The organism is Kineothrix sp. MSJ-39, assembly GCF_018917935.1.
Lineage (GTDB): Bacteria > Bacillota > Clostridia > Lachnospirales > Lachnospiraceae > CAG-194.
The window spans coordinates 1-53,678 of sequence record NZ_JAHLPN010000021.1; the positions used below are offsets into that span (position 1 = coordinate 1).

At 43.2% G+C, this 53,678-nt stretch carries 53 protein-coding genes and 1 pseudogene; 40 read left to right on the forward strand and 14 right to left on the reverse strand.

Annotation, left to right across the window (positions count from 1 at the left end; genetic code table 11):
• Positions 1–163: 163 nt before the first annotated feature.
• Positions 164–355 carry a helix-turn-helix domain-containing protein gene (locus KQI22_RS11685; RefSeq protein ID WP_253293621.1) on the reverse strand — a complete coding sequence of 64 codons (192 nt, stop codon included), beginning with the start codon at positions 353–355 and terminating at the stop codon, positions 164–166.
• A 114-nt stretch (positions 356–469) separates the two neighbouring features.
• Between KQI22_RS11685 and KQI22_RS11690 the strand changes: the two genes are divergently transcribed.
• Positions 470–1,816: an MATE family efflux transporter gene (locus tag KQI22_RS11690; protein WP_216552551.1), complete on the forward strand. Its 1,347-nt coding sequence runs from the start codon at positions 470–472 to the stop codon at positions 1,814–1,816.
• A gap of 179 nt (positions 1,817–1,995) precedes the next feature.
• Here the strand turns inward: KQI22_RS11690 and KQI22_RS11695 are convergent, their stop codons facing one another.
• Both KQI22_RS11695 and KQI22_RS11700 read right to left on the reverse strand, forming a co-directional pair.
• Positions 1,996–3,291: a tyrosine-type recombinase/integrase gene (locus tag KQI22_RS11695; RefSeq protein ID WP_216552553.1), complete on the reverse strand. Its 1,296-nt coding sequence runs from the start codon at positions 3,289–3,291 to the stop codon at positions 1,996–1,998.
• 160 nt (positions 3,292–3,451) lie between these two features.
• Positions 3,452–4,069 (reverse strand): helix-turn-helix domain-containing protein, encoded by a 618-nt coding sequence (locus KQI22_RS11700; protein WP_216552555.1) that lies wholly within the window; start codon positions 4,067–4,069, stop codon positions 3,452–3,454.
• A gap of 184 nt (positions 4,070–4,253) precedes the next feature.
• Here KQI22_RS11700 and KQI22_RS11705 point away from each other — a divergent pair, with 184 nt between their 5' ends.
• The 6 genes from KQI22_RS11705 (at position 4,254) to KQI22_RS11730 (ending at position 10,304) form a co-directional block, all read left to right on the forward strand.
• Positions 4,254–4,484 carry a helix-turn-helix domain-containing protein gene (locus KQI22_RS11705; RefSeq protein ID WP_216552557.1) on the forward strand — a complete coding sequence of 77 codons (231 nt, stop codon included), beginning with the start codon at positions 4,254–4,256 and terminating at the stop codon, positions 4,482–4,484.
• A gap of 273 nt (positions 4,485–4,757) precedes the next feature.
• Complete coding sequence (locus KQI22_RS11710) at positions 4,758–6,545, forward strand: MobA/MobL family protein (protein ID WP_216552559.1); 1,788 nt, start codon at positions 4,758–4,760, stop codon at positions 6,543–6,545.
• A 468-nt stretch (positions 6,546–7,013) separates the two neighbouring features.
• The gene (locus KQI22_RS11715; protein ID WP_216552562.1) at positions 7,014–7,703 is read left to right on the forward strand and encodes a response regulator transcription factor; all 690 of its coding nucleotides are present in this window, start codon (positions 7,014–7,016) and stop codon (positions 7,701–7,703) included.
• Positions 7,704–8,624: a sensor histidine kinase gene (locus tag KQI22_RS11720; RefSeq protein ID WP_216552564.1), complete on the forward strand. Its 921-nt coding sequence runs from the start codon at positions 7,704–7,706 to the stop codon at positions 8,622–8,624.
• 74 nt (positions 8,625–8,698) lie between these two features.
• Positions 8,699–9,610 carry an ABC transporter ATP-binding protein gene (locus KQI22_RS11725; protein ID WP_216552566.1) on the forward strand — a complete coding sequence of 304 codons (912 nt, stop codon included), beginning with the start codon at positions 8,699–8,701 and terminating at the stop codon, positions 9,608–9,610.
• 1 nt (position 9,611) lies between these two features.
• Positions 9,612–10,304, forward strand: coding sequence for an ABC transporter permease (locus KQI22_RS11730; protein WP_216552568.1), 693 nt, complete (start codon positions 9,612–9,614; stop codon positions 10,302–10,304).
• A 170-nt stretch (positions 10,305–10,474) separates the two neighbouring features.
• Here KQI22_RS11730 and KQI22_RS11735 read toward each other — a convergent pair whose 3' ends face one another.
• The gene (locus tag KQI22_RS11735; protein ID WP_330623373.1) at positions 10,475–10,672 is read right to left on the reverse strand and encodes a DUF6061 family protein; all 198 of its coding nucleotides are present in this window, start codon (positions 10,670–10,672) and stop codon (positions 10,475–10,477) included.
• A gap of 580 nt (positions 10,673–11,252) precedes the next feature.
• Here KQI22_RS11735 and KQI22_RS11740 point away from each other — a divergent pair.
• The 6 genes from KQI22_RS11740 to rbr all read left to right on the forward strand — a co-directional run bounded on the left by KQI22_RS11740 (position 11,253) and on the right by rbr (position 16,201).
• Entirely contained in the window at positions 11,253–12,512 is a 1,260-nt protein-coding gene (locus KQI22_RS11740; protein ID WP_216552570.1) for an ATP-binding protein, read from the forward strand.
• Positions 12,513–12,591: 79 nt separating this feature from the next.
• Complete coding sequence (locus KQI22_RS11745; RefSeq protein WP_216552573.1) at positions 12,592–13,065, forward strand: GNAT family N-acetyltransferase; 474 nt, start codon at positions 12,592–12,594, stop codon at positions 13,063–13,065.
• A 76-nt stretch (positions 13,066–13,141) separates the two neighbouring features.
• On the forward strand, positions 13,142–14,143 hold the full coding sequence (locus tag KQI22_RS11750) for a calcium/sodium antiporter (RefSeq protein ID WP_216552575.1): 1,002 nt from the start codon (positions 13,142–13,144) through the stop codon (positions 14,141–14,143).
• Between the two features lie 52 nt (positions 14,144–14,195).
• Entirely contained in the window at positions 14,196–14,729 is a 534-nt protein-coding gene (locus KQI22_RS11755) for a GNAT family N-acetyltransferase (RefSeq protein ID WP_216552577.1), read from the forward strand.
• A gap of 108 nt (positions 14,730–14,837) precedes the next feature.
• Complete coding sequence (gene pnuC, locus KQI22_RS11760) at positions 14,838–15,515, forward strand: nicotinamide riboside transporter PnuC (RefSeq protein ID WP_216552579.1); 678 nt, start codon at positions 14,838–14,840, stop codon at positions 15,513–15,515.
• A gap of 143 nt (positions 15,516–15,658) precedes the next feature.
• Positions 15,659–16,201, forward strand: a complete 543-nt coding sequence (gene rbr, locus KQI22_RS11765) for a rubrerythrin (RefSeq protein WP_216552581.1) — start codon at positions 15,659–15,661, stop codon at positions 16,199–16,201.
• Between the two features lie 7 nt (positions 16,202–16,208).
• Here rbr and KQI22_RS11770 read toward each other — a convergent pair whose 3' ends face one another.
• Positions 16,209–17,081 (reverse strand): LysR family transcriptional regulator, encoded by an 873-nt coding sequence (locus KQI22_RS11770; protein WP_253293622.1) that lies wholly within the window; start codon positions 17,079–17,081, stop codon positions 16,209–16,211.
• Positions 17,082–17,245: 164 nt separating this feature from the next.
• Here KQI22_RS11770 and KQI22_RS11775 point away from each other — a divergent pair, with 164 nt between their 5' ends.
• The 4 genes from KQI22_RS11775 to KQI22_RS11790 all read left to right on the forward strand — a co-directional run bounded on the left by KQI22_RS11775 (position 17,246) and on the right by KQI22_RS11790 (position 20,575).
• Positions 17,246–17,767 (forward strand): flavodoxin, encoded by a 522-nt coding sequence (locus KQI22_RS11775; RefSeq protein WP_216552585.1) that lies wholly within the window; start codon positions 17,246–17,248, stop codon positions 17,765–17,767.
• A gap of 31 nt (positions 17,768–17,798) precedes the next feature.
• Positions 17,799–18,635 carry an SDR family oxidoreductase gene (locus KQI22_RS11780; protein WP_216552587.1) on the forward strand — a complete coding sequence of 279 codons (837 nt, stop codon included), beginning with the start codon at positions 17,799–17,801 and terminating at the stop codon, positions 18,633–18,635.
• 93 nt (positions 18,636–18,728) lie between these two features.
• Positions 18,729–19,481, forward strand: coding sequence for an alpha/beta fold hydrolase (locus KQI22_RS11785; protein WP_216552589.1), 753 nt, complete (start codon positions 18,729–18,731; stop codon positions 19,479–19,481).
• 92 nt (positions 19,482–19,573) lie between these two features.
• Positions 19,574–20,575 (forward strand): hypothetical protein, encoded by a 1,002-nt coding sequence (locus KQI22_RS11790; protein WP_216552591.1) that lies wholly within the window; start codon positions 19,574–19,576, stop codon positions 20,573–20,575.
• On the opposite strand, the gene KQI22_RS11795 is transcribed toward KQI22_RS11790, so the two are convergent.
• A complete protein-coding gene (locus KQI22_RS11795) occupies positions 20,572–21,966 on the reverse strand; it encodes an RsmF rRNA methyltransferase first C-terminal domain-containing protein (RefSeq protein WP_216552593.1) in 1,395 nt (464 codons plus the stop codon). The two genes, KQI22_RS11790 and KQI22_RS11795, sit on opposite strands and share 4 nt — an antisense overlap.
• A gap of 172 nt (positions 21,967–22,138) precedes the next feature.
• Here KQI22_RS11795 and KQI22_RS11800 point away from each other — a divergent pair, with 172 nt between their 5' ends.
• A complete protein-coding gene (locus tag KQI22_RS11800) occupies positions 22,139–23,782 on the forward strand; it encodes a L,D-transpeptidase family protein (protein ID WP_216552595.1) in 1,644 nt (547 codons plus the stop codon).
• Here the strand turns inward: KQI22_RS11800 and KQI22_RS11805 are convergent.
• Positions 23,764–25,587, reverse strand: a complete 1,824-nt coding sequence (locus KQI22_RS11805; RefSeq protein WP_216552597.1) for a glycerophosphodiester phosphodiesterase — start codon at positions 25,585–25,587, stop codon at positions 23,764–23,766. The genes KQI22_RS11800 and KQI22_RS11805 overlap by 19 nt on opposite strands.
• 156 nt (positions 25,588–25,743) lie before the next feature.
• On the opposite strand from KQI22_RS11805, the gene KQI22_RS11810 reads away from it, so the two are divergent.
• The 8 genes and pseudogenes from KQI22_RS11810 (at position 25,744) to KQI22_RS11845 (ending at position 35,103) form a co-directional block, all read left to right on the forward strand.
• Complete coding sequence (locus KQI22_RS11810) at positions 25,744–26,808, forward strand: tetratricopeptide repeat protein (protein WP_216552599.1); 1,065 nt, start codon at positions 25,744–25,746, stop codon at positions 26,806–26,808.
• Between the two features lie 169 nt (positions 26,809–26,977).
• Positions 26,978–29,377: a ribonucleoside triphosphate reductase gene (locus KQI22_RS11815; protein ID WP_216552600.1), complete on the forward strand. Its 2,400-nt coding sequence runs from the start codon at positions 26,978–26,980 to the stop codon at positions 29,375–29,377.
• 22 nt (positions 29,378–29,399) lie between these two features.
• Positions 29,400–30,323 carry an orotidine-5'-phosphate decarboxylase gene (gene pyrF / locus KQI22_RS11820; RefSeq protein WP_216552602.1) on the forward strand — a complete coding sequence of 308 codons (924 nt, stop codon included), beginning with the start codon at positions 29,400–29,402 and terminating at the stop codon, positions 30,321–30,323.
• A 136-nt stretch (positions 30,324–30,459) separates the two neighbouring features.
• The gene (locus tag KQI22_RS11825) at positions 30,460–30,756 is read left to right on the forward strand and encodes a DUF6110 family protein (protein WP_216552604.1); all 297 of its coding nucleotides are present in this window, start codon (positions 30,460–30,462) and stop codon (positions 30,754–30,756) included.
• A gap of 182 nt (positions 30,757–30,938) precedes the next feature.
• Positions 30,939–33,007: pseudogene (locus tag KQI22_RS11830) on the forward strand (heavy metal translocating P-type ATPase).
• A gap of 228 nt (positions 33,008–33,235) precedes the next feature.
• The gene (locus KQI22_RS11835) at positions 33,236–34,237 is read left to right on the forward strand and encodes a hypothetical protein (protein ID WP_216552606.1); all 1,002 of its coding nucleotides are present in this window, start codon (positions 33,236–33,238) and stop codon (positions 34,235–34,237) included.
• Positions 34,238–34,344: 107 nt separating this feature from the next.
• Positions 34,345–34,635, forward strand: a complete 291-nt coding sequence (locus KQI22_RS11840) for a hypothetical protein (protein WP_022004132.1) — start codon at positions 34,345–34,347, stop codon at positions 34,633–34,635.
• A 15-nt stretch (positions 34,636–34,650) separates the two neighbouring features.
• Positions 34,651–35,103, forward strand: a complete 453-nt coding sequence (locus tag KQI22_RS11845; RefSeq protein WP_216552608.1) for a hypothetical protein — start codon at positions 34,651–34,653, stop codon at positions 35,101–35,103.
• On the opposite strand, the gene KQI22_RS11850 is transcribed toward KQI22_RS11845, so the two are convergent.
• Entirely contained in the window at positions 35,080–36,123 is a 1,044-nt protein-coding gene (locus tag KQI22_RS11850) for a hypothetical protein (RefSeq protein ID WP_216552610.1), read from the reverse strand. The two genes, KQI22_RS11845 and KQI22_RS11850, sit on opposite strands and share 24 nt — an antisense overlap.
• A 145-nt stretch (positions 36,124–36,268) precedes the next feature.
• Here KQI22_RS11850 and KQI22_RS11855 point away from each other — a divergent pair, with 145 nt between their 5' ends.
• Positions 36,269–36,598, forward strand: coding sequence for a hypothetical protein (locus KQI22_RS11855; RefSeq protein ID WP_216552612.1), 330 nt, complete (start codon positions 36,269–36,271; stop codon positions 36,596–36,598).
• Positions 36,599–36,659: 61 nt separating this feature from the next.
• On the opposite strand, the gene KQI22_RS11860 is transcribed toward KQI22_RS11855, so the two are convergent.
• A complete protein-coding gene (locus KQI22_RS11860; RefSeq protein WP_216552614.1) occupies positions 36,660–37,085 on the reverse strand; it encodes an FKBP-type peptidyl-prolyl cis-trans isomerase in 426 nt (141 codons plus the stop codon).
• A 14-nt stretch (positions 37,086–37,099) separates the two neighbouring features.
• Complete coding sequence (locus KQI22_RS11865; RefSeq protein WP_216552616.1) at positions 37,100–37,420, reverse strand: winged helix-turn-helix transcriptional regulator; 321 nt, start codon at positions 37,418–37,420, stop codon at positions 37,100–37,102.
• A gap of 217 nt (positions 37,421–37,637) precedes the next feature.
• Between KQI22_RS11865 and acgA the strand changes: the two genes are divergently transcribed.
• From acgA to KQI22_RS11910, 9 genes are all read left to right on the forward strand, one after another.
• Positions 37,638–37,826 carry an ACGX-repeat peptide gene (gene acgA / locus KQI22_RS11870; protein ID WP_216552618.1) on the forward strand — a complete coding sequence of 63 codons (189 nt, stop codon included), beginning with the start codon at positions 37,638–37,640 and terminating at the stop codon, positions 37,824–37,826.
• Between the two features lie 28 nt (positions 37,827–37,854).
• Positions 37,855–38,916 (forward strand): radical SAM/SPASM domain protein, ACGX system, encoded by a 1,062-nt coding sequence (acgM, locus tag KQI22_RS11875; RefSeq protein WP_216552620.1) that lies wholly within the window; start codon positions 37,855–37,857, stop codon positions 38,914–38,916.
• A complete protein-coding gene (locus KQI22_RS11880) occupies positions 38,910–39,488 on the forward strand; it encodes a nitroreductase family protein (protein WP_216552622.1) in 579 nt (192 codons plus the stop codon). Before acgM ends, KQI22_RS11880 begins: the two co-directional genes overlap by 7 nt.
• A 38-nt stretch (positions 39,489–39,526) precedes the next feature.
• Positions 39,527–40,141, forward strand: a complete 615-nt coding sequence (locus KQI22_RS11885; RefSeq protein ID WP_216552624.1) for a 4Fe-4S binding protein — start codon at positions 39,527–39,529, stop codon at positions 40,139–40,141.
• 1 nt (position 40,142) lies between these two features.
• Entirely contained in the window at positions 40,143–40,958 is an 816-nt protein-coding gene (locus KQI22_RS11890) for a protein-ADP-ribose hydrolase (protein ID WP_216552626.1), read from the forward strand.
• 48 nt (positions 40,959–41,006) lie between these two features.
• Positions 41,007–41,855: an SIR2 family NAD-dependent protein deacylase gene (locus KQI22_RS11895; protein WP_253293623.1), complete on the forward strand. Its 849-nt coding sequence runs from the start codon at positions 41,007–41,009 to the stop codon at positions 41,853–41,855.
• Positions 41,856–42,000: 145 nt separating this feature from the next.
• Positions 42,001–43,392, forward strand: a complete 1,392-nt coding sequence (locus tag KQI22_RS11900) for an MATE family efflux transporter (protein ID WP_330623372.1) — start codon at positions 42,001–42,003, stop codon at positions 43,390–43,392.
• A 68-nt stretch (positions 43,393–43,460) separates the two neighbouring features.
• Positions 43,461–44,285, forward strand: coding sequence for a substrate-binding periplasmic protein (locus KQI22_RS11905; protein ID WP_216552630.1), 825 nt, complete (start codon positions 43,461–43,463; stop codon positions 44,283–44,285).
• Positions 44,275–46,479, forward strand: coding sequence for an ATP-binding protein (locus tag KQI22_RS11910; protein WP_216552632.1), 2,205 nt, complete (start codon positions 44,275–44,277; stop codon positions 46,477–46,479). Before KQI22_RS11905 ends, KQI22_RS11910 begins: the two co-directional genes overlap by 11 nt.
• Here KQI22_RS11910 and KQI22_RS11915 read toward each other — a convergent pair whose 3' ends face one another.
• Both KQI22_RS11915 and KQI22_RS11920 read right to left on the reverse strand, forming a co-directional pair.
• Positions 46,480–47,820 carry an MATE family efflux transporter gene (locus KQI22_RS11915; RefSeq protein WP_216552634.1) on the reverse strand — a complete coding sequence of 447 codons (1,341 nt, stop codon included), beginning with the start codon at positions 47,818–47,820 and terminating at the stop codon, positions 46,480–46,482.
• Positions 47,821–47,850: 30 nt separating this feature from the next.
• The gene (locus KQI22_RS11920) at positions 47,851–48,510 is read right to left on the reverse strand and encodes a cupin domain-containing protein (protein ID WP_216552636.1); all 660 of its coding nucleotides are present in this window, start codon (positions 48,508–48,510) and stop codon (positions 47,851–47,853) included.
• Between the two features lie 49 nt (positions 48,511–48,559).
• On the opposite strand from KQI22_RS11920, the gene KQI22_RS11925 reads away from it, so the two are divergent.
• Entirely contained in the window at positions 48,560–48,778 is a 219-nt protein-coding gene (locus KQI22_RS11925) for a hypothetical protein (RefSeq protein WP_216552638.1), read from the forward strand.
• Here KQI22_RS11925 and KQI22_RS11930 read toward each other — a convergent pair.
• The gene (locus tag KQI22_RS11930) at positions 48,775–49,665 is read right to left on the reverse strand and encodes a LysR family transcriptional regulator (protein ID WP_216552641.1); all 891 of its coding nucleotides are present in this window, start codon (positions 49,663–49,665) and stop codon (positions 48,775–48,777) included. The two genes, KQI22_RS11925 and KQI22_RS11930, sit on opposite strands and share 4 nt — an antisense overlap.
• Positions 49,666–49,785: 120 nt before the next feature.
• On the opposite strand from KQI22_RS11930, the gene KQI22_RS11935 reads away from it, so the two are divergent.
• Positions 49,786–51,183, forward strand: coding sequence for a sodium-dependent transporter (locus tag KQI22_RS11935; protein ID WP_216552643.1), 1,398 nt, complete (start codon positions 49,786–49,788; stop codon positions 51,181–51,183).
• Between the two features lie 16 nt (positions 51,184–51,199).
• Here the strand turns inward: KQI22_RS11935 and KQI22_RS11940 are convergent, their stop codons facing one another.
• Positions 51,200–51,880, reverse strand: a complete 681-nt coding sequence (locus KQI22_RS11940) for a Crp/Fnr family transcriptional regulator (protein ID WP_216552645.1) — start codon at positions 51,878–51,880, stop codon at positions 51,200–51,202.
• 85 nt (positions 51,881–51,965) lie between these two features.
• Between KQI22_RS11940 and KQI22_RS11945 the strand changes: the two genes are divergently transcribed.
• Entirely contained in the window at positions 51,966–52,568 is a 603-nt protein-coding gene (locus KQI22_RS11945; protein WP_216552647.1) for an ATP-binding protein, read from the forward strand.
• A gap of 792 nt (positions 52,569–53,360) precedes the next feature.
• Positions 53,361–53,501: a hypothetical protein gene (locus tag KQI22_RS11950; RefSeq protein WP_216552651.1), complete on the forward strand. Its 141-nt coding sequence runs from the start codon at positions 53,361–53,363 to the stop codon at positions 53,499–53,501.
• The last annotated feature ends 177 nt before the right edge of the window (positions 53,502–53,678 follow it).

A 53,678-nucleotide genomic window follows, 5' to 3' on the forward strand; every position in this document is an offset into this window, starting at 1 on the left:
CCGATTGCCCGAATAGTAACTTTAAAGCTTGTTTTACAGGCGGAAATTTTCGCCTGCTCTTGACATGCTCGAATCGACACTGTTATATATAAAGCAAGGGCTGAATGCTCATTTGAGAGCCTTCAGCCCAATCATTATCATAGAAGATTACATTTACAGAGTTTTATTCACACACTCTTTCGGTCAGTTCCACACCGCTGTTGCTGCGGATAAAAAGAGAAAATCCTGTTTCTTTTTCCAGTGCAACAATGGCATGGCTGATTCCAGCTTGTGTATAATGCAAAATTTCAGCAGTTTTTGTGATGTTTCCAATTTCTGCTACCTTTAAAAATATTTCATATTTATTCAGTGTCATATCCATTCTCCATAACTTTTATGATTAGTTGGCAATCAAAACATTCTCTTTTAGAATGTGTTTGCATTAAGTATATTATTGTCATGTGAAAAAAACAAGGAGAAGAACAAACAGATGGAGAAAGAATTTGATACGCTGCCTGTCCGCACCTTGGTATTCCGTTTGGGTATTCCGGCAATGGCTGCACAGTTTTTTAATATTTTATACAGCATTGTAGACCGTATATTTGTTGGACACATGATAAATGGAGAAGCTGCTATCGCTGGAATAGGCGTTTGTGCTCCAATCCTAAATTCGGTAACAGCGTTCGCATCGTTGATTGGCATTGGCGGTGCATCTATTTTAAGCATTTCTATGGGAAAGAGAGATCATAAAACAGCACAAAAGACAATCAAAACATCTTTTTATCTCCTTATTTGTCTTTCTATATTGCTTACAGTAAGTCTGCTGTTTTTTGCAAGGCCTATTTTATTTGCTTTTGGCTGTAGCGAAACCCTGTTCCCGTATGCAAAGAGCTATTTTTGCACCTATGTTGTCGGAACAACTGCAATGCTGCTGGGGCTTGGTTTGAATCAATTTGTTCTGGCACAGGGACTTGCCAAACAAGGAATGATTTCTGTTGTAATTGGCGCAGCTATAAATACTCTTTTTGATTCCATTTTTATTTTCATATTTAATTTGGGAGTGAAGGGTGCCGCCATTGCAACGGTTCTTGGTCAAATCGGTTCTATGGTCTATGTGTTGTCTGTATTATCTGGAAGTTGTGTGGAAATAAGGCTGTCTACACCTAAACTTGATATCAGTAATGCAGGGAAAATCCTGTATGTTGGTTTTTTGCCTTTTTTAATTGTCCTTTTGGAAAATCTTCTTATGATAGTGTTGAATATTACACTTAGAAAATACGGAGGAGATGCATTGGGGGATGATTACATTACTTGTGCAACTGTTGTGCAGAGCTTTATGGTTTTGGTTTACAGTTCTGGTTATGGATTTACGCAGGGATGTGGCACGCTGTATGGATACAACTATGGTGCAGGAAACTATAAGCGAGTGATGGATACTTTTCGCTGGGTGTTAATTGTCTGTGCAATTTATATGGGTATGATTTCCATTCTTTCTCAGACAATACCGACCATGTTCGTCCGCATTTTTTTGAAAGATGAGTGGTTGATCAGGTTGGCATCTACTTGTATTCGGCGGTATGCGGCGGGACTTCTCGGAGTTGCGGTACAGTATGCCTTTGTGGATGGCCTGACTGCAATGGGACAGATCAAATATGCTATGCCGTTATCTTTATTTAGAAAAGTTCTTTATATTGGAGCGGTTTTGCTTATACCACTGTTTCTGCCGCTTGATATTGTGTTTTGGGCTGAGACAATTTGCGACCTTGGTGGTGCAGCTGTGACGTTAATGGTATTTATTATGATAATTAAACCGAATCTAAAAAAAGTATGTCAGTAATGAGTAGTCATGAAATGGGGGAAGATGAAGAAGTAGACAACTTCCAGTTTGCCGAAATATCTGGCTGACTTTCCCCATTTTACAGGCATTCTAGCCTGTTTATTAGTGAAATGATATGTATTTTCCCTTATTTTTGCCCTTATGAGATAATTGTAAGGGAAATAAGGGAATTTCTTTTTTTAGTCGTTGCCTGCCACTTTATCAAGCAGCCTTGCTGATTCCCGCTTGGCTTTTCTTGTGGAGTGAGCATAGACATTCATTGTGGTACTGACATCTGAGTGCCCTAACAGTTCCTGCACATCCTTAGGTGCTGCTCCGTTTGCTAGAAGGTTACTTGTGTAGGTGTGACGCAGTTGGTGGAAGTGAAATCCTTCAAATCCATCCAGCTTCTGTGCAATCTTTCTGCAAACAATTCCTAATGTACTTGGCAGTTCCAGACTTCCATCCGGTCGTAAGCAGACAAAGGATATTTCATTGTAATCCTCAGGAACTTCTTCTGTTCCATCCAGATGATAGAACTCATAGTAAGTTCTGTTTTTGTCCTTGACTTCTCTGTAGTAGTTCTTGTGATAAAGTTCCCCATACTGTAGCCGGTTTTTAAGCTGTTCCTTTCGGGCAGTACGGAGAATCTCTGTCAGTGTATCGCCAAAATCAACAATCCTTACCTTCTTTCGCTTGGTTGGTCCGATGATGTTCTTGTGCCTTGAGCCATCATAGCGGATACTACGTCTGATTGTAAGACATTGTTCTTCAAGGTTTACATCCTGCCATGCCAGACCACAGGCTTCTCCAATACGAAGTCCTGCATAATAGGCTATCTGAATTGGAAGTATTGCCGGTGGGTTGTAATCCTGTAGAAAATGAATCAGTCTTTCATAATCCTCTCGTGGAATAGGTTTTATATCACCATCCATATCATCATCGGAAAATAAATCAACCTCATCCGTCTGATATTTCAGCTTAATATACTGCATCGGATTGAAAGTGATATATTGCTTTGGTGATACTGCAAATCGGAATGACTGCTGTAATACTGCTGAAAAAGAACGGATGTAATCCTTGCTGTAGCCTTTTCTTTCTGTTCCGTCTGGATAAATACCACCAAATGAAAGCAAATCGAAGAAGGCTTGCAAATGCTCAGTTGTTACATTTTTCAGTTTTCTCTTTGAAATTGGGTGTTTCTTGATGTTATTGATAGCACCGAGGTAATTCTGGACTGTCCCATTACTGAGAGTACCTGTCTTTAATTCTTCCTCTGCCCATATATCAAGCAGTTCTCCAACTGTGATGTTTTCCGATTTTGCAATGAATTTCTTGCTTTCGTAATCGTCCATTGCCTGACGGAGCAGTTTTTCTGTTTCACTCTTGCTTTCTGTTCCAGCATATTCTTTCTGAACCAGATTGCCACTTTGGTCTTCTACATAGAAGCGGTAGTACCATTTCTTTCCTTTTTTTCTTACAGATCCTTTTGCCATAATCGTGTATCTCCTTTCGATATTCGACAATCGGAACTGATGAAATGCTTCTTGCGTGTAGGCATCTTATGGATAAGTCCATAAGCCAATTCGCTGCTCGTCAAATCTGTAAACAGTTTGACTCGCTTGTGCTCATTGTATCATAACTCCGGTTGTCGTTCTATACCGAGTCGGAATTATCTTCTAAGAGATTGGATAGTCTCTGTGCCGCCACATCTGGATTCTTGGAATATGTCCTTATGATGTCAGCTATATCATTAAATGCATTGACTGAGTGTGTAATCTCTCTTAGGAACATTATTTCATTGTATTCCTGATTGGATTCAAATCCCATCTTGGCTGCTACATCTGCATATTCTGTGTTTGCCTTGAAGTTATTGCAGGCATTGGTAAATGAATCAGCAAAGAGCTTGTATTCGTTTAATATTGCCAGCAACAGGTTCTTGGCGAAATCTCCATCTGCGTTATCAAGGTTTGTTGGAAGGTTTTCAATAATATCAGTCATAGAGTCTCTTATAAGAAGTTCTTTCTTATCTGTTATATCTGTTTCGTAGCTGTCAGTTTCGCCTTTGAGCCATTCCACAGATACATGAAGTGCCTCGGAAAGTCCTTCAAGTACCATCTTCTTGGTATTATCGATTGTTCCAGCTTCATAACGCTGTATGGTGGAAGCGGTGACTCCCATCTTGTCTGCAACATAAGGTTGTGTAAGGTTTAATTCTGTTCTGCGGCTTTTAGCCCTCTCACCGATAATCCGGCGAAGTTCCTTATCCTTCATGTTGTCTGCCTCCTTTTCGCTTATTCCTTTCGGTATGTTCATACTATATCATATAAAAATTAAAATTGCAATATGCAATGATATAAATATCTTTATAATTTCGTAACGCTTGACAATAAAATATAAACGCGATATACTGACAGAAAAATAAATTGCATAATGCAATTTGAAAGGAGCTGATTAAATGACGGAAAGAAAGATAGCTTTATCTATTGAAGATGCTGCCGACTATACAGGAATTGGAAGAAACACTCTAAGAAAACTTGTTGAGTGGGAAAAACTTCCTGTTCTAAAGGTCGGAAGAAAAGTTCTCATAAAGACGGATATGCTTGAAAAGTTTATGGAAGTCAACGAAGGCAGAGATTTGAGAGATAAGACCAGCGTAAGAGCAGTTACAAGAAAAGTGACAATTTAAAAGAGGCGGCTTCTAATGAAACCGCCCCTGATATATCAGACCGAAGCCATGATATACCTACACGCAAAAGGATTATAACATGTGCTTCTTCTGATATGCAACAACCAATTAACGGAATGGAAGGACTGATAGAGCAAAGTGGTGGCAAAAAGCGGTGGCTTTATAGATGAGGATAAAAAGAGTTAGACTATCATATTCAAAGGAAATATCATAAGATCTCAAAGCCCTCGGCGTTTGAGAGCGAAATACACCCCTCGCACAAACATACGGTTTATGCTCAGCGTATTTCGCCCTGCCGGGAGCCTATCACGCAAGCGTGATAATACAAATGCTGCCGCATTTGATTATACCGGATATGACAATGAGTTTACAACAATACCACTTTTGTTATCTGTTCGTCTTCCATTCCAATTATCAGAGGAAGGAGAAGAAAGCACATTGACAACAAGACATTCATTTATACAGATGACCAAGCTGTCGAATGTCCGGGGAAGAATAACCTATATATCAAGCCATGCAAAGCAGGAACATCTGTATGCGGTTTATGAAACAACTGACAGAAGCTATTGGACGGAGCTTGCACGATGCAGCCAGCAGGAATTTAAGAAAAGTGGTGTTGATGGAAAGTGTATCGAGGCAAGGGAGCTTATCATTGCTCTGCCTGAATCACTTTATGAACAGGGGATGCCCGATATGCTGCTAAAATCGTTTACAGATAAATTCAAGGAAAAATATGGTGTGGAATGCGTTGCAGCACTTCACCATAACAAGCGTATGACAAATTTCCATATCCATCTTATCTTTTCAGAAAGGCAGTTGTTAGCGGAACCCGTTATAAAGACTGCCACAAGGAATATGTTCTATGATGAACATGGAAATCATGTACGAACCAAGAAAGAAATCCTTGATGATACTGGCAATATCCGTAAAAGATGTAAGGTTATCAAAAAAGGCGAGATTTATGAGAAGAAGCTGTTTACTTCAAAAAATACGAGGTTCAAGCAAGAAGATTTTCTGGACGAGGTAAAATTATTCTACACCAGAATGATAAACCGCTGGGTAACGGATGAAAAAGACAGATTAACAGTATTTGACCGTAATGGTCCATATCTTGCTACCAAGAAGATTGGAAAAAATAATCCCAAAACTGAACAGATTGAGCAGGATAATAAACTTCGGATGGATTGGAACCGGGAAGTTGACAGGGCAATCATAAGCGAGGTCCCTATGGATGATATTCTACAGATAAAGAAGGAACATATCACAGAGCCCATAAAGCGGTCGATTGAACTGTATGGAAACAGACCTCAAAGATTAGCATTGATACTGAATATGGCGATTACAGAGCTGGTACTGCTGATATCGAAGGTGCTGGAGACAGCCAGAGCAATTCGGGATAAGATACTAAATACAGATGATGCGAATGTCGATAAAACAGATATTGCAAGCCATATAATTGTAGATAACAAAGATAATACTTCTGCTATTGAAGAGGCCCCTAAAGTTGGTGAAATAAAACCAGCTAAGGAAGAATCATTCAAGGATGTTGTTACAGAGCCAGCAAAGGCAGTTGCCTATCAGAAAATACCTGACAAGCCTGTAATGACACCAGAGGCAGCGGCTTATCCAAAGTTTAAGAAGATAAAAGCGGAGCTTGATAATCAGAATAATCTTATTTTTCAGGCTGAACAGCAACGAGGCAATCTTGAGATTGAATTGTCAGATTTGAAAGGATTGGCAAAGATTACAAGAAAAGCTGAGTTACAAAGAAAGATTGATGAAAAGACTGACTATATCAATAGGTTGAAGATTGGACTTTCAAACATGGTTCGTAATTATGGATTTGAAAATATGAATGAATTCTATCTAAGCTATAAGGAATCTAAGGGGGCTTATGCATATTATCAGCAGAAAGTTGAGGATTGGAAAAAATCTTATGGCAATGCAGGTACCGAGATTAATAAGACAGAAAAAGTGAAACAACGGCTTGGTAGATTACAAAAAAATGCTGAAATTGTGCAGAATGATAATCGACAAATAAAGGATACGGGGGCAAGATGATGTATGCCCCTTTATCTTGTGATTCCTCTATTAGAGAGACTGCTGTTATTGCACTTTTTCAGTTTTTATTTTTTCAATTTTATATAAAACAATGCCTGTGATACATGAAATAGTTTCAGTGATACTGACAGCTGAGTGATGTAACGTTCCAGCACATCCTTTAGTACTGCTCTGCTTGCCAATAGGTTGTTTGTGTAGGTACGATGCAACAAATCGGTATAATTGCTCATCTCATGATACAATATAAAAAGACTGATTATGCCGATATACAGAACCTGAGAGTTAATGAAAGTGGATAAACTTGTTTTGTCCGTGCAAGGGAACTATAATGTTTTTGGTAGAAATAAGAAATGAATTATAGAACATTAAAATAGACTGCTGAAAATTGGAAGTGACACCTCGTGGGCTAATACCAAAAGATGTAGAAAAAACTATTGATGGAAGAACAAAAATCAAGGAGTAATCGTGATGGAAAATAAGATAATATTGATTGAAGATGATAAAGAAATTAGTGAAATGATAAACGATTATTTATCTGGAGAATTTGAAGTGACAGCTTTTAGTGATGGTATGTCAGCTTTCCAGAAAATTACAAGTTATGATGAATATGCGCTTGCACTTATTGATCTTATGTTACCGGATATAAGCGGCATGGAGATTATTAAGACAATTCGGAAAGTCAGCAAGATACCAATTATTATTATTACTGCTAAAGATAATGATATAGACAAATCATTAGGATTGAATTTAGGTGCTGATGATTATGTGGTAAAACCATTTTCACTTATTGAGCTTGCTGCCAGAATAAAGGCTAACATCAGACGTGCAAGAACCTATCAAGTGATACAGAATAATTCAATTATTAAAATTAAAGATATAGAAATCGACCCTCAGAGTCACGTGGTTAGGCGTAAAGGAACGACCATAGATTTAACGCCAATTGAATTTCAAATTTTATATATTTTAGCAAGCCATCCAGGACAGGCTTATTCAAAGGACAGGCTATATGAACTGATTTGGAAAGAACCATATTTTGAAAATGAAAATGTGTTGAATACACACATCAATCGTCTTCGCTTGAAATTGAAGAACAATGTAAAAGACAGCACAACCTATATTAAAACTTTATGGGGTATTGGCTACAAGATGGAGGGATAGATGATGCTTTTATTTGTGATAATTTTATCTGTTCTGGTATTTGTATTGATCTGGCAACAGATACAGTATAAAAAGTTAGTACGAGACATTGATTATATTACAAGCAGACTTAATACTCTTTGTGTCATTTCTGAAAATGGATTTGTACTTATACCTACGGATAATGAAAGTATCAAGAAATTAAATTCTGCTCTTAATAAGCTACTTCAAGATTTTTATACAAAAAAGACAGAATATGAGCAGAGCAAACGGGCAATGGAAAAAGTTCTTACAAACATTTCTCACGACATCCGAACTCCACTCACTGTCCTAAAAGGAAATAGTGAAATGCTTTCCGATATAACAAACACTTCCTCTGTGCCTGAAAATGTTCATACTATGGCTTCAAAAATAGACAAAAAGGCTGATGATTTAATCTCTTCAATTAACGACTATTTTACAATGTCTAAAATAACTTCAGGGGATTTTCCTGTTAAAGTGGAAAAGGAAAACATTTCAAGGCTTTGCCAAGACACAATTTTGGACTATTATGACCTGTTTGAACAGAAACAATTTAAAGTCAATATTCAGATACCGGATACACCGATTTTTGCCTATACAGATAATGAGGCGTTACAGCGCATTTTAAAAAATCTGATAGACAATGCGATTCGACATGGTGGTGATGGCAAGTATATTTCTCTACGGCTCACCACATCAAACGGAAAAAGTATTATTGAAATAGAAGATCGCGGAACTGGGATATCTCCACAGCAACAAAAACAGATTTTTACAAGAAATTATACAACAGCCCGAAAAACTTCCGGCAGTGGTTTAGGACTTGCAATTTCAAAACGTCTTGCTGAACAAATTGGGGCAGAATTAGAAGTTTATAGCGTACAAAATGAGCAAACTATTTTCTCAATCATCTTGAAAAGTTAGAAAATCGTTAGATTTATGACAGAGAAAAGAAAAGTCCATTTTGTATAATGGTAACTATAAAGGAGGCACACAAAATGGATTATATCATGGAAACCATAGGTTTGCGAAAATCCTACAAAGATAATAATGTTGTAGACGATGTAAATATGCATATATCTAAAGGGGCAATATATGGCTTTGTTGGTCCGAACGGTGCAGGGAAAAGCACGATTATGAAAATGATTTTGAATCTTATCCAGCCAGATGCCGGAGAGGTTCAGCTTTTTGGCGAAAAAGTTACCGATCACAGCTATGAAATATTCAAAAAGGTTGGTTCTATTATTGAGAATCCATATTTTTACGATAAAATGACTGCCAGACAAAACTTAGAGCTGCACTGTGAGTATATGGGTTTTCCTAACAAGGAACGAATCGATGAGGTTTTGCATTTGACGGACTTACAGAATGTTGAGGGGAAACAAGTCCGTCATTACTCATTGGGCATGAAACAACGACTTGCAATTGCAAGAGCTATTCTGGCAAAACCAGAATTTTTGATTTTAGACGAACCAATCAATGCTTTAGACCCTGATGGTATTCGTGAAATGCGAATCCTTTTTCAACGGCTAAATCAAGAAGATGGAACAACCATTTTTATATCCAGCCACATTCTATCCGAAGTGGATCTTCTTGCTGATACGATTGGAATTATTCAACACGGAAAGCTCTTAACAGAATTACCTATAGAAGAAATCCATAAGCATCAAACAGATTATATCAGCTTGCAGGTTGACGATGTGACCCGTGCTGCTGCATTACTTGAAAACATGAGAATTACGAATTTTAGTGTATTAGATAAAGAATTTATCCACATTTATGATTCTGATATTTCAGGCAAAGCTTTGTCAAAAGCCATCATTGAGAATGGTATTGGTTTGGAGAGTATGGGACACAAGCAAGATACACTGGAAGATTTCTTTTTCAAACTTACAGAGGAGGAAAACTGAGATGACACACTTGATTAAGCTGGAACTGAAAAAATTTGGTATTGCACGAAATATTATCTTTATGTTTGCAGCAATCCTTTTCAGCATCCTTTTCATCACAATATCTTTATGGGATAGCATGACAGACCCAAAACAGGTAAAAGACACATTTGAAAGTACATACCTTGTTATTGGATTATTGATGTCATTCATTTTTCTTGTGTACTCGTCTGTCTTAACGGCAAAGCTGGTTATTGGAGAATATAATCAGCGAACAATTACGATTATGTTTTCTTATCCTTTAAACCGAATAAAATTGATTGCCAGCAAATTAACTATAATCATGGTTTATACAGCAATCTCTATGATGATTGGATATGTTTGTTGCACCAGTTATATTATATTTGCGGATAGATCCTTTAATATGTTGGAGGGAACATTCCAACCATCTATGCTCCGAACATGGATACCAATGGCAATAACTACTGTGATTATATGCATGGTGCTGTCTCTGTGGTCATTTATCATTGGCATGATTCGAAAATCTATTCCTGCAACAATCGTTACTTCTTTGATTGTCATTGTGTTTCGGCAAGTTATTATTACCAAAAACACAACCAATCAGGAGTCCATAATGCAAATTCTTTTAGTTGCTATTGTTACTGGTGTTGCTACATTGCTTATCTTTAAAAGAAAAGTGCTCGAACTATATTGATTATTTCTTTTTTTCAAAAGGTAAAAGAAAAAGCCGTCGTAAAGCAGATGCAATTTCATGTATCTATAGAACGACGGCTTTGATTTTAAAGTCGCTGTTTTTGAAGTTACACAAACAGCTAGATATGACAACTAACAGGTATATAGTAGCCGACTTAAGTTTAGATTATTTTAAAAGATTTCCAATGAATCTTCTGCATCTACCCATATTTGTATCGTTCCATCAAGATATAATTTTGCATATTCCAGTGGTTCATCAATGGCAAGAGCATTTAATGCATAATCTGAGCTGGGGGTAGTTTTTAAATTCTTTTCTGCTTTCCAACAATCAATGCGGAGCATATAGCCCGCAGAGGTATAAACATCAATACTGTTTCAATGTGGATTATATTCTGCAAATATTGTACTCATCGTATCATATCTCCTTATTCTTCAACCAATCATTAGTTACAAAAATCAGAAGCATTTCAATCAGTTTACCATGTCAGTTTTATTTTGTGTTATACTGTTTCATAAGATTTTCTTTCCCTTATTTTTTCCCTTATTAGAGTTCGTAAACTCGTATGGGAAGATATAACATAAGGGAAAGTCTGAGGGAAAGCTCACCTGTCACAAACTTAGTGTTTTCAAGGGCTCGTGAGAAAATTAATAACAAAATATAACAGTTATTAAATCTCTTGAAATAGATGAAATCTCAATTCCAGTTTGACGGGCTGGTCATATACAGAAAATAATATCAGAACAGGTAACAGGCAGGTGGTCATATGAGAAGACTGCCTGCTGTTTTTTGCGTTTATAAAATATGATAATGCTAAAAATATATAAAAGATATTTTGGTAAAAATTAACCGAAATATATTTTAGACGATTGAATTATATTATGTTGTTGCGTATAATAAAAGATATTTAGAGATATAATAACCAAAATATCTTTTAGGAGAGAAAGTATTATGGTAAAAGAGATTAAACGAGATTACTATTTAGAACAACTTATAAAGCGTGAAGGAAACGGTCTGATAAAAATTGTAACAGGAATAAGAAGATGTGGAAAATCCTATTTATTGCGAACCTTATTTAAAAATCATTTGCTTGAAAATGGAGTGGATGAAAAACACATCATTGAAATGGCATTTGATTTATTTGACAATATAGAATATAGAGATCCGAAAATCTTTTACCCTTGGGCAAAGGAACAGATTCAAGATGATGCAAAATATTACTTTCTTTTAGATGAAGTACAACTGTTGGATGAATTTGTGAGTGTACTTAATGGTTTAGCAGATAAGAAGAATTGTGATGTGTTTGTAACGGGGAGCAATGCGAAGTTTTTATCCAGAGATATTGCAACTGAATTTGGAGGCAGAGGGGATGAGGTTCATATGTACCCTTTGAGTTTTTCTGAATTTATGAGCGTTTATGATGGAAATAGATATGATGGATGGAATGAATATATTACTTATGGTGGAATTCCCTTGGTTGTATTAGCTGAAACGGATGAGCAAAAAATGACACTCTTGGATAATCTGTTTCAGGAAACATATATCAGCGATATTGAGAAGCGGAACAAAATCAGAAATGTTGGAGAAATGGAATCGCTGCTTGATGTTTTGGCGTCTGCAATTGGTGCTTTGACGAATCCTAACAAACTTCAGAAAACATTTAAAAGTGTAAATAATTCAAAGATTACCGCGACTACTATTACGAAATATATTGAGTATTTGGAGGATGCATTTTTAATTGAAGAAGCAAAGAGATATGATATTAAGGGAAAATCTTATATCGGTACACCATTGAAGTATTATTTTATGGATATGGGACTCAGAAATTCAAGAATTCATTACAGACAAATGGAAGTGACACATTCTATGGAGAATGTGATTTACAATGAGTTAAGAATGAGAGGCTTTCATGTAGATGTTGGTAATCTGACTGTTGTTGAAAAGCAGAAAGATGCAAAAGTATTAAAGAAACAGTTGGAAGTCGATTTTATCTGCAATAAGGGTTCTAAAAAGTATTATATCCAGTCAGCATATATGTTGGAAACAGAAGAAAAAATGGCACAAGAAATCCGTCCATTTATGAAAATAAATGACTCCTTTAAGAAAATAATAATTACATCAAATACACCAAAGGCATTTTATAATGATCAGGGAATTTTGATCATGAATGTGTATGATTTTTTATTAAATATGGATTCATTGGAATTATAAAGCTCCGGAAGAGTTGGCGATCGTGTTGCAGAGATTTTATGATAGTATCAAATAACTTCTAGTTTACGGAGGTAATACATTGAAAATTGAAACATACAGCGGAAAATATGATAATGAAATTATCTCGCTCATTCTATCTATTCAGAATAATGAAGCGAAAATAGGACTGTCACTGCAGGAACAGCCGGATCTTTTGGATATCCATCGCAGCTATCAGCAGTCCGGCGGCGAATTCTGGATTGCCATATCCGATGGCAGGGTAGTTGGCACGATCGGTCTGATGCTGAAAGAAAAGCATTGTGCAGTTATGAAAAAGTTTTTTGTGGAAAAGGCATTTCGTTCACAGAAAATAGGACTTGCATTATATAATGAACTAATAAAGTATGCGATCAGCAAAGATGTGCATAGTATTATATTGGATACGCCCGCAGTTGCGCACGTATCACATAGATTTTATGAAAAAGCAGGATTTTGCAAGATCACGCCTGCAGAATTACCTGTGCCATATTCATATCCGGATAGAGATAGCATTTTATACAGATTAGACCTGTAGCTTCCGATTGGCAGAACGGATTCTTTCATATTTTGTTGACATCACTGCTGTGGAGAGAAAAGGAGAAAATCAGAACATGGAAAAATTTATCAATAATGCCCCATTTGCTCTTGTACTTGTGCTTCTGGTGATCGGTTTTGTATTGCTGATCAAAGGAGCAGACTTTTTTGTGGAGGGAAGTTCCAGTGTAGCAAAAAGGCTGCACGTTCCGTCTATCATTATCGGACTTACGATTGTGGCAATGGGAACATCGCTTCCGGAAACAGCGGTCAGTGTATCTGCCTCCCTTACAGGGAACAATGAACTCGCGGTCAGTAATGCAGTCGGTTCCAATATATTTAATCTGATGGTTGTGATCGGAGTATGTGCAATGCTGGCAACGGTGCATGTCGCAAAAGAAACGATCAGGCGGGATATTCCGTTTTCCCTGATATGTGCAGGTCTTTTACTGTTTTTAGGGATGATCGGACTTGGTGATAAGTCCGGTATGACGCTGGGACATTTGGATGGTGTGATCTTACTTGGATGTTTTGCAGGATATATTTTTTATATGATCAGAATCGCATTAAAGGCGAGCAGGGAAGGCAAGAAGGTCGAGATCGAAGGCGGTTCTGATGAGGATATCAAGCTTATTTCAGTGCCCATGAGTATTCTGTTCATCGTGGGTGGAGCAGCCGCCATTGCCATTGGTGGGGATGTTACGGTTGATGCTGCATCAAGGATCGCCAGTGATCTTGGAATGAGCCAGACACTGATCGGGCTTACGATCGTTTCCATAGGAACTTCCCTTCCGGAGCTTGTGACGTCGATCGTTGCAGCAAGAAAGAACGAAGTCGATATGGCACTTGGTAATGCGATCGGTTCCAATGTGTTTAACATACTTATGGTACTCGGTATTGCATCGGCGATCAGTCCGATCAGCATGATCACAGAAAATATAATCGATCTGGGCGTATTGATCGTATTTACGATCTGTGTATGGATATTTGCAGGCACCAGAAGGAAAATCGGTAGGATCGAAGGTTTGTGTATGGTCGCATTTTATGTTGCATTTTCGGTTTATATCATTATAAGATAGTAAGCGGGCAATCTGTTAAAATGCCGGCTTAATTATGGAAATGAGGCAAAATATGATAAAGATACGAAAAGCAGAGAAAAACGATTTGGATAGAATTGAACAGATATATGATAGAATCCATGATGAAGAAGAAAAAGGGGTGACGACGACAGGATGGATCCGTAATATTTATCCGACCAGAAAAACTGCCGAGGAAGCCTTGGACAGAAATGATCTGTTTGTCATGACAGATGAAGATAATATTGTGGCAGCAGCTGTGATCAATCAGATACAGGTTGATGAATATAAGTATGCAGAGTGGAAACATCATGCAAAAGATACTGAAGTCATGGTGCTTCATGGCCTGGCAGTTGATCCGTTTGAAAAAGGAAAAGGGTACGGCAGGGCATTTATTGCCTATTATGAAAATTATGCAAGACAGAGCGGATGTGCTGCACTGCGCATGGATACGAATGCGCGAAATACAAGAGCAAGAAGTTTATATCAGAAACTGGGATATAAGGAAAAAGGTATCGTAAAATGTGTATTTAACGGAATTCCAAATGTGCAGCTGGTATGCTTTGAAAAATATGCAGGAGAAGCATGATGAGGAAAATAAAAAAATGATTTTACAGAAACGAATGATACCAATATTAGATCCATGGCTCTTTGGATTCATAAATATGTTGATCAGTATGAATACAAGGAGATTATAATGGAAAACCCAATTAAAAATTTAACAAAGAATGAGTGGATGCTGTGGATCGGTTCCATCTGTGTAGTCATCATTTCTAATGTCATAACAGGAGACGTGGATCTGCTTACGCTGTTTGCAGCATGTATCGGAATTACATCATTGATCTTTGCAGCGAAAGGAAATGTTTGGGCACAGATCTTAATGATCGTATTCAGCATCTTGTATGGGATCATTTCATGGCGGTTTCACTACTGGGGAGAAATGATCACTTATTTAGGGATGACAATGCCAATGGCGATATGGTCAACGATCACATGGCTGAAGAATCCGTCAGAAAACGGAAAGGAAGTGGCAATCCAAAAGCTTACGGTAAAACATATTACAGGGCTTGTCTTTTTTGGAACGATCACAACAGTTCTGTTTTATCTGATCTTGCGGGCACTGAAGACACCGAATATTGTGTTCAGCACAATTTCGATCACCACAAGTTTCCTGGCAGCATCTCTTACGATGCTACGCACATCCTACTATGCGCTTGGCTATGCATCGAATGACATAGTCCTGATCATATTATGGCTGCTGGCGGCTGTAGAGAATCCTGTGTATATACCAGTCGTGGTGAATTTCGCAATTTTCTTCCTGAATGATATGTATGGTTTTATCAGTTGGAAGAAGAGAGAACTTGCAGGCAGTTAAGCTGGAGCTGACTGAGACCCCGGAAGAAAAAAGATAGGAACGATTATCAAAGTATGGGATTGACAAACCGGTCATACGGACATACAATCCTAAAAAAGCACATGTCCGGCAGATACAGACATGGCGAAACGGAGGTAAAGAAAATGGCAACAAATAAGTACGCAGGAACACAGACAGAGAAGAATTTACAGGATGCATTTGCGGGAGAATCACAGGCAAGAAACAAGTATACATACTTTGCATCTGTAGCAAAAAAGGAAGGCTATGAGCAGATGTCGGCATTGTTCTTAAAGACAGCTGACAATGAGAAAGAGCATGCAAAAATGTGGTTCAAGGAATTAGCAGGAATCGGCGATACAAAGCAGAATCTTGCAGCAGCAGCCGAAGGCGAAAATTATGAATGGACAGATATGTATGAAGGCTTTGCCAAAACCGCTGAGGAAGAAGGTTTCCCGGAGCTTGCAGCAAAATTCAGAGCTGTCGGAGAAATCGAAAAGCATCATGAAGAAAGATATCGTGCCCTTCTGAAAAATATCGAGACAGCACAGGTATTTGAAAAGAGCGAAGTGAAGGTATGGGAATGTCGTAACTGCGGTCACATCGTAGTCGGAACAAAAGCACCGGAGGTTTGCCCGGTATGTAACCATCCACAGAGCTACTTTGAGGTTCACGCAGAGAACTATTAGGAAGCTTTTAAAAGCAGTCTTTAAGGATTCTGGCTAATTCTTCAATATAATATCCGGAATTCTCTTTTTTCCAGAATGCACAATAAGTTTTTTTGACAGGAGACAGGGACTGGTTTCTGACAAGCGGTATTCTGCTGACAGCCGTATCAAACCAGACCTGTTCTCCGATCACATCTACGGGCATATATCCCTGTCCGGTTATGATTTTAAGGCGGGCTTCCTGCATGGTGTCTGCAAAGAGAAAGTCTCCCTGCAATCCAATGATGTTTTCGTAATACGCCTGTTCTTCCTTTTGTCCGGTCTGGTTGATCACAAGAATACAAGGCGTATTTTTCAAGTCCCTTGTTTCCAGTGTGCTTAATTTACTGAGCGGATTTTTGGAGGAAAGTTCAATATAAATCCTGCTTTCAGCAAGCACTTCGTTATGATAGGCATCGGAAAAGGCACGTCTTTGGTCATTGATCGCAAGGTCAACGGAGTCGTTTTCCAGTGCGTGATACAATTCTTCATGACTTCCAACAATAATTTTTACATTTACAGTAGGATATTTTTCAGAAAATGAAGCGATCGCTTCAGAGAGCTCATTTCCGTGATAGCCCTTGTAATAGCCAATGCGTAAAACAGCATTGTTATTATCTGCAATTCTTTTTGTTTCACGGACAAGCTGTTTCAGATCGCCTGTTATGATAAGGCTTTTTTGATAAAAATGTTCACCGGCGGGAGTCAGGGAAAACGTACGGTTATGTCGCTCTAAAAGCTGCACACCGAGTTCGTCTTCTAATTTTTTGATCTGCTGGGAAATAGCAGATTGTGAAACCTTGCACTGTTCAGCAGCCAGATAAAAATTTCCGTTTTCAATGACTGCCTGTAAGTATTCCATTTGACGTAAGAGCATATCCGTATTTCTCCTTTTTTATGTTCTATCAGAAGTATAAAACGATTAGTAAAAGTAATCAATATGATAAGAAAAAAGTTTTGATTCAAAAGAAAAAGTAAACTATGATAAAACCAAATAGAAGCGATCAACAATAAGGAGGAATCAAAATGGCTAAGAATCTGATTATTTACTATTCACGAAAAGGTGAGAACTATGTAAACGGAAGCATCATTGATTTAAAGAAGGGTAACACAGAAATCTGTGCAGAATTTATCCAAAAAGCAGTAGGCGGAGATCTTTTTGAGATTGAAACGGTCAGAGAGTATTCCAAAGACTATCATACGTGCACGGAAGAAGCGCAGCAGGAGCTGCGGGAAAATGCCAGACCGGAGCTGAAACAGTATCTTTCTGATATTGCAGACTATGACAATATATTCGTATGCGGTCCCTGCTGGTGGGGAACGTACCCTGTAGCTGTATTTACACAGCTTGAGAAACTGGACTTTACAGGAAAGAAAGTAATGGCACTTATGACACATGAAGGCAGCGGACTGGGAAACAGCGAACGTGATCTCAGAAGAATCTGTAAGGGTGCAGAATTTGGCACCGGTATTGCGGTACACGGAGCCGATGCAGGGAAAGCAAAGCAGACGGTAGCTAACTGGGCAAAGAAAAATGTGGAAGAATAGGATAACAAAGTAAGAAGATCGGAGGAAGAATATGCGTAAAAAAGAGGTCATGATCGTAACAGGAGCAGGACAGATCAGTATGGCGATCGCCAGAAGAGTAGGCTATGGCAAGAAGATTGTCATGGGTGACAAGAATATCGAAAATGCAAAGACAATCGCAGAGATCATGAACAATGCAGGATTTGATGTAGAACCGGTAGAAATGGATCTTTCATCCAGGGAATCCATCAAAAACCTGATCGCAAAAGCGCAGGAATACGGCGAGATCAAAATGCTGGTAAACGGAGCAGGTGTATCCCCAAGTCAGGCACCGATCGAAGCAATCCTGAAAGTTGATCTGTACGGAACGGCTGTACTGCTGGAAGAAGTCGGTAAGGTAATTGCAGAGGGCGGCTGTGGTGTGACGATCTCCAGTCAGTCAGGTTGGAGAATGCCACAGCTCTCTGCAGAAGAAGATGCAGCACTTGCAACAACACCAACCGAAGAATTATTAAATCTTGAGATTTTACAGCCGGAACATATCAAAGATACGCTCCACGCCTACCAGCTGGCAAAACGCTGCAACGAAAAGCGCGTGATGGCACAATCTGTTGTATGGGGCAAGCGTGGTGCACGGCTGAATGATATTGCACCGGGCATTATCGTGACACCGCTGGCGGTGGATGAGTTCAACGGTCCACGTGGAGATTTCTACAAAAATATGTTTGCAAAGTGCCCGGCAGGAAGACCGGGAACAGCCGATGAAGTAGCAAATGTGGCGGAACTTCTGATGAGCGAGAAAGGTGCATTTATCACCGGCTCTACTTTCCTGATCGATGGTGGTGCAACCTCCTCTTATTACTATGGGCCGCTGAAGCCAGAGGCATAAATACTGCCTGATGCTTAATGAGAAATTTAGCATTTGCCTTTTTTAAGTGCGGGAAATATGATAAAAGAAAACACAAAAGAAAGGCTTGAAACAATGACGATTCATGAATTCGGAAAAGAAAATAAAGAAACGATCCTGCTGATCCATCCGTCTGTTGTAAAATGGGATTATTTTGAACTGGTCGTCCCTATTTTGCAGGAGAAATACCATCTGCTGGTTCCGGCACTTCCCGGCTACGATTTTGATAATGACAGCGATTTTACCAGCGTAGAGCAGATTGCGGCAGAACTGAATGACTGGCTGAAAGCAGAAGGATATACGGAATTATATGCGGTATATGGCTGCTCCATGGGCGGCTCTGTTGCACTGCTGGTTGCCTTAGGACAACTGATCAGAATAAAGCACTGCGTTATGGATGGCGGTATCACGCCTTATCAGCTGCCATGGCTCATCACGCGTTTTATTGCACTGAAGGATTATCTTATGATGATGATCGGCAGAACCGGCGGTGTGGGACTATTGGAAAAAGCATTTGCCACAGATGATTATTCCAAAGAAGATCTGCAGTATGTAGCAGATGTTCTGCGGCATTGCAGCAGGAAGACGCTGTGGCGCACCTTTGATTCGTGCAACAATTATAAAGTGCCCACGCCTCTTCCGAAAATAAATACAAAGCTCCATTACTGGTATACAAAAGGGGAAGAAAAAGAAAGAAAACAGGATATCAATTACATAAAACAAAAATTTCCACAGACAAAGTTTACAGTATTGCCGGACTTAGGACATGCAGGACTGGTTTTGCTGAAACCGGAGCTGTTTGCGGAAATGATCGGAGCGCTTTCCTGATGTTTTCAATTACGACTGTACAAAATCCCGCAACTGACCGATATATACAGTAGATGCACATCACAGAATACGGATCAGGGAGAAACGATAGTATGGTAATTCAGAAAACAGAGCAGTCGCTGCAGGCGGTTCAAAATGTAAATCTGCAAAAAAGTGCGGGAAAAAGAAATAGAAGAGCGCAGAATGCACAGAACACCAAGAAGAATGTGGACGGCAGATTCCTGATCGCAGGATCTTCCAAGGAGCAGATTGAAAAGAAACGTAAGCTGGCACAGAAGCAGGCGATGAAGCTTGTAAAAGATGCTTTTTCCGGGGATCAGGCGACGAAACAAAATATAGAGGATCTGAAAGCGCAGAAGGCGGAAAAGGTTGCAGCGTATCAGGAAAAAATGCAGCAGATCGGCAATATTTCCGCAGAAAAGGAAAAACTGCGGGAGACCTATGGGATAGCGAAGGATTCACAGGAGCAGAAGGATCTGGATCTTCTGGAAAAATACCAGAATAACAAGCTGGGTATTTTTTCGGATGATTTCAGTAAAGAAGAAATTGACCGGTTAAAGGAACTGGCAAATGAGCCGCGGACGGAATACCAGAAACAGGTACTTGCTTTAAACGGGAAAAAGGCTGCCCTGCAGTCAGATGCGGATCTTATGCAGCAGCAGATCATGGTGCTGACGCAAAACCAGTCGGATGCCAAGATCGACCAGCTAAAATCGCAGGATATGCTGAAGGCGGGAGACGCTGCGGAAGAGATCAAGAAAGCTGCATCGGACGAGATCGTAGGGATGGCGCTTGCAGATGCAAAAGAGAAGCTGGATAAAGAACTGGAAGAGAAAAAGGAAGAGGCCGAAAAGAAGGCAGAAGAAAAAGCAGAGCAGGACGAGCGGATCGAGAAAGCGAAGGAAGAACGAAAAGAGAGCAGAGAAATGATCGAAGGGGATCTGGATGCGGAAAAGCTGCAGGCAGATGCCAGCCTCCGGAAACAGTCCGTTACGCAGTCTGAAGAGACGACGCAACGGATCAACCAGATCATGAAGAAGAATAACCTGATCAATGAGGATCTGAAGGGTATTGAGATTGATGTGAATTTTTAAAGGTGTTTACGCAGGCCTTTCGGATAGTGGTTTTTCATGATATTGCCTGCGAGCTTGCCCCAGCCGAGGCTGTAGCCGTCGATGCAGATCAGATACCAGCCGTTTTTCCCTTCATAGGAGAAGGTTTCACCGGCTATAAAACGGATCGCAGTCTGTAACTGCTGCGGATCAGAGCTATCTAGGTTTACATAATTTCTAACCTGCGCAGGTCGCAGGGAAAGAGCCAGTGCATGTCCCGGGATAAAGCGTTTTCCGGATAACTGTCCTAAATGAAGCCCGGCGCGCAGTACTTTCAGTCCATGCAGAGAAGGCGCCTGCTCCGGCAGCAGGTAGATCTGTTCCCCGAAAGCAGTCATCTGACCGGAGAGCGGGGTAACAAGCGTTTCCTGTAAAAATGCGGATAACAGAGAATCATCCTGGGAGATCGCACCATTTGATTTGGTGCGGTCTCTTTTTTTGGAAACCTGACGACCGGAAGGAACAGGATCGCCCTCTCCCTTTTGGAGAACTGCAACGAAATGCCCTTCTCCGTGGAGCTTATGCGGCCAGAGACGAATCGTAGATTCTGCTTCTTTTATGAGTCCAGGCTGCATACCATCATACAGAGGCACCTGTATCAGCCGGTAGAGCGGATGGGCATCTAAAAACTGCAGGATGCACTGCTCATCTTCCTCCGGTGAGAAGGTACAGGTGGAATATACCATGCGGCCGCCCATGCGGAGCATCAGATCTGCCTGCTCTAAGATCTCCTGCTGCCTTTTGGCACACAGGACTACATTTTCAGGGCTCCACTGCGTTATGGCTTCGTCATTTTTGCGGAACATGCCTTCGCCGGAGCAGGGCGCATCTACCATGATCCGGTCAAAAAAGAGCGGAAAATGAGAAGAAAGCTCTGCGGGAGCCATGTTTGTGACAATCGCATTGGGAATGCCCATGCGTTCTATATTTTCTGACAGAATGCGGGCTCTGGCAGGATGGATCTCATTGCTGATCAGAAGCCCCTGCCCCTGCATGGCTCCGGCGATCTGAGTGCTTTTTCCACCGGGCGCGGCGCAAAGATCCAGAATCTTTTCACCGGGCTGTGCATCTAAATAGGCAGCAGGCGCCATGGCACTCGGTTCCTGAATGTAGTAGGCACCGGCTTCATGATACGGGGATTTGCCCGGATGCAGCTGTGGCGGATAATAAAAACCTGTGGAGCACCACGGTACAGGCGTAAGCATGCAGCCAAGGTAGGAAAACAGTGTATCCGCATCGCCCTTTAACGGATTTGTGCGAAGTGCCTGATAATGGTCTGTATCATAGCTTTGTATAAAACTTTCATATTCGGTCTGATCCGGCAAAAGCTGCTGCATACGCCGGAGAAACGCTTCTGGTAACGGAAATGACATAAATAATCTCCTAACATAATCTTTGCCTCTGTATTTTAGAAGCAGTATTTATCTGTTCCCTTATTATATAGGGTTTGCTTCAAATGAGCAAGATGGGCAAAACAGGCAGTATCCTCCTATTTACAGACAGGGGGCGTGTCGATATAATGAGGGATGAAAGAGAGTGTAGATCATGCAGAACAAAAAGAAAAAACGAAAAAAGAAAAATAAAAGGATCGTGCTTTGGAGCAGTCTGGGCGTGCTGCTTGTATTCCTGCTGGGACTTTTGACCGCAGGCAGTGTATATTGCAGCAGCCATTTCAGTAAAGGGACGGTCATCAATGAGATCGACGCGTCAGGACTGACGATGGCGGAACTGGAAAACCGGATGCGGGAATATGTCCTGACTGTGAGGGAGCGGACAGGAGAGGGCAGTTACATCACGGAAACGATCACGGGAGATCAGATCGGTGTAACAGTTTCCAATACAGACGAACTGGAAGGAATTTTGAAAAAACAGAATATTTTAAAGGCGATTTCTTCTTATATAAAAGGAGAGCAGCAGGTATATACCGTAGAGAATCTGTATGCCTATGTGGACAGCGCGCTGATGACAGCGATCCTGAAGCTGCAGGGCTTTCAGGACAGTTTTGTGACAGAACCTGTGGATGCCCATATTTCAGACTATGATCCACAGAGCGGCTATCAGATCGTACCGGAGGTACGGGGAAATGTACTGAACCAGACCAAGACGATCCAGACCGTAAAAGAGGCGGTTGATGCACTGCTTCCGGAAACAGATTTAGAAGAAGCAGGCTGTTATGAGGAGCCTTCCGTCTATGCGGATGATACAAAGCTGACAGAACGCCTTGCACAGATGAAGCAGTATACGGATCTGCGTATCGTATATCATTTCGGACAGCAGGAGGAAGTGATCGATGGCAGTGTACTTTCCCAGTGGCTTTTGGTTGATGAAGAGACGAACAAGGTCAGTGTATCGGAGGAGAAGATCGATGATTTTGTGGTCATGCTTCGTAAGAAATATGACACGATCTTCCGCAGCAGAGAATTTCAGACGAGCTATGGCAAGACGATCACGATCGAAGGCGGCGATTACGGCTGGTGGATGAATTACAGTCAGGAGCAGGAAGAGCTGAAGGAAATGATCAAGAACGGGGAAAGCGGTGAGCGTATCCCTGTTTATTACCAGACAGCGGCTGTATATGGCAGTCAGGACTACGGCAATACATATATTGAGATCAATCTGACAGCGCAGCACCTTTTCTTATATGTAGACGGAGAGAAGAAAATGGAATCGGAGTTTGTTTCCGGAAATGCGTCCAGAGGCTTTGATACACCGGCGGGTATTTACGGCATTACCTATAAGGAACAGGATGCCATGCTGGTAGGGGAAAATTATGAAACACCGGTTTCTTACTGGATGCCATTCAATGGCAATATCGGACTGCATGATGCGATCTGGAGAGACAGCTTTGGAGCTGATATTTATAAAAAGAGTGGTTCCCATGGATGTGTCAATATGCCTTATCTGAAAGCAAAAGAATTATACGGGGAGATCGCGAAGGGAACACCCGTTATCTGCTATTATCTGGACGGAACGGCATCGGAGGAGACGATCGGACAGTCGGATGCGGAAAAGGCACAGGCAGTTGTCGATTCGATTGCCAAGATTGGAACTGTCACAAAGGACAGCAAAAAGAAAATAGAACGAGCAAGACAGTTGTATAACGACGCATCTGCAGCGCAGCGGGAATATGTGACCAATTATGAGGTGCTTACCGCTGCGGAAGATATGTATCAGTCGCTTAAGAAATAATGCGTCAGCTGCTCCAGCCAGATCGCAATGGATGGATTCAGTTCCTGTGAATAAAGCACTTCTTTGGCACGAACCGGTTCATCCGTGATCAGGCAGTCGATACCGAGGCTGAACATACGCTCCATTTCTTCGCGTTCATTGACTGTCCAGGCATAAACCGTCTTGCCGTTTGCATGCATATGATTTACCAGCTTACGGGTAATAAAGGAAGATTTGATACTGAAACCATCGATATAGCCCAGGTTCCGGTAATTCCCGTAAGCAACAGGTAACAGATAGATCGTCTGGATGGAATCATCCAGCGATTTTATTTTTTTCAGGGAATCCAGTTTCTTGGCAGCAACCACGCAGTGCTCCGCATCATCATGAGATTCGATCAGTGCAACCACACCTGCTTCCAGACCGGTATCGGAGGCATTTGTTTTCAGTTCAATATTCAAATCAATCTTGCCTTTACAGAGTGCCAGTACCTCATCCAGCGTACAGATTTTTTCACCTTTGTAAGCAGGAGAAAAATGAGAGCCGAAATCCAGAGAGAGAAGCTCTTCATAGGTCATGTCGGAAACATTTTTGTCGACACCGGTCAGACGCTTTAAATTGGTATCATGTACCACAACAATGACATGATCTTTTGTCTGCTGGACATCCAGCTCGATGCAGTCAGCCTGATTGTCGATCGCGGACTGAAAAGCTGCAAGGGTGTTTTCCGGTGCATTATGGCTGTCACCGCGGTGGGCGGTAATGACAGGAGTGGACAGCAGGATATTCTGCGTCCAGAAGATGCTCGTATCTTTTAACAGATCCAGATAATAAAAATTGAAGCCTGCCGCAAGGATTACCAGAAGCAGAAGCAAACGCTTGCTGATCCTGACCAGTATGGAACGGCTTTCCGGAACCGGCGCAGGCACCTCTTCCTCCTGCTTTAACAGCTGCCTGTAATAGAGTGCGCTCAAATAGGAAAATGTCAGTGGAATGCTGAACAGAATGTAAAGCTCGAACAAAAAGGACAGGATCGAGCTGAAGATCATATAAACTGTGCTGCTGTTAAAGTGATCCGTAAGTATAAAGCGTACAAAGAAAAGACTCAGCACAAAGCAGATCAGCAGAACGATCACAAGAACAGCCAGGATCAGGATATTCCATGCAAGGAGCTGCAGTGCTGTATGCAGATAGTGATGTTTTGTCAGTTTTTTGCAATGTGCTCTTGCTTCTTTGAAGCATCCCGGCTCCAAACAATAGCAGTGAAGGCTTAAACAGTAGCGGATCGCAAGGAGCAGACAGATCACAAGGATCGCACAGAGTATATGAAATACGGTCTGATTGGACCGGATATAATACAGGATAAAATCAGGGATCGTCACACTTGTAAAATAGCCTGACAGAATCGTGATATTGGTCAGCGGAACAAGAAACAGAGAAAACAGGAAGAGACTGCGGTTATGGCGGCGGATACTCTTCTTTAAAATAAAAAGCCCGCGGCTGAGCATGCCTGTCAGAGAAATGGTCTGTCTGTGATAAGAAGCATGAAATGCCGGGATCAGACAAAAAATTTCAAATACGGTGATAATGGAAAGCAAAAGCAGGATAAAGCACAGGATCACGATCGTGGTCGGACGTACCAGATAAGAAAAGATACGGTCTTCGGATAAGTAACGATAGCCTGCAAGGCGCAGAGAGAGCTGGAAGCATGCGGTAACACATGGCAGCATCAGTGCGATGCAGAATAAGCGGTATACAATTTCAAAGCCTACGATGGAACGTAGGTTTCTTTTTAATAAATAAAAGCTTTGCTGAAAAGTGTTCATGCTGTCATTCCCTGTCTGTAATCTACCTGTCTAGTGTACCGCAAATTTTCCCTTAAAACAAGGAAAAACAAATGTGCATTCGTTGACAGGTTTCGTCAGAAAGGGTATTCTAAAGGCATAGAAAAAGATTGTAACGAAAGAATGGAACAGACCAATATGCAAAAACATACAATACGAAAATCCTCCGCAGTCCTTCTGGCGGTTCTGCTTGCAGGCTGTCTTATGGCATGCGGAAAGAAATCAACCAATACAGATGCGGGAATGGAAGCGATCGGTGCACAGAATTACGATCAGGCACTGACCTGCTTTGACAAGGCGATCCTCGAGGGCGAAGATCTGCAGCTTGCCTACAGAGGGCAGGGGCTTGCCTATATGGGGCAGACCGATTATGAGAGTGCGATCGAGAGCTTTGACCGGGCTTTGCAGAACGGCGGGATGTTCGTCAGCGACCGGGAAGTGGATATCAATTATTATCTTGCTACGGCGCAGTACAAAAACGGACAGCTTTCAGATGCGATCCAGACACTGGATGCGGTCGCAGGCGTGCGCAAAGGGCAGGATATGGTCTATTACCTGCGTGGCAGCATTAAAATGGAAAACGGAGATTATGACGGCGCGGTCAAGGATCTGGATGAAGCACTTTCCAAAAGTAAAAACAGTATCCCGATGACGATCCGTGTATATGAAGCGTTTGCGGATAACGGGCATGAACGGGAAGGTCAGTCGTATCTGAGTTCTGCGATCGAAAACAGGCTGGATGCCATGACCGACTACGAAAAAGGTGTTGTTTATTATTACAGCAAAGATTATGAAAATGCACGGAACTTTTTAGAGCTTGCAAAGAGCGGTGCGAAAGAGACAGGCAGTGATACGCTTCTGATGCTGGGCAAGACGTATGAGCAGCTTGGCGACAGCAATTATGCGGCAAGCCTGTATGAAAAATATCTGGCGGATAACGATGCGGATCCGGTCATCTATAATCAACTTGGATTATGTAAACTGGAGACAGAAGATTATGAAGCGGCACTTACCGCGATCAACAGCGGTCTGTCCATTACGGAAAATAATTCCGTAACACAAGAATTGCGTTTCAACCAGATCGTTGCCTACGAACATCTTGGAAATTTCAAAAAAGCCGCAGCCCTGATGAACAGCTATTTAGACAGCTATCCGGATGATTCCGCGGCGATCCGGGAAAATGAATTCTTAAAGACGAGATAAACATTGCCACTATATCTTGTGTTGACATAATAATGTTAACATAAGATATAGTGGTTTTCTTTTGCCTTTATATTGACTTTGCATACCCACAATGCTACAATAAAACTAATCGGCGCATATGCAGTTATGTTAACCGATGGGGTAAAAATGTAGTAGAAAGGGAGATTTCATGTTAAAGGTAATCAAAAGAAACGGTGACGTAGCGGAGTTTGACTTAAAGCGGATCAGTGATGCGATCATGAAGGCATTTGTGGCAACAGATGTGCAGTATACAAATGATATCGTGGATTTATTAAGTCTCCGTGTCACAGCAGATTTTCAGGAAAAGGTAAAAGACGAAGAGGTACATGTGGAGGATGTACAGGATAGCGTAGAGCGTGTGCTGGAGCAGGCAGGCTACTCACAGGTAGCAAAGGCTTACATTCTTTACAGAAAACAGCGAGAAAAACTGCGTACCATGAAATCTACGATCTTGGATTATAAAGATGTGGTAAACGGCTATGTAAAGGTAGAGGACTGGCGTGTCAAGGAAAATTCCACCGTGACATATTCTGTCGGTGGACTGATCCTGAGCAATTCCGGCGCAGTAACTGCCAATTACTGGCTGTCAGAGATTTATGATGAAGAAATTGCGGAAGCACACAGAAATGCGGATATCCATATCCATGATCTGTCCATGCTGACAGGCTATTGTGCAGGCTGGAGCTTAAAACAGCTCATTACGGAAGGTCTCGGTGGTATTACCGGCAAGATCACATCCGCACCGGCAGCACATCTTTCCGTATTATGCAACCAGATGGTAAACTTCCTCGGTATCATGCAGAATGAATGGGCAGGTGCGCAGGCATTTTCTTCCTTTGATACATATCTGGCTCCGTTTGTCAAGGTGGACAACCTGACGTATCCGGAAGTAAAGAAATGTATTGAAGCATTTATTTATGGTGTCAATACACCGAGCCGCTGGGGTACGCAGGCGCCGTTCTCCAACATCACACTGGACTGGACGGTTCCGAACGATCTGGCAAATCTGCCGGCGATCGTAGGCGGCAAAGAGATGGACTTCACATACGGTGACTGCAAGCAGGAAATGGATATGATCAACAAGGCATTCATCGAGACGATGATCGAAGGTGATGCCAACGGACGCGGTTTCCAGTATCCGATCCCGACTTACTCCATCACAAAGGATTTTGACTGGTCCGATACAGAGAACAACCGTCTCTTATTTGAAATGACTTCCAAATACGGTACACCGTATTTTTCCAACTATATCAACTCCGATATGGAGCCGTCCGATGTCAGATCCATGTGCTGCAGACTGCGTCTGGATCTGAGAGAATTGCGTAAGAAAACAGGTGGTTACTTCGGTTCCGGTGAAAGCACGGGAAGTGTCGGCGTTGTTACGATCAATATGCCAAGGATCGCTTATCTGTCAACAAGCAAGGATGATTTTTACCGCCGCCTGAATAAGATGATGGATATCGCAGCCCGTTCCTTAAAGATCAAACGTGGTGTTATCTCAAAGCTGCTGGATGAAGGCTTATATCCGTATACAAAGCGGTATCTGGGCAACTTTGACAATCATTTTTCCACGATCGGTCTGATCGGTATGAACGAGGTCGGCTTAAATGCCAACTGGCTGCGTGCGGATCTTTCCGATAAGCATACACAGGAATTTACGAAAGAAGTGCTGAACCATATGCGGGAGCGTCTTTCCGATTATCAGGAAATGTACGGTGATCTTTACAATCTGGAAGCAACACCGGCTGAAAGTACGACTTACCGTCTGGCAAAGCATGACAAGAAGAGATGGCCGGGCATCAAGACGGCAGGACATCCGGGAGATACACCGTATTACACGAATTCCTCCCATCTGCCGGTTGATTATACTGTGGACATTTTTGATGCGCTGGATATCCAGGATGAATTGCAGACGCTTTACACATCCGGTACGGTATTCCATGCCTTCTTAGGCGAGAAGCTTCCGGACTGGAAAGCTGCGGCTAACCTTGTAAGGACGATCGCAGAAAATTATAAACTTCCTTATTATACATTGTCTCCGACTTACTCCATCTGCAAGGAACACGGTTATCTGGCAGGAGAAGTCAAGATCTGTCCGCACTGTGGCAAACCGACCGAGGTTTACAGCCGTATCACAGGCTACTACAGACCGGTACAGAACTGGAATGACGGTAAATTACAGGAATATGCAAACAGAACCGAATACAGACTGGACAGATCCGTATTAAAGAGACCGGTTTCGAGTGTGGTAACATTATCCGGCTATGACCAGGATGTCAAGGTTTCCGTCGGAACACCGGAAAATGTAAAATATTTATTTACGACAAAAACCTGTCCGAATTGCAAGCTGGCAAAGGAATATCTGCAGGGAATCGCTTATGTTCCGATCGATGCAGAGGAGAATATGGAACTGGCAGTCCGCTATGGTGTGATGCAGGCACCGACACTTGTAGTTGTCAGCGGTGATTCTCATAAAAAGTATGTCAATGCATCCAATATCAAAAAGTATGTGGACAGTCTGGCTGCAGAGACGGCAAATGTAAAATAAATGCAGCATAAGGAGAAAGAACATGATCAACAAATTAGTCGAAAACATCAAAAAGACGGGAGCACCGATCGTAGTCGGACTGGATCCGATGATGAAGTTTATCCCGGAGTTTATTACAAAAAAAGCTTTTGCGGAATACGGTGAGACACTGGAAGGCGCTGCAGAAGCGATCTGGCAGTACAATAAAGGAATCGTGGATGCAATCTATGATCTGGTTCCGGCAGTAAAGCCACAGATCGCCATGTATGAGCAGTTTGGCATTCCTGGACTTGTCGCATTTGATAAAACAGTAAAGTACTGCAAGGAAAAGGGATTGATCGTGATCGGTGATATCAAGCGCGGTGATATCGGTTCTACCTCAGCCGCCTATGCGACCGGGCATCTTGGCAAGGTACAGGTGGGAAGTAAATCCTACTATGGTTTTGATGAAGATTTTGCTACAGTCAATCCTTATCTGGGAAGTGACGGCGTAAAGCCATTTATTGATGTGTGCAGGGAAGAGAAAAAAGGTATTTTTGTACTGGTAAAGACATCCAATCCTAGCAGCGGAGAATTTCAGGATCGTATCATTGACGGCGCACCGTTATATGAGTGGGTCGGACATCAGGTTGACGAATGGGGCAAGGAACTGATGGGTGACAGCTACAGCTATGTAGGTGCTGTTGTTGGCGCAACCTATCCGGAAATGGGACGTGTCCTGCGTGATATCATGCCAAAGGCTTATATTCTGGTACCGGGCTATGGTGCACAGGGTGGCAAAGGCAAGGATCTTGTCCACTTCTTTAATAAAGACGGACTTGGTGCGATCGTGAACAGTTCACGTGGTATTATTGCAGCTTATCAGAATGATCTGTATAAGGACCGCTTTGCACCGGAAAATTATGCAGATGCATCCAGAGCGGCAGTACTGGATATGAAAGCAGATATTGCTTCTGCACTGGCTTAAATGCCGTGATAATAGACACGTTTCCTTATTGAGAAAAGTTATCAGTTATAGGCGCGGGTTAGAGTTGGCTATCCGCCCGGGCCGGTGCTATAATAGCACCCATAGTAAGATACAGATAGAGAAAGGTGTGGATATTATGAGTAACATTTTCAAAGGAATCAACTGGAAAAAAACAGGTATCTTTGCGGCAGGAGTAGCATTTGGTACAGCCGGCATCAAGATCTTATCAAGTAAGGATGCAAAGAAAGTATATACAAACTGTACTGCAGCAGCACTCAGAGCAAAGGACTGTGTCATGAAGACAGTTTCTACTGTACAGGAGAACGCTGAAGATATTTATGCAGACGCTAAGAGCATAAATGAAGAAAGAGCCCTGCAGCAGGAACAGGAATTTGCAGCAGATGCACAGGAAGCATCTGAAGACGCAGAATAAACAGAAAAAAGAGGGAGCACCTGCTTTAGCGGGTGCTCTTTTGTAGTGAGGTAACGAAATCAAGCGCCAGCTATGCTGGCATTTGATTTCGACCGAACGTACAACGAGAAAAACAGAAGCAGCAGTGCTGCGACGCTACGAAGTAGCGGGTTTTTCGAGTTAGAAAGAGGTAAGGATAGCTTATGAAATTTATAATCAAGCATGAAGCAAGGGGAAGAATGCGTATCCATCTTGTGCAGTACCGCATGAGCTATGCGCAGGCTGACCTGCTTCTTTATTATTTACATACACAGCCGCAGGTAAAAGAGGCGAAAGTGTATGAGCGGACAGGTGACGCTGTGATCGTTTATACAGGCGACAGACAACAGATCATTGATCTGCTTCTGGCATTTGCCTATGAAGAAGTAAAAGCACCGAAAGGACTGCTCGAAAATTCGGGAAGAGCGTTAAATGCAGATTATCAGGAAAAACTGGTCGGTCATGTGGTAAAGCATTATGCGATCAAATGGCTGCTTCCGCTGCCGATCCGTTCCTGCTATGTGATATGGCAGTCCCTGAAATATATCAAAGAAGGAGTTAAGACACTTCTGAAGGGTAAGATCGAGGTACCGGTGCTGGATGCAACAGCGATCACGGTATCCATATTAAGAAATGATACGAATACAGCCGGCTCGATCATGTTCCTGCTCGGATTTGGCGAACTGCTGGAAGAATGGACACATAAGAAATCAATCGATAATCTGGCAAGAAGCCTGTCACTGCATGTGACAAAAGCATGGAAAAAAGTAGATGGGACAGAGGTTTTAGTTTCTGTCGATGAAATTGAAACAGGAGATCAGGTTGTTGTGCATATGGGTAACGTCATTCCGTTTGACGGTGTGGTAGCGGAAGGAGAAGCTCTGGTCAACCAGGCATCTCTGACAGGCGAATCCACAGCAGTCAGAAAGGCAGTGGGTGCATCTGTATATGCAGGCACTGTGATGGAAGAAGGCACACTGACGATCACAGTCAGCAAGGTAGGAAGCGACAGCAAGTTTGAAAAGATCGTAAAGATGATCGAAGAATCGGAGAAGATGAAATCCAATGTAGAAGGAAAAGCAGCCCATCTGGCAGACAAGCTTGTGCCATACAGCCTGGGTGGAACGGTACTGACGTATCTTCTGACGAGAAATGCCACAAAGGCACTTTCCATTCTGATGGTGGATTTCTCCTGTGCACTCAAGCTGGCAATGCCGATTTCCGTGCTTTCCGCAATCCGTGAGGCAAGCAGCCATCATATTACCGTAAAGGGCGGTAAGTTCTTAGAGGCGATGGCAGAAGCCGATACGATCGTATTTGATAAGACCGGAACACTGACAAAGGCATGTCCGACAGTAGCAACTGTTGTATCCTTCTGTGAAAAGACACCGGATGAACTGCTTCGTATCGCAGCCTGTCTGGAAGAGCATTTCCCGCATTCCATGGCAAAAGCGGTTGTGGATGCTGCGACGCAGAAAAATCTGCTGCATGAGGAAATGCATTCCAAGCCGGATTACGTGGTAGCACACGGTATCGCAAGCACGATCGGCGAGAAACGTGTTGTAATCGGCAGTTACCATTTTGTATTTGAAGATGAGAAATGCATCATTCCGGAAGGAAAGAATTGTTTGACAATCTGCCGTTGCAGTATTCTCATTTATATCTGGCGATCGACGGTGAACTGGCAGCAACGATCTGTATTGAAGATCCGCTCCGCGCAGAGGCAAAGTCTGTGATCAGAAAGCTGCATAAAGAAGGCTTCACCAATATCGTTATGATGACGGGTGACAGCTACCGGACAGCGGAAGCCATCGCAAGGAGCGTCGGCGTGGATCATTTCTATGCGGAAGTTCTGCCGGAAGATAAGGCCGATTTTGTACAGCAGGAGAAAGCAAAAGGACATAAAGTTGTCATGATCGGTGACGGTATCAACGATTCGCCGGCACTTTCTGCAGCCGATGTCGGAATTGCCATCAGTGATGGAGCAGAGATCGCAAGAGAGATCGCAGATATTACAGTCAGTGCGGATGATCTGAATGAGATCGTTGTACTGAAAATGTTAAGCGAGGCACTGATGAAGCGTATCCATAAAAATTACAGACAGATCGTGACCTTCAATGCAGGTCTGATCGTGCTGGGCGTGGCAGGTGTGATCCCACCTACGACATCAGCTCTTTTGCACAATACTTCAACACTGCTGATCGGTATGGACAGCATGAAGAATCTGCTGTAAGCTGCAGCGTGATCTATAACAGAATAAGAGAAGATGAAACAGCCGGAAGCAGGAAAAACCTGTTTTCCGGCTCTTTTCATGTAATAGGAAGCATCGTTCCCATTACATAAAAATAGATCCTATAAAATTTTACTGGCATATAGATTTGTTACAGGGTATACTGAAAACAACTATTATAGGAAAGATAATAGTGGTATCTTATGACAGGCAGGTAAAAAGGAGGAAAACATGAAGAAAAGAATTTTAGTTGCATTGACAACACTTTGTATCACACTTCTGACAGGATGTGGCATGCGTGCAGAGATGGAGATCAATCCGGATCTTTCGGGCACTGTTTCGATGGAGGTGGATACAACAAGCGAAGAAGAAAAGCAGATCGAGCGGTATATGAACAGCCAGCCGGGCAGCACATCGACTACTTATGCCGATATGATGAAAGAAATGGAATTTACGGCAAACGGTACGAAGGTACTGAACGGAAAAGAGCACAATTCTTATATACTGAGTCAGAAAGCATCTGCAAAGGAAATGAAATCTTCTTTCCTGGAGCTGACAGGTGACAAAGCTGTTATGAATATTGCACAGGACAGCCAGACAAGTACAAGTCAGATGGATGCCAATGTGACAGGGGATCTGGACGGGCTGGATGGATATGATATTGTGATCAGCTTTCCGTTCCAGGTAGCAAAGACAAACGGCGAACTGCAGCCGGACGGCAAAACGGTCAGGTTTGATGCAGTGAAGCTTGTGAAAGAAAAAACAGAACGTATCTATGCCATGAGTGCACAGGCAGTGGCACAGACCGGTAAGATCAAGGTCAGCGGGGTTAAAAATAAAGGTGCTTATAAGAAACTTATGACCATGAAGGTCTCTTCACCGGGCGTCATCACGCAGTTCCGGGTAAATGGCAGAGCACAGTCCGGCAATGAATTTGCGGTAAAAAAAGACGGTGCTTACAAAGCGGAGATTGAAACGGCAGCAGGCACAAAACAGACTGTCATTTTCTGCGTTGACCGTAAGAAACCGACTACCAATGTGAAAAACAACAAAGTATACAAAAAGAATCTGAAGATCACTTTCCGGGATAAGCTTTCCGGTGTGAAGAAAGCCACACTGAACGGCAAGAAGATCAAGAGCGGAAAAACGATCAAGAAAAACGGCACTTATACGTTAAAGATCACAGATAAAGCAGGCAATGTAAAAAAAGTTAAATTCAAGATCCAGAAATAAAGCTTTCCATTTGCAAATCCGGCAAATTGATGGTAAAATCGGTTAGAAATATCTAACCGGCAAAATCCGGCAGGTAGCAAAGTGAAGATAATAACAGGAGGCACACAATGGGAGTAAATTCAATTGATGCAGAAGATGATCAGTTTGCATATCGTTATGATACACAGCTTCTGATCGACAGAAGAGATGAAGATCTGGATGAGGATGCGATCGCAGACTACATCACAGAACATTTTGAAGGTAACAGCCTGATCGCAGCAGGAGATGAAGATCTGATCAAGATCCATTTCCATACAAACGAGCCGTGGAAGATCCTGGAATACTGCAATACACTCGGGGAGATCTACGATATTGTTGTAGAGGACATGATCAGACAGGCAAACGGAATGCAGGGCTGACAGAAAGGGCAGAAAATGGAAGCGGATAAGACTGCGTATGATGAAATCTATCTGGAAGACGTCATAGATCTTCATACCTTATTGTTTATCAAACTGACTGAGATCACGGAATACGACCTGTGTTCCATGATAGATGTGTATATGCAGCATTCGGAAATCAGAAGAAAGATGGATGTTGGCAACTGGAGTGCGCTGAATAAGGGATATAAGCAGCTGAAGAACAGTATCGATTTTTCGCTGTGCGCGCCACGAAAGGAAACCATAGAATGTGATCGTATTTTACTGAACTGGATTGCACAGATGTATGTCCGGCTGCAGTGGAAATATTGCATTTCATCCGCAGAAATAAGCAGGGCAATTCCATCTGCCCTGCTTATGAGATTGTATGATCCGCTGAGTGAAACCTCTTATAACAACGCCTGTGAGAAATTGTACCACAAATATCTAACGGGATTGCAGCTTCTTTAAGCCGATTTCATATTGGTCATAAAATTCTTCCCCAAGAGAAGCATAGGATTTTATGCCGAATTTAGAATCTGCCATCCAGCCGAGCTTGGGGTGATATTGCTTGAATATTTTATCCTTTAGAAGCTGAGAGGAAAACTGCTGCGTATTTTCATGGAACAGATTGATATTGACGCGTGTTGCGAAGTATCCCCGGTCCATGATATTTTCCGCTTCGATATCTTTGGTGACCAGTTCAAAATCTGCACGGTTTAACCGGAACAGATCTTTATTATGTAAAGGATCGACCAGTGTAAACAGCAGCTGCAGCTGATACCGTTTGATCTTTCCGTTAAGATACAGACCGTCAGACAGCATATGTGGGACACCGACTCCCAAAGGCTGCCTGTTATTGCTCAGGAACGGAAACAGGGTGTAATCCGCCAGTTTCTTATCCGGATCCACATCCAGGAGAATGCCGCATTCCCCGGTGGTTGTATTGTAATAGGACATTGCGTCTCTGATCTTTTTCCATTCAAAACCGCTTTTTATGGCATCATCGATCATACGCTCGATGCCTGAAAGCAGTCTGTCCGTTCCCTTGAATTTGGGGATACGGAAATATTTTTTGGGGAAGTCCCAGCAGGACATGCCCTGTTCCAGATCTTCGATCATGGCAAGAAGCCGGTTCCCTTCATCGATCATATTTCCCGCATCATAAAACGGCACATCGCCGATCTTTTCCAGTTCATTATATAAATAGCCCCTGGCAAATCCGTAGTTTACGATAAAAATATTGTAACAGAAAAGACCGGGCTGTCCCTGATAGGTATGATGCTTCATCGGATGGATACCGCCGTTCATGGCATCTTCGGACATGAGGTTTTCCACCTGAGGGATCAGCCGCGTGGCAATCGCTTCTTCCACAAGTCGGTAACTGGCTTTTTCCCGTTCGCAGGCAGTCAGATATCTGCGCACCTGCTGGTCAATGTCCTGCATGGTGAGCCGGACATGGTCATCTACAAAAAATGATTTATTTGCCATAAGCAATCTCCTTTTTATACAGTCATATCTTGAGTGTAGCATGGTTTTTTCATGTCTGCAATGGAGCAGTGGTTGAAAGGGAAAGGATTGTGGAAAGGCACGATATCATGTATATTGGTAGAGAAGACAAAGAGGGAGGAAAACGATGGAATACCTGTATAAAATTACGGTGGAAATTGATGATGATATGGTGCACCGTCTGGGGCAGCATGATCCTGATGCGGTTTATGAAACTGTGCGGCAGGCTTTTTTAAGCTGCGATTTTCAGGAAAGGACAGAAGCCGGCGGACAGATGGTCTTTACGATCGGCGATGATAAGGATTCTTTCAGCAATGTCGGGATCGCGGCAAATGCCCTCTATGATTCGTGGCTTGGCAGGTATCTGAAAAAGATGGAATGGTATGATGCCGATGATGACAGCGTGGAAGATATCCTGAAAGAGATCGGGGAATTTGATGATACTTACGGAAAATGAAAAACCCCGGGCAGATGCTGCTTAGCTGCATCTGCCCGGGGTTTGTGATAGGGCACATTCCTTATTCTACAGAAACAAGTTCAATTTTGAAGTTCAGTTCTTTGCCCGCCATTTCATGGTTGGCATCGAGCGTGATATGGGTATCGTCTTTAGCTGTCACGGTAACAGGGAAAGACTGCCCGGTTGGTGTGGATAAATAAACATGCTCGCCGACAGATAAGCCTTCTGCGCCCGGTAACTGACCAAGCTCCAGTGTGACGATATTCTGCGGATCCGGCATTCCGTATGCTTCCTCCGGCATTAAATGGATATCAATGATCTGTCCGATCTCCATTTCTTTTACGGCTTCATCAAAGCCTTTGATCATCATGCCTGCACCACAGACAAATTCCAGCGGCTCGCCGCGGTCATAGGATGAATCAAATTTTTCTCCGCTGTTAAAAGTACCTGTGTAATGTACCTTACATTTCTTTCCTACATTGCTCATAGTTGTCCTCCGTTTTACATATTTTTGTAAGCATTGCCCCACGCGACCATGGAATCCAGGATCGGTTTTAAGGTTTTTCCGAGATCGCTTAATGCATATTCCACTCTGGGCGGAACCTCCGGGTAAACCGTCCGGGTGATCAGTCCGTCCTCTTCCATGGAACGCAGACTGTCGGTCAGCACCTTCTGGCTGATCCCGTCCAGATCCTTTCGCAGCTCGTTAAAACGCCATGGTCTCTGTAACAGATTTCTTATAATAAGTAACTTCCATTTGCTTCCAATCAAAGCAACGGTAGTAGCAACCGGGCATTCCGGCAATTCTTCTTTTGTCAGCATATAATCAGCTCCTTATATTAGATTCTTTTTGCGTGTTACATCAGATTATAATGTAATATCCCAAATCCTGTCAATCGGATCTGGCATACCCGGTTACTTTTTTGTGACTATGTAATAAAAAAGTGCGTACTTTTTCTGCGGCATCACATTTGCTATCCTGAACTTGCAACAAGGGCAGAGCCCAAAGAAATCATTTCATTTACAGGAGGTAACGAAAATGGCACTTTCAAACATTTTTGGATGGAACAAAGAAGATGACAAGCAGAAGTCTGCAGCATGCGGAACAGCATGCGGGGCAGCAGCACCGGAAGAAAAATCTGCAGCATGCGGAACCGCATGTGGAGCAGCAGCACCGGAAGAAAAACCTGCAGCATGTGGTACAGCCTGCGGCGCATCTGACAAGTAAGAAGTGACAGAAGGAAGGAGCGGATAGGATGCAACAGTATTTTTCATTTCAGTGGCATATTACAGATGAATGCGATCAACGCTGCAAGCACTGCTATATCTTTTCGGGAGAGGGCTGCACACAGCTGAAGAGCATGACATATACACAAATGCAGGAGGTCATCGCAAATTGTGAGGATTTCTGTCAGGTATATCACAGACAGCCGTATTTCTATATTACAGGCGGAGATCCTATCCTGCATCCTGACTTCTGGAAGCTTCTGGTTCTTTTAAAAAGCAAACAGATTCCGTTTACACTGATGGGCAATCCCTTCCATCTGAATGATGAGATCTGTAGGATGCTGAAAGCCTGCGGCTGTGAGAAATACCAGATGTCGCTGGACGGAATGGAAAAGACGCATGACTGGTTCCGTAAACCGGGCAGTTTTGCGGAGACAATAGAAAAGATCGGATGCCTGAACCGGGCAGGCATAAAGAGCATTATCATGAGCACGGTTTCTAAGACAAATATCGAGGAAATCCCGGCCATCATCGATGCGGTGGTACAGGCAGAGGCGACCGTATTTGCGTTCTCCCGCTATGTACCGACAGGCGGTGAAGTGGATACAAGCATGACCCCACAGGAGTACAGAAAACTTCTGGAGATCTGTGACAAAAAATACAAGGCTTATGAGGCAGCGGGCTGTAAAACCTATTTTAACAAAAAAGATCATTTATGGACGCTGTATGAATACGAAACAGGACAGTTCAAACTGCCGTCTGCCACAGAAAAGGGCATGATCTATGGCGGCTGTAACTGTGGCAACTGTCATATCACGATCTCCTCAAACGGAGATGTGATGGCGTGCAGACGTGTGACAGACAGCAAGGTAACAAATATATTTGAAGACAGACTGGCAGATGTGTGGCTCAGTCAGATGGAGCAGTACAGAAACTATGATGCCTTTACAAAATGCAGCAAGTGTGAGCTGAAAGCATGGTGCAGAGGCTGCCCAGCGGTGGCAAACGGTACAAATGGCAGCTTTTACAGCGCAGATCCGCAGTGCTGGAAGCAGAAAAACGATATTACGGGGGAGGAACTGGCATGTTAATGGATCTTATTAAAAACAGACACTCGATCCGAAAATACACGGACAGACAGATCAGCAGAGAAGATCTGGAAAAGATTTTGGAAGCTGGCAGCTTTGCACCGAATGCGGGCGGCGGACAGCGCAGCATGATGGTTGCGGTCCATGATAAGGAACTGACGACCAAAATCGGACAGATGAATCTGGCAAAGTTTGACCGGATGCATCTGGCGGGTAATTTTGTGTCAAAAGAGCAGCCGAGTACGATCGATGATCCGACGATCAAAAATGGATTTTATGATGCACCGACGGTTGTCTGTGTGTTCTGTCAGGATAATTTTTTGTTTAAAACGGCAGATGCTTTTTGCATGATGGAAAATATGCTGCTGCAGGCAACAGAGCTTGGCATTGCATCCTGCATCATTTCAAGAGGATATGAAACCTTTGATTCGCCGGAAGGCAGGCAGTTGATGGAAGCATGGGAAGTACCGCAGGGGTATACGTGTCAGGGATTTGTGATCCTGGGATATATCAACGGAGAGCAGCCACAGAGTAAGCCCAGAAAACCGGGCAGAGTTAAGATCATAGAAGCGTAATGAAAGACGCAGCAGCAAGCGGGAAAGGTGGAAACAATATGGATTTGGCAACATGTTTTAAGAAAATGGAGCTTGTGGGGGTACTTGCATTTGCAACGGTAGACAGTGAAGGAGCACCACAGATCCGCAATATCAGTGCGATACATTATGAACCGGATGCACTGTATTTTTTCACAGCGAGAGGCAAGAATTTCTGCAGGGAGCTGCAGGCAGATGGCAGAGTCCAGATCCTGTGTTATACCAAATACAAGGAAATGATACGGCTTTCCGGTAAAGCGGTGGCAGTGGCGGATGCGGAGCAGGCAAAGTGGCGTGACAGGATCTTTGCGGAGCAGCCGTATCTTGCCAATGTCTATCCGGGAGATACCAGAGAGATCGGCATTGTATTTTGCATCAGCACGGGGCAGGTCGAATATTTTAATCTTGGTGTCAATCCGATTTTCAGAGAGACATATATGCTGGGAAATGCTACACTGGAGCCAAAGGGATATTTCATAACGGATGCCTGCATCGGCTGTGGAATGTGTCAGAAAAGCTGCCCGCAGAGATGTATTACGGCAGGCAAGCCGTATCAGATCCGGCAGGAGCATTGTCTGCACTGCGGAAGCTGCTATGAAAAGTGTCCGGTAAAAGCAGTAGAAAGAAGAGGATAATATGAACCAGAGTGAAAGACGCAGATATCTGATCAAACGATTATGGGAGGAACAGCCGGGAGAGCAGGATGTACAGATACCGGCAGAACAGGGGCAGCAGCGTATGTTGCTGCGTTCTCTTATGAATATCAGAATGCCCGGAGAAATCGATGCGGAATTTCTGACAGTACAGAACGCCTATCTGGCAGAACGCGCGGCAGAGAAAGGAATTGTCACTCTGGCAGATCTGGAACAGCTGCAGGACGATCTTTATATATACCGTGGAGATATTACAAGGCTGCAGGTCGGAGCGATCGTTAATGCGGCTAACAGTGGAATGACAGGCTGTTATCAGCCCTGCCATAACTGTATTGATAACTGTATCCATACTTATGCGGGAGTACAGCTCCGCCTTGCCTGCGCAAAGCTGATGCAAAGACAGGGGCATGAAGAGGCGACCGGACAGGCAAAGATCACACCTGCTTTTAATCTGCCGTGTGACTATGTGATCCATACAGTAGGACCGATCGTATCGGACAGGCTGACCAAAAGACACGAAGAACTGCTGGCATCCTGCTATCGATCCTGTCTGCGGCTGGCAGTGGAAAATAGTATAGAAAGCATTGCGTTCTGCTGTATTTCAACCGGTGTATTTATGTTTCCGAATGAGCGGGCGGCAGAGATTGCTGTGCAGACAGTGAAGCAGTATAAAAAAGAGACGGGATCGACGGTTAAGGTCGTATTCAATGTATTTCAGGAAAAAGACGAGCGGATTTACAGAAAGCTGTTGGGCAGAGACCGGAAAAATAAAAGCGGAATATGTGCTACGGAAAGATAGAAGGAGTGGCGTATGATAGCAGAAAAGATAATATGCATAAAGGAAAAAATGAAACAGGCGGATGCAGTTGTGATCGGCGCAGGCGCAGGACTTTCGACAGCAGCGGGATTTACCTACAGCGGAGAGCGGTTCATGGCATATTTTTCTGATTTTCATCAGAAGTATGGCTTTTCCGATATGTATTCCGGTGGCTTTTATGAGTTCCCCACAGAGGAGGAACACTGGGCATATTGGAGCAGATATATTTATGTAAACCGATACCAGAACGCACCAAAGCCGGTGTATGAAAAGCTGTATACGTTAGTGAAGGACAAAGATTACTTTGTGCTTACCACGAATGTAGACCACTGTTTTCAGAAGGCGGGCTTTGCAAAAGAACGGTTATTTTATACGCAGGGAGATTTTGGACTGTTCCAGTGCAGTAAGCCATGCCATCGGGAAACTTATGATAACGAAATGGTCATAAAAGAGATGGTACTTAGTCAGGGCTTTGAGACCACGCAGGGAAAACTGGTTGTGCCAAAGCAGGGGAAGATTACCATGTCTGTTCCTTCGGAACTTGTGCCAAGATGCCCAAAGTGCGGCAGAAAAATGAGCATGAACCTGCGCGCGGACAATACCTTTGTGGAGGACAGAGGCTGGCATCTGGCAGCAGAGCGGTATCAGGCGTTTATGGAGGCGCACAGAGGAGAAAAAGCAGTGTTTCTGGAGTTAGGCGTAGGCTACAATACGCCGGGCATTATCAAATATAACTTCTGGCAGTATGCTTATCAGTGGCAGCAGGCGTTTTATGTCTGTATCAACAAGGGACAGGCGCAGATTCCTGTGGATATCGAAGAAAAATCCGTTTCGGTCGATGCTGATATTGCAGAAGTGGTAGAACTGCTGGGCGCATAACAGGAAAGAACCGGATTTCCACGATAATCTCTGATTTTACACAATCATGCCTAAAAACTATGATGAATGATAGTATATATATATTTGCTATTATAATAAAACTTTCTTATAATCATTCTGGACAAATAACGGAAAGAAACAGAGGGTGAAGAACGTGGAAAAAACAGCGAAAACAAAACCGAAAATGGACATGATCCATGGCTCTATCTGGAATAAGATCATACAATATGCATTCCCGGTCGCAGCGACCGGTATTTTAGAGCAGTTATTCAATGCATCGGATATTGCGATCGTCGGTAATTTTACAGGCAGTGTCAGAACCGCTTCCGTGGCGGCGGTCGGAGCCAACAGCCCGATCGTGGGACTCATTCTGAATTTTTTTATTGGGATCGCTCTCGGTGCAAATGTGGTGATCGCCAATGCGATCGGCAGAAGGGATGAGGGCACGATCCACCGTGCGGTACATACTTCAGTCATCACAGCGGTGATCGGCGGCTTACTGGTGGCATTACTTGGAGAGTTACTTGTGGGTAACTTATTGTCAGTGTTAAATGTTCCTTCGGATGTATTTCCGTATGCCCTTTTATATATCCGGATCTATCTGCTTGGTATGCCTGTGATCCTGCTATACAATTTTGAGGCAGCCATTTTTCGAAGCATCGGGGAAACAAAAACACCGCTGAAGGCACTGGCACTGTCAGGTGTTTTGAATGTCATCCTGAATCTGTTCTTTGTGATCGTATTACATATGACCGTCAATGGTGTGGCGATCGCGACGGTGCTTTCCAATGCAGTCAGTGCAGCACTGCTTTTTATAAAGCTGGTAAAGACAAAAGAAGTGATTCGTCTGCGCAGACAGGAGCTGCGATTCGATCAAACAGTATTTGGTGATATCATGCGGATCGGACTGCCTGCAGGGATCCAGAGTGCGGTATTTGCAGTGGCTAACATTGTGATCCAGGCAGCGATCAACAGTCTGGGTACGGTGGTCATAGCAGCTTCAAGTGCGGCGTTTAATATTGAGATCTTTGCTTATGATGTGATGAATTCCTTCAGTCAGGCATGTACCACCTTTACAGGGCAGAATTATGGGGCAGGGCAGCTCAAACGATGCAGAAAAGTACTGTTTTTGTGTATTATTGAAGATGCCATTGCAACGGCAAGTGTGATCCTGCTTGTTCTGTTTGCTGGAAAAGGTCTGCTTGCGATCTTTAATAACGATCCACAGGTTGTGGAAACAGGATACATCAGACTGGTCATGGTATTTTTTGCCTATACCTTCAGTATGCTTTATGAAAATCTGTCCGGTTATCTGCGCGGCTTCGGAATCTCTCTGGTACCGGCGGTTCTGACGATCATCGGCGTATGCGGTGTCAGGATCTTCTGGATCGCGACAGTTTTTCCGGCGTACAGAACCTTCCGGGCGATCATGGCGGTCTATCCGGTCAGCCTGTGCACGACCGCTGTGCTCATCCTGATTTCTACGCTTCTGTACCGCCCGTCGCGGAAACTAATCGACAAACCCCGCAGTATATGATACGCTTTATCTAACGGATGTTCCGTTTGTGGGATATTGTGTCTTATGTTGCAGGGAAGAAGGAAAATATGAAGAATAAGAAAATAGCTTTAGGGGTGTTGCTCTTGTTTTTGCTGGGCTTGCTCGGAGGGTGTGGCAGACAGCAGAAGGAATCGGAAACGGGCGACAAAGCTGACACGGGAAAGTTACCGGTGATCACAGTAGGGTGTGATGATTATTCGCCGTTCAGCTATGCAGATGTGGACGGTGAACTGACAGGGATCGATGTAGAGCTTGCAAGGGAAGCCTTTGCGAGGATGGGCTATGCGCCGGAATTTACATTTATCAACTGGGAAGAAAAAAAGAATCTGCTGGCAGAGGGTAAGATAGACTGCATCTGGAGCAGCTTTACCATGAATGACCGGGAAAATGAGTATCACTGGGCAGGCCCTTATATGCGCAGCAGGCAGGTTGTGGCTGTAAATAAGGACAGTGATATCTATTCCCTGCAGGATCTGGAAGGCAAGGTGATCGCAGTACAGAGTACCACAAAACCGGAAGATATTATCCGCAGCCATGACGGAATGCTGCCAAAGCTCAGAAAAGTGATCTCCGTGCAAAAAAGAGATCTGATCTTTATTCTTCTTGGAAAAGGGTATGTGGATGCACTGGCAGCGCATGATACTTCGGTAGATCAGTTTATGGAAGATACCGGCTTTCAGTTCAGGATCCTGGAGGAGCCACTGCAGTCCGTTGATCTGGGAGTGGCTTTTGATAAGGATGATACAAGGGGGCTTGACACAGAGCTGACGGCGACTCTGCGTGATATGCAGGAGGATGGAACAGTAGAAAACATTATCGGCAAATATTTATCCGATGCGGAACGATATCTGGAGGGTGCAGATGAAAAATAAACAGGTCATACAATGGAAACACATTGTGCCGCTTGAAATTTTTGCCGGGATCATAATGCTGATGGCAGTTTTCTTTTTTGCATCACGTTCTGATATGAAAAAAGCAGAGAGTAAGCTGATCACAACTGTGGAATATATGAAAGAACAGTGTAACAGCAGCCAGATCCGTGATCTGGCATCAGAGGCAAAGAGCCTTCTGCGGGTAACGGAAAGTACGGATCAGATCCGCTGGCGGCTGAAATATGGCGGGGAAATACAGAAAAATGGCGGGATAGACAGCAATGTATTAGAAACATTTGTGGAGGATACTTTCCTGGACGGATTGTTTCTGCTGGATGCGGATGGTACAGTGCAGGCAGAATATAACAGCTGTGGACATAACAGTACGGAAGTGCTTGATAAGGTGGATAAAGACTCGCTGATGGATATTTTGTCTTTCCAGGAAAAAAGCTATACGATCAGAATCACATATGAGGATGAATCCCATATTGATCTGGCAGCTGTCAGCAGAATAGATGAGGCGGGAGTTGTAGTCGGCTATTATTACACATCTGCAGAATATGCGCAAATTGTCAATAACCCGATCCGCACACTGGTAGCGGGCTATACACCGGAGAGTGACGGTACGATCGTGATCAGTGACGGAAATCAGATCATCGTATCAAATGATGCGTCACTTGTCGGTACAAAAGTAGAAGATACCCATATTTTAAAGTGTATCATGGAGCGTGGAACGGGAACACATCTGATCCATGCCAAGGACAAAAATAAGGTGCTCGGAAATCACTTCGGACTCATGGATAAGAGCCGTGATTATTATATCTATGCGTTTATGGGGGAATATAAAGTCTTTTCCACAACACTATACATTGTGCTTTGCAGCCTGTTCTTATATCTGGTATTGCTGATCCTGATCAATTTATTGCTTCTCAGAACCGGAAAAACATATGAAGAAAAACAGTTAGAGGCAAAAGAGGAGTATCTGCAAAAGCTGGAGAGCAAAAACAAACAGCTGCAGGCTGCTGTACAGGCTGCGGAAAGGGCAAATGCGGCAAAGAGCAACTTTCTGTCACGCATGAGTCATGATATCCGCACACCACTGAATGGTATCATCGGACTGCTTAAAATTGACGAAACGCATTTTGATGACCGGGAACTGGTGGAGGAAAATCATAAGAAAATGCAGATTTCGGCAAATCATCTGCTTTCTCTGATCAATGATGTGTTGCAGATGAGTAAGCTGGAGGATGGCAATATTGTACTGACGCATGAACGGATCAGTCTGTGTGAACTGACGCAGGATATTGTGCTGATCATTATCGGACGGGCTGTGGAAGCAGGCATTGAATGGGATTATGAGAAGGGAAAATCCGTCATTCCGTATCCCTATATTTATGGAAGCCCTGTTCATCTGCGCCAGATATTCCTGAATATCTACGGAAATTGTATCAAATACAATCGCCCGGGCGGAAAGATCACAACGATCGTGGATACGCTGGAGGAGCACGACGGGATCTGTACCTACAGATGGACGATCTCTGATACGGGGATTGGTATGAGTCAGGCATTTCTGGCACATATTTTTGAGCCGTTCGCACAGGAGAAAAATGATGCCAGAAGTGAGTATCAGGGAACCGGTCTCGGTATGGCGATCGTGAAAGGACTGGTTGACCGGATGGGAGGCAGCATTTCCGTAACGAGTGAAGAAGGAGTCGGTTCTACGTTTGTGATCTGTATTCCGTTTGAGATTGCACCGGCGCCGGAGCAGCCTGAAGAGCAGGCAACAGAAACGAAAACGGATATTAAGGGGATGCATCTGTTACTGGTAGAAGATAATGAACTGAATGCAGAGATTGCGGAAATGATGCTGACGGATCAGGGGGCAGAGATCACGCTTGTGCAGAATGGAAAGCAGGCAGTGGATCTGTTTGCAGAGAGTCCTGAGGGCGCGTTTGATGCGATCTTGATGGATATTATGATGCCGGTTATGGACGGATTGACTGCAACGAAAAACATCCGCGCCATGAACCGCGCGGATGCCAAAACGATCCCGATCATTGCCATGACGGCAAATGCCTTTAAAGAGGATGCGGATAAGTGCATCGCAGCAGGCATGAATGCGCATCTGGCAAAACCACTTGATATGGAAAAAGTTGTATTTGAGATCCGAAAGGCTGTTGACAGCAGAGGCTGATCAGACAGCCGGATTTCGCATCATTTTATAATAGCACGGAATCAGCAGTGCGCAGGCTCCGAACCAGGCAAGCGGGCTGGCAATGCAGACGGATATGTAACCAATCACACCGGAAAGACCGACTGTTGCGGCAATTCGCATGACAAGCTCGATCATGCAGGCTGCAAAAGGGGCGGCTCCGTTCTGCATACTCTGGACAGAAGTACGATATACTGCCAGCAGTCCGAGCAGAAAATAAAACGGTGCAACGATCGTCAGATACTGATCGGAATAGTAGTAAATTTCTGCGGTAGGTGCGGAAAGAAACAGCCGCACGATCGGATGACGCAGCAGCAGGATTCCTGCACACATGAGCAGATTGAACGTTTCCGTCTGGATCAGACAGGCGCGTACACCTAAGCGGATCCTGGCCTTGTTGCCCGCACCGAAGTTTTGTGCCACATAATTGGAAATCGCGGTCATCATGGCATTATTGACAAGGACAGAAAGCTGATCTGCTTTGGAAGCGGCGGTATAGCCTGCAACGGCGGCAGTTCCCATGGAATTGACAACTGTCTGCATCGCGAGCTGTCCGATGCACATGACGGACATCTGGAAGCCCATCGGAAACCCGGTCTTCAAATGCTGGATGGCGACGCCTTTTAAATTGTGAAAATCCTCTCTGCACAGATGCAGGATGGGATATTTTTGCAGCCCAACAAACAGACAGAGCAGAGCGGAAAGAAACTGCGACAGGATCGTTGCCCAGGCAGCACCTGCAACGCCCATATGAAGCGGCAGGATAAACAGCACATCCAGTACAATATTCAGAACAGACGAAAATACAAGAAAATAAAGCGGTGTTTTACTGTCTCCGAGTGCACGCAGCATATTGGAGATCATATTGTAAAATACCGTTGCACCTGTTCCGAGGAGTACAACAAACATATAGGCATAAGCCGCATCTTCAATATCTGCCGGAATCTTCATCAAAATAAGAAACATACGTGCAGACAGGCAGCAGATCAGGGTAAGGACTACGGTAAAGGCAACGCTCAGCAGCGTGGAAACCGCAATGCTTTTGCGCATGCCATTTTCATCTTTTGCGCCGCAGTACTGACCGAGACAGATCCCAAATCCACCTGTAAATCCATTGATAAAGCAAAAAACAAAATAAATGATAATACTGGTTGAACCAACAGCGGCAAGTGCATCCGCGCCCAGGGTTTTGCCAACAATAACAGAATCCGCCAGTGTGTAAAAGAGCTGGAACAGATTGCCCAAAATAACGGGAATCGCAAATTTCAGCAGTGACCAGAACGGGTTACCGCATGTCAGATCCATTTCTTTTGTTTTAGACATAAAAGCCTCCTGAAAGCAATATGCTATCGCTTATGCAAGGACAAGTAATAATGCCATTTTAAATCTGCCGTTTGCTGTGACGCTGTGCAGACCGTTCTTTTCAAAACGGAAGCATTCTCCGGCGGAAAGTTCGTAATCCTTTCCTTCATAGCCGATCGTAGCCTTGCCTTCGAGTGCAAATACGATCGCATTGCCCGGTGCCCGGTGAGGTGTCAGTCCGGTTCCTTCATCAAATGCCATAAGCACATATTTCATGGTCGGATTGCTGACAACATCCATGTTGGCAATGCTGCCTTCTTCATAGTCGATCAGATTTTTCAGTTCAAATACTTCGTTTGTTTTTACGTTTGGGTTCATAGTAATCTCCTTTTCTGTGTTGTTTTCCAAAATGATCTCTGTGTATACCATACCGGAAGCTGTCTCCATTCCGCATAAGGTTTTGCCGGGAACGATGAGTACCGTATCGGGCAAAAGCAGTTTTTCTTCCGCTTTTTCTCCGATCAGGATATTTCCCTGACCCGCCGCACCGATATACATGGTCATACGGTCATAACTTTCCTGGCTGATAGAGGTGTCCCTGCCGAGTGAGAAGAGGGTAACTTTTGTGGTATTTCCCAGCTTCGTGTCTCTGGATATGGTGAATCCATCCCGGATAGGACGCAGTTGTTCAATGGTAAATACTTGATCCATAATAACTCCTTTTGTTTTTCTCTTAGTATGTGAAAGAGTTGTTTATAATATGAATATAAGCTATAATGAACCAAAAGAAAAGGACAAAATTGAAATGTTTTTTTACTGGGAATTGCCACTGTATCTGCCGGTGCTTTCGGTTGTCACTTATACTTATCATGGTGTGGCTGAACACGATTTTGTTTCTCTACCTGGGCGGGCTTACTGTGCTGGGAGGAATCCTGATGATATGTTAGCAATCCACGGAATCGTTCAAAAGCTGCCTTAAGCCGGAAAAGTATCCGTCACAGCAGGAAAACGGTAGGTGCGGATGAAGGAAAAGCATTTGGAGACGACCGGAGAAAGTGCTGATTCATCACGGACAGCAACCCCGATCACGCGCTCCTCATAGGGAACGATCCGAAGCATTTTTATGCCCTGTTTTAACTGATACATAGTCAGTAAGGGCATAATGGCAAAGCCGAAACCGTTTTTAACCATTTCCACGGTTGTCATATCGTCTACGACATGGCAGGCAGTATGGACATCCAGATTTAATTTGGTCATGATCCGTCTGGCGTCAGCATCACACGATTCACGTTGCATGATAAAAGGCATATTTTTGAGATCGGAAAGATGGATCTCATCGGGAGAGGCGGTTGGGGTATCACAACGCAAAATGCACATGAGCGGATCTGCAAAAATTTTATAAAAAGAAAAGCCGGGATTGATCGTCTGCGACAAAAAGCCGATGTCTACAGTTCCGGTTTTTAACCAGTCAATGATATCCTCATAGGAGCCTTGGTAGATCTCAAAGGTGATATGAGGATATATTTTTTGAAAATCCCCGATCAGTGCAGGCAGATAATGGCACATGGAATTAAAGATCCCAAGCCGGATATGTCCTTTGCTCAGCCCGTGCATTTCCGAAACATGCTGCTGCAGGGCATCTTCTTTATATACAATTTCGGAAATGAGCGGCAATACGGACTCCCCGAAGGAAGTGAGCAGAACGCCGCTCTTATTGCGGATAAAGAGAGAAGAGCCGAGCTCTTTTTCCAGCTCCTTCACGGTGTGGCTGATAGCAGGCGGTGTGACATGATAGAGCTCAGCAGCTTTTTGAAAACTTCTGTATTTTTCAATGGTTAAAAAGATGCGGTAGGCAAGGATGTCCATATCTGTTCCTTTCTGATAGTTAAATATATTTTAACTAATTGTTAAATAAATAAAAATGTACTTACCATTAGTTTAATGATACCATGATGTGGTGTCAATAAAAAGAATGAGGTATTTAGGATGAAACAAAAGAGTGGATTTAGTGGACAAATTGGGTTTGTATTTGCCGCTGCGGGAAGTGCGGTAGGCGTTGGAAATCTGTGGAGATTTCCGTATCTGGCAGCAAAAGACGGAGGTGGGCTTTTTCTGCTCATCTATCTGGTGCTTGTACTGACGGTTGGTTTTACACTGCTGACAACGGATATCGCGATCGGCAGAAAAACGGGAAAAAGTGCGATCTATGCGTATGAGGCTATGCGGAAAAAGTGGAAGTTTTTAGGCGTGCTCACATTTCTCGTACCGGTTCTGATCATGACTTATTATGCGGTGATCGGCGGATGGATCTTGAAGTATATCACTATCTATCTGCTGGGCTCCGGCAAGGAGGCAGTGGCAGACAACTGTTTTACTTCCTTTATTTCTTCGCCGTCATCTGTCTGGTTCAGTCTGGTATTTATGTTTTTGACAGCACTGATCGTATATAATGGCGTGGAAAAGGGAATTGAGCGTGTTTCCAAGTTTATCATGCCGGTTTTGCTCATCATGGTGATCGGGATCGCCATCTTTTCCCTGACGCTGAAAACAACGCTGGAGGACGGAACCGTGCGGACAGGGCTCCAGGGACTGGTGATCTATTTAAAACCGGATTTGACAGGGATCACAGTGCAGCGTTTTTTACAGATTTCGCTGGATGCAATGAGTCAGTTGTTCTTTTCCCTGAGTGTATCGATGGGCATTATGATCACTTACGGTTCTTATGTGAAAAAGGATGTGGATCTGAATAAAGCAGTGTCGCAGATCGAACTGATGGATACGGGCGTGGCTTTTCTGGCAGGTATTATGATCATTCCGGCTGTCTTTGTATTCTCAGGACTGGATGGAATGGCAGCAGGACCGGGACTGATGTTTGTATCACTTCCGAAGGTATTCTATCAGATGGGATTTGCAGGCAGAATGGTCGGTATCATATTCTTCCTGCTGGCAGCTTTTGCAGCACTGACATCCTGTATTTCCGTGCTGGAATCCATCACAGCAAACTGTATGGAGCTGTTCCATACGGAGCGAAAGAAGACAACGGGAATTTTATCTGTGATCTATTTGATCGCCACAGCAGTGATCGCGCTGGGCTACAGTGTATTTTACGTGGAGGTCGGCTTGCCAAATGGCAGCACAGGACAACTTCTTGATATCATGGATTATATCAGCAACAGTTTTCTGATGCCGTTTATTGCACTTTTGTCTTCCATTTTGATCGGCTGGATCATGAAGCCTTCCTGGATCGCCGAGGAGATGGAATTGAACGGTACGAAATTTAAGCGGAAAAAACTGTATCAGATCATGATCTGTTTTGTTATGCCGGTCATTATGACAATCTTATTCCTGCAGTCAACGGGATTTTTGAATCTGTTTATGAAGTAAGCATATGCTTATTTTATCATTCCGGCTTTAATAATTTAAAATAACTGCGCCGTGTTTCGAGGAGACCAAGCGAGGCAAGCTTGCTGATCTCTGCGGACATGGCGCTTCTTTCTACGCCGAGATAATCTGCAAGCTGTTGTCTGTTAAACGGAATATAGAAAGCATTTGTGCCTTTTTCTTTTGCCTGATCATTCAGATAAGCAAGCAGTTTTTCTGCCGTTGTTTTATGCAAAGTATATTTCAGCTTCCGGTTCAGATACATGTTTTTACGAGCCACAATGCCAAGCAGGTTCCGGATCAGGACAGTGTGATAAGCCCATGCTTCATCGGTAGCTTGCAGCAGGGCATGGCTGCTGACGGTTAAGATACGGCAGTCTGTGGCTGCGACGATCGTGACAGGAAGCTCTGTGATACCTGCACAGGCGAAAGCCTCTGCAAAAAGAGCACCGGCGGAAACAGAAGCAGTAATACTCCGATTGCCGTAATAATCATCCTGCAGGATGTGGATATCGCCCTCAAGCACAATGCCGATAAAATTGACCGCATCACCGAAGTGGCGGATCGTTTCTTCTTTTTTATATTGTCTGACATGTGCGTTCAGCTTTTCAAGTACATAAGGTAGTTCTGCCTGCGGAATTCCATGAAATAACGGATTTTTCTGTAAAGCAGTTCCATAGGATGCAAAAATTTCTGACATAACAGCTCCTTTTGTTGGAAATCCAACATAATTATTGCAGTGAGTTTAGTACAATGACGACAGAAAAGTCAAGGAGGAATTAGAAATGGTTAGAAAGATCATTCATATTGATGAAGAAAAATGTAATGGCTGCGGGATCTGTGCAACCGCTTGCCATGAAGGCGCGATAGAGATCATAGACGGAAAGGCAAAACTGACAAGAGAGCATTTTTGCGACGGGTTCGGCGATTGTCTGCCGGGCTGTCCGACCGGTGCGATCACATTTGAGGAAAGGGAAGCACCTGCTTATGATGAAGCAGCGGTACTGAAAGCAAAGCAGGAAAAAGACAGACTGCTCAACTGGCCGGTACAGATCCGGCTGGCACCTGTGCAGAGTCCGTATTTTGAAGGCGCAAAGCTGCTTATTGCAGCAGATTGTACAGCCTATGCCTATGCAAAATTCCACAGTGAATTTGTAGCAGGCAGGGCAACACTGATCGGCTGTCCGAAGCTGGATGGTGTCAATTACAGCGAAAAGCTGACGGAGATCCTGAAGCAGAATGATATCCGTTCCGTAACTGTGCTCCGCATGGAAGTCCCATGCTGCGGCGGGCTGGAAATGGCAGCAAAGAAAGCACTGCAGGACTGTGGTAAAATGATCCCCTGGCAGGTCGTGACGATCTCCATCGACGGAAAGATCCTGGACTGACACTGAGGATGAGCAATGTATAAAAAAGGGCACTTGAATAATCAAGTGCCCTAGTGTATAATCTACTTAGAAAGGTTATCGGATGTATTATCCGATTGCCCTCAGTAAATGATATTCAATTAAGAAATAGCATTCGCTTTGGACGGTGGGATGCTATTTCTTTTTGCCGTTATGGTTATCTATGTAAGACAGAGCCGCAAAAACAACTAATAAAAGTGTAAGCACTTCTAATGTGTTCATTGGCATCACCCCTCTTTCGTAATACTAGAGGGCATAACTCGGAAAATCACATCCTGCTTTCTTTTCAATCACACAAACAGCAGTATAACATAAAAAATCATATACCTGATAAAAAGAGACAGATCTGATATATGCTGAATGCTAAAAATATGAGATACATATTATGTTGTGGGAAAAGACCTTTAAAATAAATGTTTTTATGTTGCTTTTGGGAAAAAATAAAAATATAATGATTTTATTTACAGTTTTATACTACAATGACAAAAAAGCTGGCAGGTTATATTAAAATTTACCGAAACCGTAATACTTATATTGGATACTATGGCTATAATGGCATATTGCCTATGGATACTGCTGGTTATTATAGTATTGGCAATATTTGTAATTAGGGTTTGAATGGTTTGCAGAGTGATGATAGTAAAATTGTAAATAATACGACTACAGACGCTATTTTTGTATGTATATACTGCCAAAATATGTCTTGAGTGTTCAGTACAATATTAATAATTATACAATAAGTTCAATTGCGATTAGTAGGAAGGCGGTGGAAGGATGGAAGAAATGAGCAGCCGTGAAATGTATAATTTAATAATTAAACTTGAAAAAGAAGGAATGAGTTCTGATAAAATCATTGAGATTATTAAATTTATTGAAGAAAATAAACTAACTGAAAGCCAGTTAAATGATAAATAGTGTATAGTTAGAAGGGCAGATCTACGCAAATAGTCTGCTCTTTTATAGCGTGCATTATTGTAGGTTTGTCAAACATGTGTTACATTGACGCAAGATAATCCATAAGCACTTGTTTGGGAGTTTTCCAGTTTAATGGGTGCATAGGGAAATTGTTGTAATCTCTACGATTATAAAGCG

Excerpts from the sequence above, each read along its gene's own strand:
- KQI22_RS11715 (WP_216552562.1), top strand. The coding sequence starts at position 7,014 with ATGGAAAATAAGATAATATTGATTGAAGATGATAAAGAAATTAGTGAA.
- KQI22_RS11920 (WP_216552636.1), bottom strand. The coding sequence starts at position 48,510 with ATGGATCAAGTATTTACCATTGAACAACTGCGTCCTATCCGGGATGGA.
- KQI22_RS11890 (WP_216552626.1), top strand. The coding sequence starts at position 40,143 with ATGAACCAGAGTGAAAGACGCAGATATCTGATCAAACGATTATGGGAG.
- KQI22_RS11865 (WP_216552616.1), bottom strand. The coding sequence starts at position 37,420 with ATGCTGACAAAAGAAGAATTGCCGGAATGCCCGGTTGCTACTACCGTT.
- KQI22_RS11795 (WP_216552593.1), bottom strand. The coding sequence starts at position 21,966 with ATGTCATTTCCGTTACCAGAAGCGTTTCTCCGGCGTATGCAGCAGCTT.
- rbr (WP_216552581.1), top strand. The coding sequence starts at position 15,659 with ATGGCAACAAATAAGTACGCAGGAACACAGACAGAGAAGAATTTACAG.
- KQI22_RS11860 (WP_216552614.1), bottom strand. The coding sequence starts at position 37,085 with ATGAGCAATGTAGGAAAGAAATGTAAGGTACATTACACAGGTACTTTT.
- KQI22_RS11750 (WP_216552575.1), top strand. The coding sequence starts at position 13,142 with ATGGAAAAATTTATCAATAATGCCCCATTTGCTCTTGTACTTGTGCTT.
- KQI22_RS11755 (WP_216552577.1), top strand. The coding sequence starts at position 14,196 with ATGATAAAGATACGAAAAGCAGAGAAAAACGATTTGGATAGAATTGAA.
- KQI22_RS11940 (WP_216552645.1), bottom strand. The coding sequence starts at position 51,880 with ATGTCAGAAATTTTTGCATCCTATGGAACTGCTTTACAGAAAAATCCG.
- KQI22_RS11785 (WP_216552589.1), top strand. The coding sequence starts at position 18,729 with ATGACGATTCATGAATTCGGAAAAGAAAATAAAGAAACGATCCTGCTG.
- KQI22_RS11840 (WP_022004132.1), top strand. The coding sequence starts at position 34,345 with ATGGGAGTAAATTCAATTGATGCAGAAGATGATCAGTTTGCATATCGT.
- KQI22_RS11720 (WP_216552564.1), top strand. The coding sequence starts at position 7,704 with ATGATGCTTTTATTTGTGATAATTTTATCTGTTCTGGTATTTGTATTG.
- acgA (WP_216552618.1), top strand. The coding sequence starts at position 37,638 with ATGGCACTTTCAAACATTTTTGGATGGAACAAAGAAGATGACAAGCAG.
- KQI22_RS11800 (WP_216552595.1), top strand. The coding sequence starts at position 22,139 with ATGCAGAACAAAAAGAAAAAACGAAAAAAGAAAAATAAAAGGATCGTG.
- KQI22_RS11810 (WP_216552599.1), top strand. The coding sequence starts at position 25,744 with ATGCAAAAACATACAATACGAAAATCCTCCGCAGTCCTTCTGGCGGTT.
- KQI22_RS11775 (WP_216552585.1), top strand. The coding sequence starts at position 17,246 with ATGGCTAAGAATCTGATTATTTACTATTCACGAAAAGGTGAGAACTAT.
- KQI22_RS11950 (WP_216552651.1), top strand. The coding sequence starts at position 53,361 with ATGGAAGAAATGAGCAGCCGTGAAATGTATAATTTAATAATTAAACTT.
- KQI22_RS11740 (WP_216552570.1), top strand. The coding sequence starts at position 11,253 with ATGGTAAAAGAGATTAAACGAGATTACTATTTAGAACAACTTATAAAG.
- KQI22_RS11925 (WP_216552638.1), top strand. The coding sequence starts at position 48,560 with ATGAATATAAGCTATAATGAACCAAAAGAAAAGGACAAAATTGAAATG.
- KQI22_RS11915 (WP_216552634.1), bottom strand. The coding sequence starts at position 47,820 with ATGTCTAAAACAAAAGAAATGGATCTGACATGCGGTAACCCGTTCTGG.
- KQI22_RS11710 (WP_216552559.1), top strand. The coding sequence starts at position 4,758 with ATGCTCAGCGTATTTCGCCCTGCCGGGAGCCTATCACGCAAGCGTGAT.
- KQI22_RS11945 (WP_216552647.1), top strand. The coding sequence starts at position 51,966 with ATGGTTAGAAAGATCATTCATATTGATGAAGAAAAATGTAATGGCTGC.
- KQI22_RS11770 (WP_253293622.1), bottom strand. The coding sequence starts at position 17,081 with ATGGAATACTTACAGGCAGTCATTGAAAACGGAAATTTTTATCTGGCT.
- KQI22_RS11895 (WP_253293623.1), top strand. The coding sequence starts at position 41,007 with ATGAAACAGGCGGATGCAGTTGTGATCGGCGCAGGCGCAGGACTTTCG.
- KQI22_RS11700 (WP_216552555.1), bottom strand. The coding sequence starts at position 4,069 with ATGAAGGATAAGGAACTTCGCCGGATTATCGGTGAGAGGGCTAAAAGC.
- KQI22_RS11815 (WP_216552600.1), top strand. The coding sequence starts at position 26,978 with ATGTTAAAGGTAATCAAAAGAAACGGTGACGTAGCGGAGTTTGACTTA.
- KQI22_RS11705 (WP_216552557.1), top strand. The coding sequence starts at position 4,254 with ATGACGGAAAGAAAGATAGCTTTATCTATTGAAGATGCTGCCGACTAT.
- acgM (WP_216552620.1), top strand. The coding sequence starts at position 37,855 with ATGCAACAGTATTTTTCATTTCAGTGGCATATTACAGATGAATGCGAT.
- KQI22_RS11825 (WP_216552604.1), top strand. The coding sequence starts at position 30,460 with ATGAGTAACATTTTCAAAGGAATCAACTGGAAAAAAACAGGTATCTTT.
- KQI22_RS11880 (WP_216552622.1), top strand. The coding sequence starts at position 38,910 with ATGTTAATGGATCTTATTAAAAACAGACACTCGATCCGAAAATACACG.
- pyrF (WP_216552602.1), top strand. The coding sequence starts at position 29,400 with ATGATCAACAAATTAGTCGAAAACATCAAAAAGACGGGAGCACCGATC.
- KQI22_RS11725 (WP_216552566.1), top strand. The coding sequence starts at position 8,699 with ATGGATTATATCATGGAAACCATAGGTTTGCGAAAATCCTACAAAGAT.
- KQI22_RS11835 (WP_216552606.1), top strand. The coding sequence starts at position 33,236 with ATGAAGAAAAGAATTTTAGTTGCATTGACAACACTTTGTATCACACTT.
- KQI22_RS11690 (WP_216552551.1), top strand. The coding sequence starts at position 470 with ATGGAGAAAGAATTTGATACGCTGCCTGTCCGCACCTTGGTATTCCGT.
- KQI22_RS11685 (WP_253293621.1), bottom strand. The coding sequence starts at position 355 with ATGACACTGAATAAATATGAAATATTTTTAAAGGTAGCAGAAATTGGA.
- KQI22_RS11930 (WP_216552641.1), bottom strand. The coding sequence starts at position 49,665 with ATGGACATCCTTGCCTACCGCATCTTTTTAACCATTGAAAAATACAGA.
- KQI22_RS11905 (WP_216552630.1), top strand. The coding sequence starts at position 43,461 with ATGAAGAATAAGAAAATAGCTTTAGGGGTGTTGCTCTTGTTTTTGCTG.
- KQI22_RS11780 (WP_216552587.1), top strand. The coding sequence starts at position 17,799 with ATGCGTAAAAAAGAGGTCATGATCGTAACAGGAGCAGGACAGATCAGT.
- KQI22_RS11935 (WP_216552643.1), top strand. The coding sequence starts at position 49,786 with ATGAAACAAAAGAGTGGATTTAGTGGACAAATTGGGTTTGTATTTGCC.
- KQI22_RS11910 (WP_216552632.1), top strand. The coding sequence starts at position 44,275 with ATGAAAAATAAACAGGTCATACAATGGAAACACATTGTGCCGCTTGAA.
- KQI22_RS11730 (WP_216552568.1), top strand. The coding sequence starts at position 9,612 with ATGACACACTTGATTAAGCTGGAACTGAAAAAATTTGGTATTGCACGA.
- KQI22_RS11850 (WP_216552610.1), bottom strand. The coding sequence starts at position 36,123 with ATGGCAAATAAATCATTTTTTGTAGATGACCATGTCCGGCTCACCATG.
- KQI22_RS11805 (WP_216552597.1), bottom strand. The coding sequence starts at position 25,587 with ATGAACACTTTTCAGCAAAGCTTTTATTTATTAAAAAGAAACCTACGT.
- KQI22_RS11790 (WP_216552591.1), top strand. The coding sequence starts at position 19,574 with ATGGTAATTCAGAAAACAGAGCAGTCGCTGCAGGCGGTTCAAAATGTA.
- KQI22_RS11885 (WP_216552624.1), top strand. The coding sequence starts at position 39,527 with ATGGATTTGGCAACATGTTTTAAGAAAATGGAGCTTGTGGGGGTACTT.
- KQI22_RS11855 (WP_216552612.1), top strand. The coding sequence starts at position 36,269 with ATGGAATACCTGTATAAAATTACGGTGGAAATTGATGATGATATGGTG.
- KQI22_RS11845 (WP_216552608.1), top strand. The coding sequence starts at position 34,651 with ATGGAAGCGGATAAGACTGCGTATGATGAAATCTATCTGGAAGACGTC.
- KQI22_RS11695 (WP_216552553.1), bottom strand. The coding sequence starts at position 3,291 with ATGGCAAAAGGATCTGTAAGAAAAAAAGGAAAGAAATGGTACTACCGC.
- pnuC (WP_216552579.1), top strand. The coding sequence starts at position 14,838 with ATGGAAAACCCAATTAAAAATTTAACAAAGAATGAGTGGATGCTGTGG.